The organism is Streptomyces sp. NRRL B-1347 (assembly GCF_000720325.1).
Classification (GTDB): Bacteria; Actinomycetota; Actinomycetes; order Streptomycetales; family Streptomycetaceae; genus Streptomyces.
This window is the reverse complement of record NZ_JOJM01000002.1, coordinates 229,671-275,041: the sequence shown is the minus strand read 5'-3', so window position 1 is coordinate 275,041 and position 45,371 is coordinate 229,671. Positions and strand designations below refer to the sequence as shown.

The window sequence follows — 45,371 nt, the reverse complement described above, 5'->3', positions numbered from 1 at the left end:
GGACGGACCCACCGGGGCGCAGCGCTCCGCGTCGGGGCCGGGCCTCGCAAGGCCGGGGTGGGGCGAAATTGGAGGGGGCCGGGGAGGAATGCCCGCTGCCGCGCCGGGCAGGCGCACCATACCCCCACGGGAGTGGTCACACCCCCACGGCGGCCGCCACGTCCCCTCTCCCGAGGTGGCGGCCGCCACCTCCACGGGCCCGAGCGCCGAGAGGGAGCCCCGACCCCGCCCGAGGGAGAGCCCACCCCCACCAGGGAGGGGAGCCCCGCCCGCGAGGGCCCCGGTGCGGCCCGGCCCCACCATGTGGGGTGAGCCACACCGCCCTGGCGCCTTCGGCGAGAGGCGGCGCGATAGCCTGACCGCGGATCTCTCTTGATGCCAAGAGATCGATCATCGAGAGGCGATCGACAAGGGCGTCGGCAGGGGATCCAGCACATGGGGCAGGGACCCCCACCGCCAGCTGTCTTACGGAGATCGCCATGACCCGCACTCCCGTGAATGTCACCGTCACCGGCGCGGCCGGCCAGATCGGCTACGCGCTGCTCTTCCGCATCGCGTCCGGCCACCTGCTCGGCGCGGACGTGCCGGTCAACCTGCGCCTGCTGGAGATCACTCCGGCGCTGAAGGCCGCCGAGGGCACCGCGATGGAGCTCGACGACTGCGCCTTCCCGCTGCTGAACTCGATCGAGATCAGCGACGACCCGAACGTGGCCTTCGACGGTGCCAACGTCGCGCTGCTCGTCGGCGCCCGCCCCCGCACCAAGGGCATGGAGCGCGGCGACCTCCTGGAGGCCAACGGCGGCATCTTCAAGCCGCAGGGCAAGGCCATCAACGACCACGCCGCGGACGACATCAAGGTCCTGGTCGTGGGCAACCCGGCCAACACCAACGCGCTCATCGCGCAGGCCGCCGCCCCGGACGTACCGGCGGAGCGCTTCACCGCGATGACCCGCCTGGACCACAACCGCGCCATCTCGCAGCTCGCGAAGAAGACCGGCGTGGCCGTCTCCGACATCAAGCGCCTCACCATCTGGGGCAACCACTCGGCGACCCAGTACCCGGACGTCTTCCACGCGGAGATCGCGGGCAAGAACGCCGCCGAGGTCGTCAACGACGAGCAGTGGCTGGCCGACACCTTCATCCCGACCGTCGCCAAGCGCGGCGCCGCGATCATCGAGGCCCGCGGCGCGTCCTCGGCCGCCTCGGCCGCCAACGCCGCCATCGACCACGTCCACACCTGGGTGAACGGCACCGCCGCCGGTGACTGGACGTCCATGGGCATTCCGTCGGACGGTTCGTACGGCGTTCCGGAGGGGATCATCTCCTCCTTCCCCGTCACCACCAAGGACGGTAAGTACGAGATCGTCCAGGGCCTGGAGATCAACGAGTTCTCCCGCGCCCGCATCGACGCCTCCGTCAAGGAGCTGGCGGAGGAGCGCGAGGCGGTCCGCGCCCTCGGCCTGATCTGAGCCGACGCGCACGACGCGCACGACGCACCCGCCCCCGGCGGCCGTTCACCACGGCCTCCGGGGGCGTTCGTCGTCCCTTGGAGCGCAACCGGTCCCTTCCTTCACTGTTTCGAGCGGCGTAGGCCCATTCCCCGGACAGCCCGGCCGCCCGGCCGCTACGGTTTCGCGCCATGCGAGGCGACCCACCACGCGAGTGCCAACACGCCGAATCCACCCGCCTGTTGAGTGTCGGCGCGCGGCAGAACGCGGACTTCCGACGCCGTGTCATCGGCGAACTCATCGGCCACGCCGAGCGCCCGGTCGCGCCCCCGCTCGGCGCCGACGTCCTGCCGGTGCTCGCGCACGCGCTGCGCGCCCGGCGCGAGGAGATCGTCAGCGCGCTGCTCCTGTTCGCCGTCTGGCTGGGGTTCGTGGCCGCCGACACGGTGATGGCCTGGGACGCGGCCAACGACCGCGCGGGCGGCGACGCGGGGCTCTCCCTCGGCGACACCCTGCTGCTCGCCTTCGACGGCGAAGCGGCGGAGGGGACCGGGGACGCGACCGGCGCCCTGCTGCCCGGCGGCTGGGCCCTGTGGTTCGCGGCGGTCGTGTTCCTGCTGTGGTGCGGGCGGATCGTCTCCGGCCGGGACACGGGCGTCGGACAGCCGCTGCGACCGGTGCGGCTGCCCGCGGTGCTCGCCTGGCTGCGCCGCCGGTTCGGCTGGCTGGTGACCGTCACCGCCTGGGTGTTCGCCGTCACGTACGGATTCGCGGCGCTCGCCGCGATCGCGGACACCCCGTACCCGGTGATCTTCCCGCTGCTCGTCACGGTCGTGGTGTGGCGCCACCAGTTCCGCGCCAAGCGCGTGCTGCGCACCCAGCTCGCCCGGCAGGTCTTCGCCGAGACCGACCAGCCGGAGCTGCCGGGGCGGTACGCCGGGATCGCCGAGTGCGTCCGCAGGGAGCAGCGCGCCCCGCTCACCCTGTACGACGTCAACCGCCCCTTCGTCGGCGCGGGAACTCCCCGCAAGCCGTGGTCGGTCGTCCTCGAACTGAAGCGCGACGACCGGCCGGACGCGAACGGCGGTCTGCCGGCGCAGGGGCCCCGCGGGCCGCTGACCGCACGCGACGTCATCACCATGATCGAGCCACGGCTCAAGGGCCTGCGCAGGTCCGCGGGCGACACCAGCAAGGACCGGCTGCGGCATCTGGAGATCGACGAGTTCGTGTACCTGCCGTCGGGGGCGGGCCGCGACGAGGAGCTGTACACCGGCAACGGCGCCGAGACCGCGCGGGTGTACGACGCGAGCGCGGTGCAGCGGCACCTGGCCGAGTCGGTGGGCGAGGGCGGCGAGGCCCGACGGCACTTCCTGCGGCTGCGCGTCGGCTCCTGGAACGAGCAGGTCGTCGTCTCGCTCCTGGTCCGGGTGCACACGCAGGGCGGCATGCTGGTGCTCGAAGTGGTTCCGCACGTGCTCGGCCCGGTCCTGCCGGAGTTCCGCAGGGCCGACGCGGTCGCGGTGGGCGAGCCGGAGGGGCCGGTGCGGGACGCCCTGCGGGCGTGCGTGGACGGGCCCGCGTTCGGCGTGGCGATCGGCATCGGCGCGCTGCGCGCGCTGCCGTCCCTCGGCGCCGCGGTGCGCCACTGGTGCGCGGCCGGTACGTCCGGTGCGGCCGGGAAGGGCACGGCGGGCGCGCGGCACGCCGGGGCGCGGCTGCTGCCGCGCGCCGTGCAGTTCCTGCGCGCGCTCGGCGCCCGCCTCCTGCCGGTGCGCACCGCGCCCCCGGACGCCCCGCTGGTCTCGCTGCGCGAACTCGCCGCCACCGACGAGCTGTCCCTGTTCCAGGAGATGGACGTCGCCCGCTACACGAAGACCCTCCAGGACCGCATCGGCGAAGGCGTGCGCGACGCGCTGCGGGCCAGCGGCTACCGCACGGACCGCCTGGAGCAGAACATCACGCAGATCAACAACAGCGGCGTCTACATCAACGAGATGTCCGGCGGCGCCCTCGCCACCGGCGCCCAAGGCCAGGCCACCCACATGGAGAAGAGCACGGTATGAGTGACCAAGGAAACGGCGCGAACACAGGCGGCGGGGCATCCGTCAGCATCAACACCATCAGCGGCGGTTCACAGGCCTTCGGCAACGAAGGCATCGCCGTGTCGTCCAACGTGTCGGCCAACTCCACGACGGTCGTGGCGAGTCCGCAGTACGCGGACCTCCTCGCGTCCGTACGGCGCCTGCGCGGCGACCTGGAGCGGGGCGAGCGGACGGCCGACGACGACGTCCTCGACGCCGAACTGGCCGACGTGGAGGGCGAGATCGCCCGCACGGGCCGCAGCGCCTCCGGACCGCTCGCGCGGGTGCGTGACCGCCTCGCGGAGTACGCGCCCGCCGCCACGGCGGCCGCGTCCGTGACGGCCGTGCTCCAGGCGCTCGCCCAGCTGCCGCAGCTCCCGGGCTGAGACGTGCGCGTCTTCGACAACGACCGCCAGGAGTGGGTGGGGCACGAGCGGGAGCGGCAGGCCACGGCGCTCCACGACCGGGACGCGGTGCGCCAGCGGGCCGCCTGGCGCGGGGCCGTCACGGTGCTCGCGGTGTGCGGGCTCGCCTTCGGCACCTGGGCCCTCGGCTGGAAGGACGAGCCGGAGCCGACGGCGTATCTGCTCGCGCCGCAGTCCCCGGCGGCGGACAGCCAGGACGTGGCCGGTGATCCCGCGGCGAAGTCGCCGACGGACGGCGCGTCCGCGGCGGCCGACGGACTGCCGCGCGGCTTCGAGTCCCTGACCGACGCCCGGGGCTTCCGGGTGGCCGTGCCGATCGGCTGGAGCCGCAGCTCCCTGCCCGGGCAGGGCGGCATAGGAGTCGTCAACTACCGCAACTACGGCGGGACGCTGCGGCTCCAGGTGTACGAGGTCAGCGAGCCGACCCCGGAGGCGTCGTTCCGGGACTTCCTGGACGACACCAAGGTGCCGAAGTCCCCGACCTTCCAGAAGCTGTCCCTGGAGCCCGTCACCGAGGGCCAGCGGCTCACGTACGTCACGGGCCGCATCGACGACGAACCCGACGTCGGCCCGTGGTACGTGGTGGACGACCGGTTCGAGGCGGTCGACGGCAAGCCGTACGCGGTGGTCGGGTACGGATCCGCGTCGACGGACCGGGCGGAGGTGCGGCAGCTCGCCAGCAACGCCAGGGCCTGGTTCTGCCCGCCCGGCTCGCTGTGCCCCGAACCCGGCTGACGGACCGTCCGCGCGGCTAGCCGCGCGGACGGCCGACGCACAGCGTCACCAGGGCCGCGACGACGACCACGGTCAGGCCCACCACCCGCAGCGCGGACTCCATGCCGCCGGTGAAGTCGCCGCCGTGGTGGGCGAGGACCGTCCCCGTGACGGCCACGCCGAGCGCCGCGCCGATCTCCCGCGCCGACGTGCTCAGGCCGGAGCCGAGGCCCGCCTGGTGCGGGGGCAGCGAGGTGACGACGCCCAGGGTCAGGGCGGGCATGCTCAGGCCGGTGCCCGCCGAGATGACGAGGAGCCAGCAGGCGTACAGGGCGTAGGGCGTCGAGGCGTCGACCGTGGACGTGCCGAGCAGGCCCGCGCCGATGAGGAGCAGGCCCCCGCCGACGACCGGGCGCGGCCTGCCCGACCAGCGCGCCGCGAGCCGGGGGACGAGCACCATGCCGACGGTCAGCGGCACGATGGCGAAGCCCGCCTGCGCGGCCCCGTACCCCTTCACGTACTGCAGGTACTGGGAGTTGACGAAGAAGAGCGAGAAGAGGCCGAAGAAGCTGGCGGCGGTGCCGAGGGCCGCCGCGCTGAGCCGCCGGGAGCGGAAGACGCGCGGGTCGAACAGCGGCGCCTTCGACCGCAGCGCGTGCAGGACGAACGCGCCGGTCAGGACCGCGCCCACCGCGAAGGCGGACAGGATGCGGGCCGACGTCCAGCCGTACAGGGGGCTCTCGATGATGCCGAAGAGGACCGCGACGAGACCGGCGGTGAGCAGCAGCGTGCCGAGCGGGTCGAGGGCGGGCGCCTCCTGGGACACGGGGGTGCGCGGCGTCGTGCGGGCCACCGCGAGGGCGAGCAGCGCGCCGAGCGGGACCATGATCCAGAACAGGGCGCGCCACGGCAGGTACTCGCCGATGAGGCCGCCGCCGACGTTCCCCGCGAGGCCGCCGAGGCCCGCGGAGAGCGCCCAGTGGGCGAGCACGCGGGGCTTCTCCCGCGGCGCCGCGACGCGCATCAGGATGGACAGGGTCGCGGGCGTGACCAGGGCGGCACCGGCGCCGGAGACGCCGCGCCCGGCGATGAGCAGGGCGGGCGTGGTGGCGAGCGCGCTCACCGTGGCGCCCGCGGCGAACAGGCCGAGGCCGCCGAGCAGCGCTCCCTTGCGGCCGTAGCGGTCGCCGAGCGCGCCCGCCGGGATCAGCAGGCCCGCGAACACGATCACGTACGCGTCGACGGTCCAGAGCAGTTCGCTCGCGTCGGGGCGCAGCGACGACGACGCCAGCTGGGGGAGCAGCAGGTTGATGGCCGCGACCATGCTCTGGGCGACGAGGACGCAGGCGCACAGGACGATGAGCGTGGAGCCCTTGAGAGGCGTCGGCTCCGGCGGTGACGCGGCCTTGGCCGGCGCGTCGCTGAGGGCAGGGGAAGGCAAGGCTCCTCCTCGGGAGCGGGTGTGGTGGGGGATGCACGGCCACCGTAGGCTCGCCCGGTACCTGCTTTCCAGTGCAATCTCTGCAAGGAGTGATTGCGTGTGACGCAATCAAGTGATCCCGAGCCGCCGCACCTGCCGGGGCCCGGGGCCGCGCACCGCCCGGACGTCGACCTCAATCTGCTGATCGCCCTCGACGCGCTGCTCGACGAGGGCAGCGTGCGCGGCGCCGCCCGGCGCCTGCACCTGTCCGAGCCCGCGATGAGCCGCACGCTCGGCCGGGTCCGCAAGGCGCTCGGCGACCCGGTCCTGGTGCGGGCGGGGCGGCACATGGTGCCCACGCCGTACGCGCTCGCGGTGCGGGCGGAGGTGGGCGCGGTGGTGGAGCGGGCCCGCGCGGTGTTCGCCGGGCCCGGCGCCCAGGACCTGCGCACCGTCGAGCGGACGCTCACGATCGTGGGGCAGGACTCGCTGGCCGCCACCTACGCCCCGGTGTTGTTCGCCCGCGCGGCGGCGGAGGCGCCCGGGGTGCGGCTCCGCTTCCTGTCGGAGAGCCATCTGGACACGCCGGTGCTGCGCGAGGGCGTCGCGGACCTGGAGGTCGGCGTGATCGACACGACCGCGCCCGAGGTGCGGGTCGAGCACTTCCTGGAGGACACGATGATGGGCCTCGTCAGGCCCGGACATCCGCTCCTGGAGGGGGAGTTGACGCCCCGCAGGTTCGCCGCGGCGGACCATCTGACGGTGTCCCGCAAGGGCCGCCTCGCGGGCCCGGTGGACGTGGCGCTCGCCGAGCGGGGCCTGAAGCGCCGGGTGGTCGGCAACGTGGGCACGTACCCCGCGTCGCTGTTCATCCTGCTGCGCACGGACCTGGTGGGGCTCGCCACCGGCTGGATGCGGCCGCTGGTCGACGAGCTGGGCCTCGTCGGCTTCCCGATCCCCCTGGAGCTGCCGCCGCTGCGCCTCGCCATGGCCTGGCACCCGCGCCACGACGCCGACCCGGCCCACGCGTGGCTGCGGGGGTGCGTGCGCGACCTCGTGCGGGGCAGCTGAGTACGCGACCGAGCGCTGGATCTGAGTACGGGATCTGAGTACGCGCGCCCTGCCCCGGGCGCCGCGCGTGCGGTGGGATCGGAGGCATGCGACAGACCCAGGACACGCGGTGGTACGCCGTCCGGGGGCCGGAGCGGCCGTGGTACGCCGCGCGGACCCCGGAGCGGGACGAGTGGTGGTGGCTCGTCCCGACCGCCGCCACGGCCGTCGCGCTGCTGTGCGCGTGTCTGCGGCTCCGCGACGCCGAACTGCCCTTCTTCTGGATCGCGTTGACGTACACGCCGGGCTTCCTGCTGGTCGGCGGGAGCTGGTTCACGGCGCGGACGCGGGAGCGGCGCGGGGTGCGCGTGTGCCTCGCGGCGGCGGGCTGCGTGCTGACGTATCTGACCGTGAAGGCCTTCACGGCCGCGCTGTACGTGCTGGCGGTCCTGGTGTGGCTGCGGCAGGGCGACGGCTGAGACCCGGGCCGCTGGGGGGCGGCCCGGGTCGGTGTTCCACGCGGAGGGGTGGGGCCTGCTAGAACTGCGTCTGCTGCGACTGCTGGGGCTGCTGCATCTGCTGCGCGTGCTGCTGGATGGCGCCCCTGGGCACCTCGATCTCCACGCCGCGGACCAGCATCCGGTCGTCGTAGGCGACGCGGACGGCCTGGCCGGTCTGGATCGCGAACACGATGGACTGGATCGCGAACTCGCTCGGGTCGAGCAGCTGCACGGGGCGGCCGTCGACCAGCAGGATCATGGCCCGCTCGTAGCCCGGGAACGGGACGATGGGGGCGCGGACGGCCTGGGCGTAGCCGACCTGGAACTGCGTCTGCGGCTGCGTGCCGGGCTGCTGGCCCATCTGCTGGAGCAGGCCCTGGAAGGGCTGCTGCTGACCGAACTGCTGGAGTTGTTGCTGGAGTTGCGGGGGCAGCTGCTGGGACTGGCCCTGCTGCTGCGGGAACTGGGACTGCCCGTGCTGCTGTTGCGGCGAGGTGCCGATGCCGCTGAAGCCGGGTGCGAACGATGTCATGCCTGTTTCACCCTTTCTCTCGGGCTCTTTCGGGCTCTCTCGGGCTTGCCGTAGTGGCTGGTGCCTGGTCGACACCCTCGTACCGGTCCGTCGTTCTGGGTACCCGCACATCACGACAAACCGGAGAGACGGGGTGAGGGGGCCCATGCAAGACATGGTTCGCTTTTCATGCGCTCGGCGCCCGCGTGCGTACGAGGTCGAGGGCGGGCCCCGGCGTGCGCCGCGGAGCGTCAACCCGGCTTCCGGACGATTCGCGCCGGGGGCGGCCGCCCGGGGGTGACCTTCGGCCTCCGTCCGGAAAGTGGCCTTCTCCTGTTGCTCTCCTGCTCTCGAATGTAGTACTTCTTATATATGAGCGAGCAAGTCCACAATAGGTTGGCCGTGGTGCGCGCCGAGCGGAAGGTGTCGCGCCAGAGCCTGGCCGAGGCCGTGGGCGTCCACTACCAGACCATCGGCTACATCGAGCGCGGGCAGTACAACCCGAGCCTCGACCTCGCCCTGAAGATCGCGAAGTACTTCGGGCTGCCGGTCGAGGCGCTGTTCTCCCTGGAGCCCTTTCGCCCGCTCACGGACCAGCTGTACGGGAGGGACCAGTAAGTCATGGCACAGCAGCAGCAGTTGACCGCGCACGACCGGCGCATGAGCGCACTGATGAACCGCACCGAGGGGGAGCCGCTGTACCGCACGGCCGGGCGGCGCCGCGCCGTGGTCGTCGCGCACATCGCACTGACCGTCGGCGCCGTCGCCGCCTGGCTCGGCACGGTCGTCGGCGAGTCCGACTGGGCGGTGTGGGTGATGCTCGGACTGCTGCTGCCCTGGTGCGTGGCCACCGGGATCATCAACAGCGCCACGCGCGGCCTGCTGGAACTGCGGCCGCGCGCCCTCGACGAGCGCCAGCGCGCCGAGCGCGACCGGGTGCGGGCCCGTGCCCACCAGGTCATGACCTGGCTGCTGCTCGCCGCCGTGGTCGGCACGGGCCTCGCCGGGTTCTCGGGCGCGGACTTCAAGGCGCTGGTGTTCCAGGTGATGTTCTGCGCCTTCGTCACGCACTGGCTGATGCCGCTGTGGGTGGCGGGCCTGACGGCCCGGGACGAGCCCGCCGACGAGGCCGGCCTCTTCGTCGACGGAGTCGACGGCTAGCCGGCGCTCACGTCTTCTGCAGCTGCTCCTGGAGCTTGCCGATGTCCACGGAGTCCGCGGCCGAAGGCGTCTCCGTCGGTACGGGCTGGCCGTAGTCACTCAGCGTGGTTGTCTTGTCCTCGCCGTCGCCCTTCTCCGTGGCCCGGATCAGATAGGGCTTGCCCTCGGACGCCACGTACAGCGTCTTCTCCTTGCCGTCCTCGGCGGACGTGAGCGGCACGACCTTGGTCCCGTCGACCGTGGTGGCGTCGCCCTTCTTCAGCTTGTCCGTGTCGTCGTCGGAGTCCTCGTCGACCGAGTCCTGGAGCTTCTTGAGGTCGCAGACCTCGGAGAGGCCCTTGAGCAGCGGGTCGCTCGTGCTGCCGTGGATGTAGCGGTTCTTGAACAGCTCGGCGGCGGCCGCGCCGTCGCCGCCGGGCACCTGGTTGCGCCAGAAGGCGCTGTCGGGCTTCATCCACACCTTGTCGCCCCGTTTGACCAGGTCGGCGGTGCCGCCGCCCGCGGCGAACGTGAGCTTGCCCGTGCAGTTGCCGTCGCGGTCGAGCGTCAGGTCCATCGCCGCCGGATCGTCCTTGTCGGCGTCCGTGCCCTTCTCCTCCAGCGTGATGTGCACCGACGTGGCGTCGAGCAGCTCCTTCTTCGCCTTGTCCGAGATCTCCTGGGCGCTGAGGTCCGAGGTCTTGTCCTTCTTGTCGTCGTTGCCGTTGTCCGACGAACACGCCGGCACGAGCAGCGCCAGGGCCGCCGCCGCGCAGACCCCGGTAGCGGCCCGTGCTGACTTAAGAGACATTCGACTCATAACGTCACCTCCGGTGACAGAACGTGCTTCGAGCGTACGTTTCCCCTCGCGTACCCGCATACGCAGTGACACAGCGCACTTTCGGCCATCGAATGCGCATGCTTTTCCAGGGCCAGGGCAGGTGCACCCGGCTACCCCGAGTGATCAGGTGGGGCGCAAGGCAGGAAAGTGGCAGGAACGGAAGGCAACAGGGACGTGTCCGCACAACAGACCATCCACGTCGGCGGCGAGTGGCGCGCGGCCGCAGACGGCGCAACGCGCGAGATCATCGACCCGGCGGACGCCAAGCCCTTCGCCCTCATCGCCGAGGGCGGTGCCGAGGACGCGGACGCCGCGATCGCCGCCGCCCGCCGGGCCTTCGACGAGGGCCCGTGGCCGGCCACGCCCGTCGCCGAGCGCGCCGCGCTCCTGCGCCGCGTCGCCGACCTGCTGGTCCGCGACCGCGAGGAGATCGGCCTCCTGGAGAGCCGGGACGCGGGCAAGACCCTGGAGGAGGGCCGCGTCGACGTCGACTGCGTGGCCGACGCCTTCCGGTACTTCGCCGACCTGGTGATCGGCGAGGGCGCGGGCCGCGTCGTCGACGCCGGGTCCGACGACATCCACAGCGTCGTCGTGCACGAGCCCGTCGGCGTCTGCTCGATGATCACGCCCTGGAACTATCCGCTGCTCCAGGCCAGCTGGAAGATCGCGCCCGCCCTCGCGGCCGGGAACACCTTCGTCATCAAGCCCAGCGAGGTCACGCCCCTCACCACGGTCGCGCTGATCGAGCTGCTCGTCGAGGCCGGTCTCCCCGAGGGCGTCGCCAACATCGTCACCGGGCCCGGCCACACCGTCGGCGCCCGGCTCGCCGACCACCCCGACGTGGACCTGGTGTCCTTCACCGGCGGGCTCGTCTCCGGCACCAAGGTCGCCCAGGCCGCGGCCCTCGGCGTGAAGAAGGTCGCCCTCGAACTCGGCGGCAAGAACCCGAACGTCGTCTTCGCCGACGCCTGCGCCACCGACGAGGGCTTCGACACCGCCGTCGACCAGGCGCTGAACGCCGCCTTCATCCACAGCGGCCAGGTCTGCTCCGCCGGTGGCCGCCTCATCATCGAGGAGTCCGTGCGCGAGCGCTTCGTGGCCGAACTCGCCCGCCGCGCCGAGAAGATCAAGCTGGGCCGCGGCACCGAGGACGGCGTCGAGGTCGGCCCGCTCGTCTCCGCGCAGCAGCGCGAGAAGACCGAGGCGTACGTGGCCTCCGCCCTCGCCGAGGGCGCCGCCCTTCGCTGCGGCGGCAAGCGCCCCGAGCCGAGCGCCGCCCGCCCCGCCGACGGCTACTTCTACGAGCCGACCGTGCTCGACCAGTGCCACCGTGGCATGAAGGTCGTGCGCGAGGAGGTCTTCGGCCCGGTCCTGACCGTGGAGACCTTCCGCACCGAGGACGAGGCCCTGGCCCTCGCCAACGACACCGAGTACGGCCTCGCGGGCGCCGTGTGGACCACCGACTCCGGCCGCGCCCGGCGCATGGCCCGGCGGATGCGCCACGGCACCGTCTGGATCAACGACTTCCACCCCTACCTGCCGCAGGCGGAGTGGGGCGGCTTCGGCAAGAGCGGCGTCGGCCGCGAACTGGGCCCCGCCGGGCTCGCCGAGTACCGCGAGGCCAAGCACGTCTACGAGAACCTGGCGCCCGCGCCGGTGCGCTGGTTCAAGGGCTGACGCCCCGCGGCCCGCGGCCGGGACCCCGAAGTCCCGGCCGCGGGCCCCACCCCCGATTTCGTACGACCGCAATCCCCCTTACGCGCAAGCACCTTGGCAGCGACGAGGAGCAGTACCCCCATGACTGGAACGTCTGAAACCCCCCAGGCCACCACCGAGTTCGACTACGTGATCGTCGGCGGCGGCACCGCGGGATCGGTGATCGCATCCCGGCTCACCGAGAACCCCGACGTCACCGTCGCGGTGATCGAGGGCGGCCCGAGCGACATCGACCGCGAGGACGTCCTGACCCTGCGCAAGTGGCTCGGCCTGCTCGGCGGCGAGCTCGACTACGAGTACACGACCACCGAGCAGCCGCGCGGCAACTCGCACATCCTGCACAGCCGCGCCAAGGTCCTCGGCGGCTGCTCCTCGCACAACACGCTGATCTCCTTCAAGCCGCTGCCGTCCGACTGGGACGAGTGGGAGGCCGCGGGCGCCGCGGGCTGGAACGCCGCGGCCATGGACCCCTACTACGGCAAGCTGCGCAACAACGTCGTACGCGTCGCCAAGAAGGACCAGAACCAGATCGCAAGCGACTGGATCGAGGCCGTCAAGCAAGCCCTGGACGTCCCCGAGGTCGTCGGCTTCAACGACCGGCCCTTCGACGAGGGCGTCGGCTTCTTCGACCTGGCGTACCACCCGGAGAACAACAAGCGCTCCTCGGCGTCCGTCGCCTACCTCCACCCGCACATGGAGGCCGGGGACCGCCCGAACCTCCACCTGTTCCTGGAGACCTGGGCGTACAAGCTGGAGCTCGACGGGAAGACCGCGCGCGGTGTGCACGTCCGCACCAAGGACGGCGCGGAGAAGCTGCTCACCGCCCGCCGCGAGGTGCTCGTCTGCGCGGGCGCCGTGGACACCCCGCGCCTGCTGCTGCACTCGGGCATCGGCCCGAAGACGGACCTGGAGGCCCTCGGCATCCCGGTCGCGCACGACCTGCCGGGCGTCGGCGAGAACCTCATCGACCACCCCGAGTCGGTCATCGTCTGGGAGACCGAAGGGCCGATCCCGGGCAACTCCGCGATGGACTCCGACGCGGGTCTGTTCGTGAAGCGGGACCCGGAGCACAAGGGCCCGGACCTGATGTTCCACTTCTACCAGATCCCGTTCACGGACAACCCCGAGCGCCTCGGCTACGAACGCCCCGAGCACGGCGTGTCGATGACCCCGAACATCCCCAAGTCCCGCGCCCGCGGCCGCCTCTACCTCACGTCCGCGGACCCCGAGGTCAAGCCCGCCCTGGACTTCAAGTACTTCGAGGACGAAGGCGACTACGACGGGCGGACGCTCGTCGACGGCATCAAGCTGGCCCGCAAGGTCGCCGAGGCCGAGCCGTTCAAGAAGTGGCTCAAGCGGGAGGTCTTCCCCGGCCCGCACGTCACCGACGACGCCGAGATCGGCGAGCTCGTCCGCAAGGCCGCGCACACCGTCTACCACCCGGCGGGCACCTGCCGAATGGGTGCTTCCGGTGATGAACTCGCCGTGGTGGACCCGGAGTTGAAGATCCGGGGCCTGTCCGGAATCCGTATCGCGGACGCATCCGTCTTCCCGACGATGCCTGCCGTGAACCCGATGATCGGAGTGCTCATGGTCGGGGAGAAATGTGCCGAGATCCTCGGGGGTGACGGCCGATGAGCGAAGCCGCCACCACCCCCCGGACCGGAGCCGCGCAGGAGCCCGCCGCGTCGGCGGCCCCCGTCTTCAGCGTCCAGAACCTCTGGAAGGTCTTCGGGCCGAAGGCCGAGCGCGTTCCGGGCGACCCGGAGCTCACCGCCCTCGACCCCGCCGAGCTGCGCGAGCGCACCGGCTGCACCGCCGCCGTGCGGGACGTGTCTTTCGAGGTCAACAAGGGCGAGGTCTTCGTCGTCATGGGCCTCTCGGGCTCCGGCAAGTCCACGCTCGTGCGCTGTCTGACCCGCCTCATCGAGCCGACGTCCGGCTCCGTCGCCATCGACGGCGAGGACGTCCTCGCCATGGACAAGGCGCGCCTGCGCGAACTGCGCCGCCACCGCGCGTCCATGGTCTTCCAGCACTTCGGCCTGCTGCCGCACCGCACGGTCCTCGACAACGTCGCCTACGGCCTGGAGATCCAGGGCGTCGGCAAGGCCGAGCGGCGCGAGCGCGCCGCCGAGGTCGTCGCCAAGGTGGGCCTCGAGGGCCTGGAGGCGCGCAAGCCCGGCCAGCTCTCCGGCGGCCAGCAGCAGCGCGTCGGCCTGGCCCGCGCGCTCGCCGCCGACCCCGAAGTCCTGCTCTTCGACGAGCCGTTCAGCGCCCTTGACCCGCTGATCCGCCGCGACATGCAGGAGGAGGTCGTCCGCCTGCACCGGGAGGAGGGCCGCACGATGGTCTTCATCACCCACGACCTCAGCGAGGCCCTCAAGCTCGGCGACCGCATCGCCCTGATGCGCGACGGCCGCGTGGTCCAGCTCGGCACGCCCGAGGAGATCGTCGGCTCCCCGGCCGACGACTACGTCCGCGACTTCGTCCGGGACGTGCCCCGCGAGCAGGTCATGACGGTCCGCAGCGCCATGCGGCCCCTCGACCCCGCCTCCGACGACGAGCGGGGCCCCGCGGTCGCGCCCGACGCCACCGTGTCCGAGGCCATCGAGGCCGTGGCCCGCACCGGCTTCCCGGCGCGGGTGATGGACGACGGGCGGTGCCTCGGCGTCGTCGACCAGGAGCACCTGCTCGGCGTGGTCGCGGGCGTGCCCGCGCAGGGCACCGCCGGTGAGGTGGTCAAGTAATGGCCACCGCCACCGCGTCGACCCCCGTACGAGATACCGGCGTCGGGGCCCTGCTCCGCCACCGCGCCGTCACCAAGCTCCTGCTGCTCGCTGTCGTCGCGGCGGTCGCCGTCCCGATCGTCAACGCCAAGTGGGCCTCCGGCGCCTGGCCGGACGCGCTCACCGTCGACCTGTCCGAGCCGCTCGGCAGGACCAGCGACTGGATCATCGACAACCGCGACAGCCACCCGCTGTTCCTCTACTTCTTCGGGCACGTCTCCAACGCCGTCGTACTCGCCGTGCGCGGCGTCTACCTCGTGCTTCTCGCCATGGGCTGGGCGGGCGTGACCGTCGCCGCCGGCGCTGTCGCCTGGCGCGTGGCGGGCGTGAAGCTCGCCGTGGTGGCCGCCGCCGCGTTCGGCGTGTGCGGTCTGCTCGGCATGTGGGTGCCGACGATGCAGACGCTCGCCCTGATGACCGTGGCCGTCCTCGCGTCCGTGGTCCTCGGCCTGCTGCTCGGCCTCGCGGGCGGGCTCAACGACCGGCTCTTCCGCATGATGCGGCCGGTCCTCGACACCATGCAGGTGCTCCCGGCCTTCGCCTACCTGCTGCCGGTCGTCCTGGTCTTCGGCATCGGCGTGCCCGCCGCCGTCCTCGCGACGGTCGTGTACGCGGCCCCGCCGATGGCCCGGCTCACGGCGCTCGGCCTGCGCGGCGCCGACGGCGGCGTGATGGAGGCCGTGGCGTCGCTCGGCGCGACCGGCCGCCAGCGGCTGCTCTCCGCCCGTCTTCCGCTGGCCCGCAAGGAACTCCTCCTCGGCCTCAACCAGACGATCATGATGGCGCTGTCCATGGCCGTCATCGCGTCCGTGATCGGCGCGGGCGGCCTCGGCGACCGCGTCTACCAGGCCCTCGCCACCGTCGACGTCGGCCAGGCGCTCGCCGCGGGCATCCCGATCGTGCTGCTCGCCGTCGTCCTGGACCGCGTCACGGGCGCGGCGGGCGAACGCCTCGGCGCGCAGACGGTGGACACCTCCCCGCTGCGCGGCTGGCGCGGCTGGTCCGTGGCCGCCGCCGTGACCCTGGCCTGCGCGCTCGCCGCCCGGTTCGCCGACCGCCTGGAGTGGCCGACGGGCTGGGTCGTGCAGATCGCCGAGCCGGTGAACACCGCCAAGGACTGGATGGTCGACCACCTCTACACGGGCGTGCCCGTGGTGGGCGGCACCGCCGACTGGGCCGCGCACTTCACGACGTACGTGCTCGACCCCGTGCGCGACGGCCTCCAGGGCCTGCCCTGGTGGTCGGTCCTGCTGATCGTCGCGGCCCTCGCCTGGGTGATCGGCACCTGGCAGACCGCCCTCACGGCCGTCCTCGCGATGGCGGCGATCGGCGTGCTCGGCGTGTGGGAGGCCTCCCTCGACACGCTCTCCCAGGTCCTCGCGGGCGTCGCGGTGACGCTCGTCCTCGGCTTCGTGACCGGCGTCGCCGCCTCCCGCAGCCGTCGGCTCGAACGCGTCCTGCGCCCCGTCCTCGACGTCTTCCAGACGATGCCGCAGTTCGTGTACCTGATCCCGGTCGTGGCGCTCTTCGGCGTGGGCCGCGCCCCGGCGGTGGCCGCCGCCGTGGTGTACGCGCTGCCCGCCGTCGTCCGCATCACCACGCAGGGCCTCAGGCAGGTCAGCCCCGCCGCGATGGAGTCCGCGAAGTCCCTCGGCGCCACCAACTGGCAGGTCCTGCGCCAGGTCCAGCTGCCGCTCGCCCGGCCCGCGCTGCTCCTCGCCGTCAACCAGGGCGTCGTCCTCGTCCTCGCGGTCGTCGTCATCGGCGGCCTCGTCGGCGGCGGCGCGCTCGGCTACGACGTCGTCTTCGGCCTGGCCCAGGGCGACCTCGCGACCGGCCTGGTCGCCGGTGCCGCGATCGTCTGCCTCGGTCTGATGCTGGACCGGGTGACGCAGCCGACGGAACGCCGCACGAAGAAGGGGGCGTGACCATGCGCAAGCGCACTCGCGCCGGTGCCGCGCTTGCCGCGGGCGGGGCGCTCCTCGCCCTGTCCGGCTGCGGCGCCGCCGACATGACCAAGCAGGCGTCCCCGTACGCCAACGCGGCGGGCGCCAAGACCGTGACCCTGTCCGTGCAGTCCTGGGTCGGTGCCCAGGCCGACGTGGCCGTGGCCAAGTACCTCCTGGAGGAGGAGCTCGGCTACCGCGTCGACACCGTGCAGATCGACGAGGTCCCCGCCTGGGACGCGCTCAGCCAGGGCCGCGTCGACGCGATCATGGAGGACTGGGGCCACCCCGAGCAGGAGCAGCGGTACGTCAAGGACAAGAAGACGATCGTCCCCGGCGGCGACGTCGGCGTCACCGGCCACATCGGCTGGTACGTCCCCACGTACTTCGCGAAGAAGCACCCCGACGTCACCGACTGGAAGAACCTCAACAAGTACGCGAAGGAATTCCGCACCCCGGAGTCCGGCGGCAAGGGCCAGCTCATGGACGGCTCCCCGTCCTACGTCACCAACGACAAGGCCCTCGTGGAGAACCTCGACCTGGACTACAAGGTCGTCTTCGCGGGCTCCGAGGCGGCCCAGATCACCCAGATCGAACAGTTCGCCAAGCAGCGGAAGCCCTTCCTCACCTACTGGTACAAGCCCCAGTGGCTGTTCGAGAAGGTGCCGATGACGGAGGTCAAGCTGCCGCCGTACAAGGAGGGCTGCGACGCGGACCCGGCGAAGATCAAGTGCGCCTACCCGCACACGCCGCTCCAGAAGTACTTCAACGCGGACTTCGCGAAGAACGGCGGCGCCGCGGCGGCCTTCCTGAAGCGCTTCAAGTGGTCGGAGGCCGACCAGAACGAGGTCTCCCTGATGATCGCCGACAAGAAGATGTCCCCCGAGGACGCGGCGAAGCGCTGGCTCGCGGACAACGAGGCCAAGTGGAAGGCCTGGCTGCCGAAGTAGTACCCGGAGGGGCTGGATCTTCCAGCCCCTCCGGCGTTTGAGGAGCGGGAAGGGGCGCCCGCGCGCGGAGCGCGCTGATGGACACAGTGGGGCGCCCCGCGAGGGCTAGGCCAGCTCCTTCGCGATGTCGCGCAGGCCCGCCATGGCCTGGTGGTGCAGCCCCGGCCCGAAGGTGACCCGCGTCGCGCCGAGCCGCCCCAGCTCCTGGGGAGAGGGCCCACCGGCCAGCCCGATCACGTTCAGCGGAGCCCCGATCGCGGAGCGGAGCGCGGGCAGCACCGAGACCGGCGCCTTGATGACGTAGACGCAGTCCGCCCCGGCCTCGACGTAGAGCCGGGCCCGGGCCACGGTCTCCTCGAAGTCCGCGACCCCTCGCAGATACGTGTCGACGCGCGCGTTGACGAACAGCTCCCGCCCGGCCACCTCCCGCACCGCCGCGAGGTAGTCCGCCTGCTCCCGGGCGTCCTTGAGGGTGCCGGCCGGCGCGTCCTTGCGGCCCCAGGAGTCCTCCAGGTTGCAGCCGACGACCCCGGCGTCGAGCAGCCGCCCCACCAGCTTCCGCGCGGGCAGCCCGTACCCGTCCTCGACGTCCGCGCTGACCGGCACGGACACGGCCCGCGCGACGCGCCCGACCGCCTCGAACATCTCGCGCGGCGGCACCGCCCCGTCGTCGTAGCCGAGGGCGGCGGCGACGCCCGCGCTGGGCGTGGCGAGCGCGGGGAACCCGGCCTCCTCGAAGACGCGGGCGCTGGCCGCGTCCCACGGTCCCGGCAGGACGAGCGGGTCGCCCGGCGCCCGCCCGTGGTGCAGGGCGCCGAACGCCTCGGCGGTGGCGGTCAGTGGGTTGCTCATGGGTGGTGCTCACCTTTCGGGACGTGCGGAACGCGCGCGGCGCGCGCGAGGAACCGGTGCTACTCGGCGGGCCGGTGCGCGGTGGACCCCGGCGTGTAGTGCCCGGGCACCATGCGCGTGGTCACTCCGAACCGGTTCCAGCCGTTGATCAGGGTGATCGCGGCGATGACGTGGGCCAGCTCCTTGTCGTCGAAGTGGAGCGCGGCGCGCTCGTACACCTCGTCGGGAACGAAGCCGTCGGTGAGGACGGTCACGGCCTCCGTCAGCTCGATGGCGGCGATCTCCCGGGCCGTGTAGAAGTGCCTGGACTCCTCCCAGGTCGACAGCTGCACGATCCGCTCGACGCTCTCACCGGCCGCGAGGGCGTCCTTGGTGTGCATGTCGAGGCAGAACGCGCAGTGGTTGAGCTGCGAGGCCCGGATCTGTATGAGCTCGAAGAGGACCGGGTCGACACCGCGCTTGGCGGCCGCGGCGAACCGGATCATGGCCTTGTACGCCTCCGGGGCCAGCTCGGCCATGTTGAGGCGCGGGGTGTGCTCGGGCAGCCGCTCGTCGTGGGCGTGCGCGTGCGGGGCGGTGGTCTGCGTCGTGTTCGTCATGGTTCGAACCTACGAGGTGATTTGCCCAGCGGTATGGTCCATTCCCATGGAGAAATCTTGGGCCACTTCGGGCCCGGGGGACGGCTCGGACCCCACCGGCCCCACCGACCCCGACGGGCCCGGGCACGGCGGGGCCTGGAGCGTGGACCTCCACCTCGACGCGCTCGGCAAGGGCCCGCGCTCGGGGGTGCGCCGCGGCCTCACCGACGCGCTGCGCGACGCCGTCCGCGGCGGCCGGCTCGCCCCGGGCACGCGCCTGCCGTCGTCCCGTACGCTCGCCGCCGATCTGGGCGTCGCGCGCAATACGGTCGCCGACGCGTACGCGGACCTCGTCGCGGAGGGCTGGCTGACCGCCCGGCAGGGCTCGGGCACCCGGGTCGCCGACCGTGCCGTGCCGCGCCCGGTGGCGTCCGCGCGCCCGCCCCGGGCGAGCGGCGCCCCCGTCCACGACCTGACGCCCGGCACGCCGGACGTCGCGTCCTTCCCGCGCGGGGAGTGGCTGAAGGCGGCGCGGCGCGCCCTTGCGGCCGCGCCGAACGACGCGCTCGGCTACGGCGATCCGCGCGGCAGGATCGAGCTGCGCACCGCCCTCGCCGCGTATCTCGCCCGGGCCCGGGGCGTGCACGCGGAGCCGGACCGGATCGTCGTCGTGCCCGGCTTCGTGCACGGCCTGACGCTGCTCGGCGAGCTGCTCGGCGCGCGCGGCCTGCGGCAGATCGCCGTCGAGCCGTACGGTCTCGGTCTGCACCGGGACCGCCTGGCGCGGGTGGGCCTGCGGACCCGGCCGCTCGGGCTCGACGGACTCGGCACGCGCACCGACGGGTTGGCCGGGCACCGGGCGGTCCTGATGACGCCGGCCCACCAGTTCCCCATCGGCGTACCGCTGCACCCGGACCGGCGGGCGCGGGCCGTGGAGTGGGCGCGGCGGGTGGACGGGCTGATCCTGGAGGACGACTACGACGGCGAGTTCCGCTACGACCGGCAGCCGGTCGGCGCGCTCCAGGGCCTGGACCCGGACCGGGTCGTCTACCTGGGCACGGCCAGCAAGTCCCTGGCGCCGGGCCTGCGGATCGCGTGGATGGTGCTCCCGGCCGCGCTCGCCCCGGAGGTGGCCGGGCTGAAGGAGCGGGCCGGGGCGTCCGGCGGCGCCGTCGACCAGCTGACGCTCGCGGAGTTCCTGACGTCCGGGGCGTACGACCGGCATGTGCGCTCGGTGCGGATCCGCTACCGCCGCCGCCGTGACCAGCTGGTCGCGGCCCTGGCCGAGCGCGCGCCCGAGGTACGGGTCACCGGCATCGCGGCGGGCCTGCACGCGGTGCTCGAACTACCGCCCGGCACCGAGCAGGTAGTGGTGCAGTCCGCGAGCTGGCAGCGGCTCGCGGTGCAGGGCCTGTCCCGCTTCCGCCACCCCGACGCGGTCACGGCCCCCCGGGACGCGCTCGTGGTCGGCTACGGCACGCCCACCGACCACACCTGGCCCGCGGCCCTGGAGGCACTCTGCCGCTCGCTGCCGTGAGCGGGGCCCCGGGGAGCGCGGACTAGCCCTGCGCGGCCAGCCACTCCTCGAAGGTGGTGGGCATGATGCGGGCGCCGTCGGCGGGCAGCAGCGCGTCGCCCGCCATGTCCGGGCCGAAGAGGCCCGACCAGGTCGGGACGAGCTTGACCGTGCGGCCCTGGGCCTGGAGCGTGCGGCGGGCCATGTCGACCATGTCCTGCGGGTCGGGCCCGGCCACGTCCTGGTACCGGCCGAGGGGCGCGCCGGCCGCGAGCTCGGCGAGGACGCTCGCCACGTCGTCGGGCGCGACGGGCTGGAGCAGCAGCGGCGCGACGGTGGCGACGCCGTCCTGCTCGGTCCAGCTCGCGACCATCGCGGCGAAGTCGTGGAACTGGGTGGCCGGGACGATGGTCCACGGCACCGGGCCCGCGGCGACGAGGCGCTCCTGCTCGCGCTTGCCCACGTAGTGCGCGTTGCCCTCGACGCGGTCCATGCCCGCGATGGAGAGCAGGACGTGGTGCTTGACTCCCGCCTTCTCCTCGGCGGCGAGCAGGTTCCGCGTGGTGGTGCCGAAGTACGCGACGGTCTCCGCGGGGTCGCTCGCGGTGCAGTTGGTGGTGTCCACGACCGCGTCGACACCCACCAGGGCGGCGTCGAGGCCTTCTCCGGTGGAGAGGTCCACGCCGAGGGAGCGGCTGACGCGGACGACGTCGTGACCCGCCTTCTCCAGTACGGCGACGGTGCGGGCCCCGATGCTCCCGGTGGCTCCGGCGACGGCGATGCGCATGACGATCTCCCCTGGTCCTTGGGCGACTCATTCGATGCCCGAACCATATCTCGGACTAAACACATCCGCAATATCCCGGATGTGGGATGTCCGGGATAGACTCACCGCATGAAGCTGCCTGTGAGTACGGAGTGGGTGTTGCACTGCGCCACGTCGCTGGCCCAGCTGGAGCCGGGGGCGACCGCGTCGGCCGGGCAGCTGGCGGGCTACTTCGACGTGCCCCAGGCCTATCTGGCCAAGCAGCTCCAGCCGCTGGTGAAGGCGGGGGTGTTCGCGGCGACGACGGGCCCGAGGGGCGGCTTCCGCCTGGCGCGCCCGGCGGCGGACGTCACGCTCCTCGACATCGTCGAGGCGGTGGACGGCGCGGCCGCCCCGTACGAGTGCCGGGAGATCCGCCAGCAGGGCCGGGGCGCGCTGCCCGCCGAGGACTGCCGAGCGGCCTGCCCGATCGCGGCGAAGATGGCCGCCGCCCACACGGCCTGGCGCACCAGCCTCGCCGCCGTGACCCTGGCCGACCTCCTGGCAGAAATCCCGGAATGGGCCCCGGAACGCACCCGCCGCCTCCTGGTGGGCTCGGGCTGATCCCCTCTTGGGGGGCGCGAAGCGACGGGGGCGCAACCCACGTGCGCCGCTCGCAACTTCGCCGAAGTAGGTACCGGAGGCAGGGAGCGACCCGCAGTCGGCAGCCGGACGCAGTCACTCCGCCACCGCCCCCGCGGGCTCACCTGATGGCGAGGGCTGAGCCCAGGAAGTGCCGGTCGGCACCCGGCGACGAACCCGAAGTGACCACCGGAAGCCCCCGCCGCCCTTCCCCGGGCCGCCCGGACAAGGGCACCTCGCGCCGGAGGGACGGCAGTCAAGGGTGGAGCGCAGCGGAATCGGCGCAGCCGACGCCCGGAGGGCGCCCTTGGCTTCCGCCCCGGAGGCGCCATCCTGTCGGCCTCCGGGTGGCCCCGTTCACGCCGGGGCGAAGGGGCAGGAAGCCACGGAACGAGCCGGAGGCCCGCCCCGTGGGCAGGTCAAGGCGTGGTCGGCGCCGGCTCCGGGGCCTCGCCGAAGCGGGCCAGGGCCAGGGCTCCTGTTACCGCCACCGCGAAGCCGAGGATCGCCAGCCAGCCGAAGCCGTCGCGGGTGCGGTCGCCGAGCCAGACCACGCCCACGAGGGCGGGGCCGATGGTCTCGCCGATGACCATGCCCGCCGTGGCGGCGGTGACCGAGCCGCGCTGGAGCGCGGAGGTGAGCAGCAGGAAGGCGGCGCCCCCGCCGAGCAGCAGCGCGTACGCGGCGGGATTGGCGACGAGCGCCCCCGGTGAGACGTCGTCGATGAGGCGGACGGTCACCTCGACCACGCCGAAGCCGCAGCCCGCCCCGAGTCCGAGGGCCACCGCCCGCGCCCGGTCCGGCAGGCGTCCGGCCACGGCGCCGAGCAGCAGGACGGCCAGGGCGATGCCCAGCATCACGAACCGCAGCCCCGTGGACCCGCCCTTGTCGCCCTCCTCGCCGGACGCGAGGCCGAGCATGGCGAGCCCGGCGCAGACGACGCCGACGGCACCCCACTCCGCGCCGCTCAGCCGCACCCGCAGCAGCCGCGCCGCGGCCACCGCCGTCACGGCGAGCGAGGCGGCGAGCGCGGCGCCGACGGTGTAGATGGGCAGCGACCGCAGGGCCACGACCTGGAGCAGGAAGCCGAGGCCGTCGAGCGCGAGCCCGGCCACGTACCGCCACTGCCGCACGGCGCGCAGCAGCAGCGCGGGGTCGACGCCGGACCCGGTGCCGGGCGCGGTCGAGCGCGCCGCGACCGCCTGCAACACCGAGGCCAAACCGAAGCAGACCGCCGAACCGAGCGCGCAAATCATCCCAAGAGTCACGAAGTGACTTTAGGCGAGGGGGTTTGCGGGCGTGCGGGCGGGAGCCGGTTGTCGGCGCGGAGCGGCGGCTCCTTAGGCTGACCGCCGTTTCGCACACCGACACGGGGGAGTGTCCGGCACCGTCGCGCTCGGCCGAGCGCCGTACCCCGCACGACCCGGCACGATCAGGAAGTACAGGAACCACATGCGCACTCAGCGAGCACCTCAGTACCGTCGGCGCCTCGGCCTGGTGGCCGTCGCGGCGGTCACCGCCGTCACCGTGGCCGCCTGCGGCGGCTCCGACGACGACAAGGGCAAGGGCGGCAAGGACGGCAAGTCCGGCGACCGGGCGAGCGAGGCGCCGAAGAACCTCAAGGTCGGCCAGGCGGGCCCGGTGCAGGAGATCACCAAGTACAAGACGACCGGCAAGTTCTCGATCACGCCGACGAAGGTCGTCCTCGGCAAGCCCGAGGACCTCAAGGAGCTGGACGACGACAAGAAGTACGGCGGCAAGAAGGTCGCCTGGATCTACGTCAAGGCCAAGCACGTCGGCGGCGAAGCGGTCAAGCAGCCGATCGTGATGACCAACGTCAACGCCGAGACCAGCGACGGCAACCCGGCCACGAAGTTCATCCTCATCGGCACCCTCTCCAGCCAGCCCGAGGACTGCGTGGGCAACGACGGCAAGCGGGAACTCGGCCGTGAGGACATCTGGAAGAAGGGCGAGGAGCGCACCGTGTGCGAGCCCTATCTGATTCCCGCCGACGCCACGGTCAAGGCCGTCACCTACTCCCAGGGCTTCTACAAGGAGCCCATCAAGTGGGCCCTGCGTTAGGGCTGCCGCAGGCAGGTCCGGTCCTTCGCGGGCAGTTCGCCCGTCGCCAGGTAGGCGTTGACGTGGTCGTCCACGCAGGCGTTGCCGTACTCGCCGTACAGGCCGTGGCGGTTGGCGCCCTTGAGGGTGATCAGCTTGGCGGCGGGCAGGCGGTGGCGGAGCGCGACGCTGCCCTCGTACGGGGCGCGGGGGTCACCGGTGGCGGCCACGATCAGCGCGCGGGCGTCGTGCCGGACCCGCGTGGGCCGCTCGCGGGGCCGGTCCCAGAACGCGCACGGGGTGACGTTGCCGGTCAGCGGGCCGAAGAGCGGGTGCCGGGTGCGGCTGCGCTGGATGTCGCGCCAGTAGCTCTCCGGGTCGCGCGGGGCCGCCACGTCTCCGCAGAGGATCGCGGTCTGTGAGCTGCCGAAGGCGGACTCCACGCCGGTCGTCGCGTACCGCAGCAGCTCCGTGAGGTGCGGCGGCAGCCGGACCGGCCTGCCCGCGGCGGCCTCGGCGAGCGCGGACACCGTCTCGCCGAAGGCCGCGCGGGCGGTGTCCGTGTCGTCGGCGATGCCCTCCACGAGCAGGAACGGCACGTGCGATTCGTCCACGCGGAAGGCGTCCCGGCCGGTGCCGAGCGTGAGGCCGCCGCGCGCGGACCGGTCGACGATCCGGTCGACGGCGGCGAGCACCTGGGCGCGGCTGCGGCCGAGGCCGTACGTCGTGTGCCGCCGCGCCGCCCAGGCGGCCCAGTCCGCGAGGGCCCGCTCGTTCTCGCGCTCGGCGCCCTTGAGGAGCCGCGGCTGGTAGCGCGCGGTGTCGAGGGCGCCGTCGAGCACCATCCGGTCGTACCGGCCGGGGAACATCTGCGTATAGACGGTGCCCAGATACGTGCCGTACGAGTATCCGAGGTACGACAGCTTGCGCTCCCCGAGGGCGCCCCTGATGACGTCCATGTCACGGGCGGTGTTGCGGGTGCTGACGTGCGGCAGCGCCTCCGCGGCGGTGGCGCGGCACTTGTCGGCCAGGCCCTTCTGGAGGGCGACTTGACGCTCGAAGCCCGCGCGGTCGGCCCCGGCTGAGAGGACGGTGGTGCTGACGGGCCAGCCGCAGTCCAGCGGTGTGCTGCGGCCGACGAAGCGGGGGTCCATGCCGATGAGGTCGTAGCGCGCGCCGGTCTCCTTCATCGCCTTGCGGATGTCCGGCGGCATGTCGAGGGCGGTGCCGCCGGGCCCGCCGGGGTTGATCAGCAGCGCGCCCACGCGGTGCCGCCGGTCGGTGGCCTCCAGGCGCGAGATCGCGACGCGAATGGTCCGCCCCTCGGGCTCGGCGTAGTCGAGCGGCACGGTGACGTCGGCGCACCGCACCCCCGCCTTGTCGAGGTCACGGCCCATCGAGTCGCCGGGCCCCTTGGCGCAGCTGCCCCAGTCGATGCGCTGCTGGTAGTAGCGGTCGAGACCACGGCCCTTGCCCGGCTCCGCCGCGGTCGCCGGGGCGGCGAGAGCGAGGGCGGCCGCCACCGCGCCGAACGCCGCGGTACGTCGTGTGTGACTGTTCATGCACCCGACGCTAGAAGCGTCGTCGTTGGGTCTCACTCCGGCGGGCACCCGAGGTGGGGGTAGAGAAACCTCTACCCGCGAGGCGTCACTTGACGGGGTGGCGTATGAAGTCCGCCCAGGCGGCGGGCGTGACGGTGAGGCGGGGGCCGTCGGGGTTCTTGGAGTCGCGGATGAGGACCGTCTCCACGGTGGCGGCGACCTCGACGCAGTCGGGTTCGTCGGCGGTGCTGTAGCTGCTCTTGCGCCAGGCCACTTCTACGCAGTCCGGGCCATCGGCCGTGCTGTGGCTGCTCTTGACCCACTTCAGTGTCATGTCTCTCCCCGCACTTCTTTGATGAAGGCCAGTGACTCCCGAGGCGTGAGAGCCTGCGCCCGGATCATGCCATAGCGCATTTCGAGGATCTGGAGCTCTCGCGGGTCGGAGATCACTCGGCTGTGGAGCTGAACTGCTAGGTGCCCGATCGTGGTTCCGCTCTTCAGCTTGAGAAGTCGGAACGGCCCACCAAGCCCCGCATTCTCCTCGCGGTCCAACGGCAGGACCTGAATGGTCACGTTCCGCAACGCCCCCACCTCCAACAGGTGTTCGAGCTGCCTGCGCATCACCATCTTTCCCCCGTTGGCGCGCCGCAACGTCGACTCGCACTGCACGAAGCTGAAAACCGGCCGCCCTGAGGTGCGGTCGATGATGCCCTGTCGGGCCATACGGCCAGCCACGCGCCGTTCCACCTCGTGTTCGGGGAAGGGGGGTTGCCGGTTCTGGACCTCGGCCTGGGCGTACTCCTGTGTCTGCAACAGTCCGTGCACCACGGAGTTGTTGTACGCGCACAGCTCGACGGCCTGCTGCTCAAGCTTCGCCAGGTCCCGAACTTTCTTCGGGTACCGGGCCTTCTCCGCATCGGGCTTCAACGCCCGCAGGTGGCCACCCGCCTCCAGGACCTCGTCCGCCCTCTCCAGGAACTCCGGTCGGGGGATCCGAACGCCCCGCTCGACCTTGTGGATCAGGTCCTCCCCGTACCCCAGGAGCTCGCCGAACTGAACGGCGCGCAGTCTCTTGGCCTCGCGCCAGAACTTGATCTGACGGCCGATGAGTTCAGCGATCGCGATGGACTCCCCATCCGCATCGACCTCCCAACCGACCTCATCCATACCCTCGTCCATGTCCACCCCCCGAGCCTAGAACCACCGTTCCACTCCCAGTCGGTCGAAGCCGGAATTCACCCGACCCGGGCACACGAGAACGACGGGGCCCGGAAGTTGTTGGAGTAGCCGCCGGGCTGAACGTGCCGCTCGCGACGGCGTGGGCGCTGCTCATGGGGCAACGGTTCCGCGTGGGGGGCGGGTGCGGCCAGCCGCAGCGCGCGCCCCCATGCGTGCGCCGCCCGCGCCCAGGGCGTGGGCGCGGGCGGCGGCATCCTCGTACGCGCCGGTGCTACTCCTCGTTGAGCGGGCTCACGAACTCCAGGGTCCACGTCTCCTGGAACTCGGGCTTCGGCTCCACCAGCGTGATCTGCGCGCCGCGGTGGCCGGAGCGCAGAGCAAGTCCCTTGTCGGAGAGGATCTTGACGCCGCCGATGACCCGCTCGAACGTGAACTTCGCGAGCTCGCCGCGCGGGACGGAGTTCACATAGAGCTTGTCCTCGGCGATCACCTGGCCCGCCGCCTCGTGGTGGGCGAGGCGGATGACGTACGGAGAGCCCGGTACCGGCTCGACGGGCTCGATGATCCAGTCCTGCTCGATCGGCAGCGGGTTGAGCCGGTCGGTGATGACGGGCGCGCCGTTCTTGACGGCGTACTCCGTGGCCGTCACCACGGCCGACGGGCCGATGATGTGGGCGTGGATCTTGTAGATGCCGGGCTTGATCGGGATCGGGGCCATGAAGGGGCACGTCCTCTCTCGCGGTCGGCTTCCCCGCGCGGCGGACCGCCGTCGGGGAGAGTCCCACCCTCACCGCGCAGTGGTTTTTACACACCACGAGAAATCGCCAAGACAAAGACGGCTCGGACTAATCGGTCTTCATTGCGAAAAGATTGCGTATAGGAGCAATCAGGCCAGAGGGTGGGGAACAGGTCAGGGCGGCCGGGAACTTCCCAGCCGCCCTGATGACCGTGCCTGTCGCCGTGAGCCGTTACGCGGTCTCGCCGCCGGTGGTGTCCGTCCGCGTGGAGCGGTAGTGCTCGGCTATCTCGTCCGACGTCGTGGTCCAGACGCCGGGGTGGTTCACCACGTACTCCAGGGCCTGGTCCAGGTACTTGGCGCGGAACGCCTGGCCGATGACGAAGGGGTGCAGGGCCAGCGGCATGACGCGCCCGCTGTCCGTGGCCTCCGCCTCCGCGTGCAGCTGGTCGACCTGGTCCTTGAGCATCTGCACGAAGTCCGGGCCCGAGGTGTTCTTGCTGACGAACAGGCCGATGTCGTTCAGCTCGACCGTGTACGGCACGCTCAGGACGCCCGGCACGTTCAGGGGGAACGGCTGGTCGTCGGCCGTCCAGTCCAGTACGTAGTCGAGGCCCAACTCCTGGATCAGCCGCGGGGTGTTGTGGGTCTCGGTCAGGCCGGGGCCCATCCAGCCGCGCGGCCGCGTCCCCGTCGTCCGCTCGATCGTCTCGACGATGTCCTTGAGGGCCGCGCGCTCCTCGTCCTCCGTCATGTCCGTGTGCAGGACCGAGTTGGTCCTGCCGTGCGCGAGCCACGCCCAGTCCCGCTCCCGGCCCGCCTTGATGATCTGCGGGTAGCGGTCGCCGACGTCGGAGTTGAGCAGGACGCTGGCGCGCACCCCGTGCCGGTCCAGGGTGTCGAGGGTGCGCCAGAAGCCCACCCGCGCCCCGTAGTCGCGCCAGCCGTGGTTGAGCGGGTCGGGGGTGAGCTCCGCGGTGCCCGGGTAGACGCTCGTGGAGGGCTTGCCGATCTCGAAGTGCTCGACGTTCAGGCCGACGTAGAAGGCGACGCGCTTGCCTTCCGGCCAGTGGAGCGGCTCCCGCTCGACGATGGGGCTGTAGTCGTAGAGCTTGTTGTCCATCACGATCACCCTCTGACGTGGTCCGAGCGGCCTGTGGTGGCCGCCGCCTGCGGTGTTTCCCTCCCGCCTGCGTGACCACATGGTCGAACCCTCACACTGGTGTGAGGGTCAAGGCGCCTCGGAGTGTGACGCCCGTCACGCGCTCTGGGGCGTGGACTCCTGGGCCGGGAGCAGCTCGTCAAGAGCCGCGTCCAGGACCTCGAACGCGCCCGCCCCCGCCGTCAGCGAGTCGTACACGTACCGCACCGACGTCACGTCCGGCGCCATCCCGCAGTACTCCGAGATCCCCGTGCGCAGCACCCGCGTCACCGTCTCCTCCCAGCCCGCGTCCACGAACTTCGCCCGGTCGTACGCCGTCAGGCCGAGCCAGAGCATCCGGGTCCGCGCGAGCGGGCTGCCGCCCCGGCGGCGACCGTACGCGAACCCGTGGTTCCACACCCGGTCGATCCAGCCCTTGAGCAGCGCCGGGAGGCCGAACCACCAGACCGGGAAGACGACCACGATCGCGTCGGCGTCCGCCACGCGCCGCATGTGGGCGCGGACTTCGGGAGAGTACGCCTTCGCCGGGTCGCCCCAGTCGGGCTCGTCGTCGGGCGTCATCCGGGGGTCGAAGCCCTCCGCCTCCAGGTCGAGGAAGTCCACGGTGTGGCCCTCGGCGGTGAGGCGGTCCCGGGCGTGGCGGGCGAGCCCCGCGGTGAGCGAGTCGGCGCGCGGATGCCCGGTGACGACCAGGACCGCGGCCATCACTCGGCCCCGGCGGCGAGACGGACCAGCATCTTGCCGGTGTTGGCGCCGCGCAGCACGCCGAGGAACGCCTCCGGCGCCTGCTCGATCCCGTCCACGACGGTCTGCTCGGTGCGAAGCGACCCGTCCGCGAGCATCGCGGCGGCCTTCCCCGCCCACTCCGGGAACAGGTCGAAGTGGCTGGTCACAAGCATGCCGCGGAGAGACGCCTCCTGCTTGGCGGCGTGGAAGAGGTTGTTCGGCCCGGCCGCGGGAGCCGTGTCGTTGTACGTGCTGATCGCGCCGACCATCGCGATGCGGCCCTCCCTGCGGACGGCCCCGATCGCGGCCTGGAGGTGGTCGCCGCCCACGTTGTCGACGTACACGTCGATGCCGTCGGGCGCGGCCTCGGCGAGCTGCTCGGGCAGCCCGCCCTGCCGGTAGTCGATCGCGGCGTCGTACCCGAACGTGTCGAGCAGCTTCTTCGTCTTCGCCGGGCCGCCCGCCGAACCGATCACCCGGGACGCGCCGAGCGCCCGCGCCACCTGCCCCGCGACGCTGCCCACCGCTCCCGCGGCGGCCGACACGAACACCACGTCGCCCTCGCGGACCGGGGCGGTGCGCGTCAGCGCCGCGTACGCCGTCAGGCCGGTCGTGCCCAGCGGGCCCAGATACGCCGACGGCGGGACGAGCGAGGTGTCGACCACCGTCGCGGTGGCCGCGTCGACGAGGGCGTACTCCCGCCAGCCGGCGAAGTGTGTGACCGTCGCGCCGACCGGGATCTCCGGCGAGCCGGACGCCACGACCTCACCGACCGCGCTCCCCTCCAGCGGGGCGCCGAGCCGGAACGGCGGGATGTAGGACGGCGCGTCGTCCATACGACCGCGCATGTACGGGTCCACGGACATCCACAGGTTCCGGACGAGGAGCTGGCCCTCGGGGGCCGTGTCGGGCAGGTCGGTGGTGGCGAGGGCGAAGTCGGTGGGGCGGGGCGTGCCCTGGGGCCGGGCGGCGAGACGGATTTCCTTGGACGCGGGCATGGCGGTTCTCCTTGGGCGGTTCGGTGGGGGCTGGGCTGCTGCCCTGTTCACGTGCCTCACCATGCCTGCGGCCGCGCACGAACCACTGACGCCCCACGCACGGGCCTTCCCCGCGCGGGCCCTTCCCCCACCCACCCGCCCTCCTGTCGCATCGCGTCCTCGGCCCCGCCGGAGATCTTTCAGCCCGTCCGGCGTTTGAGGACGAGGCGCGGAGCGCCGATGGGCGGGGGTCCGGGGGCGGAGCCCCCGGTTCGGGAAGGGGCGGGATCGGGGAGCCCCCGGCAGGGCCCACGTACGGTGGCCGCATGCGATTCGAGGTGCTGGGGCCCCTGGTGGTGCGTGGTGACGACGGTGCCCGGATACCGGTGCCGGAACCGAAGGTGCGGACCCTCCTCGCCGCCCTGCTCGCCCGCACAGGGCACCCCGTCCCCGCGGACACCCTCGTAGAGGACCTGTGGGGCGCGGGGAAGCTCCCCGCCAACCCCGCCAACTCCCTCCAGACCAAGGTCTCCCAGCTCCGCCGGGCCATCGGCCGCGACACCGTGGCGTACGGCCCCGCGGGCTACCGCATCGCCCTGGCCGACGCCGACGCCGGCGAAGCCACGGACGCGGCCCGCTTCGAGGCCCTGACGGCCCGGGCGTACCGCACGGACACCGGGCCCCGCGGCCAGGCGTCGCTCCTGACCGACGCCCTGGCCCTCTGGCGCGGCCCCGCCTACGCCGACTTCCGCGACGCGGACTTCACCCGGGCCGCCGCCGCGCGCCTGGAGGAGCAGCGCCTCACGGCCCAGGAGACCCTGGCGGAGGCCCGCCTGGCCCTCGGCGAACACGCCCTGCTGGCCGACGACCTCACGGACCTGGTGGCCCGCGAACCGCTGCGCGAGCGGTTGCGCGCGGCCCACATGCGCGCCCTGTACCGCGCGGGCCGCCCCAGCGAGGCCCTGGCCGCCTACCACGACCTGCGCACCCGCCTCGCCGACGAACTCGGCACCGACCCCGGCCCCGAACTCGCCGCCCTGCACGAGGCGATCCTGCGCCAGGACCCCGACCTCACGGCCCCGCCCGCCGACGCCGTGGCACCGGCGGCCGCCGTCGTGGCGCCCCCGCGCACCAACCTCCCCGCCGCCACCACTCACCTCGTCGGCCGCGCCGACGCCGTGGCCCGCGTCCGCGAACTGGTCCGCCGCGAACGCCTGGTGACCCTCACCGGGCCCGGCGGCGTCGGCAAGACCCGCCTCGCCCTGGAGGCCGCCGCCGACCTCATGGACGACTTCCCCGACGGCGTCTGGCTGGTCGAACTGGCCGGAACGACGGCCGACGGGGTCCTGGAGGCCGTGGCCGCGGCGGTGGGGGTCCGCGAGGACAACGCCGCCCGGCAGGCGTTCGAGGACGACGGGCCCGGAACGGTACCGGCGGGCCCCCGTGGCCAGGGAGGCGCGGGCTCCGGGAACCCCCGGCAGGCGCACCTCACCCGGGCCCTCGCCGCCCGCCGCGCCCTGCTCCTCCTCGACAACTGCGAACACGTCCTCGACGCCACCGCCGGCCTCGTCGCCCACCTCCTCCGCCACGCCCCCCACCTGCGGGCCCTCACCACCAGCCAGGAACCCCTCGCCCTCGGCGGCGAGACCCTGGAGGCCGTCGTGCCCCTCGGCGAGGATGAGGCGGTGCGCCTGTTCGCCGAACGGGCCGCGGCCACCGCCCCCGGCTTCGCCCTGAACGACGACAACCGCGAGGCCGTCGCCCTCATCTGCCGCCGCCTCGACGGCATCCCCCTCGCCGTCGAACTCGCCGCGACCCGCGTCCGCGCCCTCGGCGTGCACGCCCTCGCCGACCGACTGCACGACCGCTTCCGCCTCCTCAACCAGGTGCGCCGCGACGCCCCGGCCCGCCAGCGCACCCTGCGCGCGATGATCGACTGGAGCTGGGAGCTGCTCTCCGCCCCGGAGCGCCGCGCCCTGCGCCAACTGGCCGTCTTCCGCGGGGGTTTCACCCTGGAGAGCGCGGAGGCCGTCCTCGGCGAGGCCGCGGAGGGTACGGGGTCCGCGGGGGTCGCGGCGGGGGAGTCGGAGTCCGGGGGCGACGCCGTGCTCGACCTCGTCGCCCGGCTCCTCGACCGCTCCCTCCTCGCGACCGCGGGGCCGGGCCCCGGCCCCGACGGCGGCGGGCCCGTCCGCCACCGCCTCCTGGAGTCCGTCGCCGCGTACAGCCTCGAACGCCTCGCCGCGGCGGGCGAGTCCAAGGACCTGGCACGCCACCACGCCCACCACTACGCCGACCTCGCCGAACGCGCCGCCCCCGCCCTGCACGGCCCCGAACAGCGGCACTGGCTGCGCCGCCTCGACGCCGAGACGGTGAACCTGCGCGCCGCCCTCGACTGGGCCGCCGCCGCGGCCGACACCCCGCTCGCGCTGCGCCTCGTCAACGCCCTGACCTGGTACTGGTACATGCGCGGGCGCCTCACCGAAGCCATCCGCTCCCTCGCCCTCGCCCTGAGCCTGCCCGCCGGGCACGGGCCCGCGCGGGCCTCCGCAGCGGCGGCCCGCGGCGCCTTCTCGCTCCTCGCCGGGGAGGACGCCTGCGCGCACGGCTCCAACTGCGCCCACGACACCGACGACACCGACGACACCGACGATGCCGACGCCCGCTCCCGCTGGCTGCTCGCCTTCGCCCGCTGCGGCTTCGACCGCACCCCCGAAGAGGGGCAGCGGGTCGACGCGCTCCTCGCCGAGTTCCGCGCGGCGGGCGACCGCTGGGGCGAGGCCGCCACGCTCAGCGCCCGCGCCACCCGCGCCCTGTACGCGGGCGACCTCGCGGTCCTGCGCCGCGACGCCACCCTCGCCGCCGGGCTCTTCGACCGACTCGGCGACCGCTGGGGGCAGTTGCAGTCCTCCGAGCAGCTCGGCGTGCTCGCCGAGATCGCCGCCGACTACGAAGGAGCCGCCCGCCTCCAGCACGACGGCGTCCGCGGCGCCGAGGAACTCGAACTCTGGACCGAGGTCTCCTTCCGCCTCTCCCGGCTCGGCCGCCTCGCCCTGCTCACCGGCGACGACACCCGCGCCACCGACTACCACGAACGCGCCGCCCGGCTCGCCGCCCGGCAGTCCCACCGGCCCGCCCAGCAGTTCGCCGAGACCGGCCTCGCCCTCGGCGCCCGCCGCCGCGGCGACCTGGACGCCGCCGAACGCCTCCTGCTGCCCTGGCTCGACTTCAACCGCCGCTTCGGCATCACCTCCGGCGCCGCGCTGATCCTCGCCCAGCTCGGCTACGCCGCCGAGCAGCGTGGCGACGCCGCCCGCGCCGAAACCCTCCACCGCGAAGGCCTCGACGCCGCCCACGACACCGGCGACAACCGCGCCGTCGCCCTCGCCCTCGAAGGCCTCGCGGGCGCCCGCGCGCTGGCGGGCGCCCACGCGGAAGCCGCCGCGCTCCTCGGCAGGGCCGCCGCGCTGCGCGCCGCCGAAGGCGCCCCGCTGCCGGAGGCCGAGCGCGCCGACGTCGACCGCGCCACGGCCCGCGGCCGCGCCGCCCTCGGCGCCGGGGCCTTCGACACCGCCGTCGACGCGGCCCGCGCACGGGGGGCGGTGACCCCGCCCCCCGTCACCGGGGTCGGCTAACCGAGCACCGCCCTGAGCTGGTCGAGCCCCCAGTCCAGGTCCTCCTTGCTGATCACCAGCGGGGGAGCGATCCGGATCGTCGAGCCGTGGGTGTCCTTCACCAGGACACCGCGCTCCATCAGCTTCTCGGAGATCTCCCGGCCCGTGCCGTGCGACGGGTCGATGTCGACGCCCGCCCACAGACCGCGCCCGCGCACCTCCACCACCTTCCCGGAGCCCGCGAGCAGACCGAGCTCCGCGTGCAGATGCTCGCCCAGCTCCGTCGCCCGCTGCTGGAACTCGCCCGTCTCCAGCATCGCGACGACCTCAAGGGCCACCGCGCACGCCAGCGGATTGCCGCCGAACGTCGAGCCGTGCTCACCCGGCCGGAACACCCCGAGCACGTCCGCGTCCGCCACCACCGCCGACACCGGCACCACCCCGCCGCCCAGCGCCTTGCCCAGCAGATACACGTCCGGCACCACGTCCTCGTGCTCGCACGCGAACGTCCGCCCCGTCCGGCCGAGCCCCGACTGGATCTCGTCCGCGACGAACAGCACCCCGCGCTCGCGCGTCAGCTCCCGCACCCCCGGCAGATAGCCGGGCGGCGGCACGAGCACGCCCGCCTCACCCTGGACCGGCTCGATGAGCACCGCCACCGTGTCCTCGGTGACGGCGTCCCGCAGCGCCCCCAGGTCGCCGAACGGCACGATGTCGAAGCCCGGCGTGTACGGGCCGTAGTCCGCCCGGGCCTCGGGGTCCGTGGAGAAGCTGACGATCGTCGTCGTCCGGCCGTGGAAGTTGTTCGCCGCCACCACGATCCGCGCCCGCCCCTCGGGCACGCCCTTGACGCGGTAGCCCCACTTCCGCGCGGTCTTCACCGCCGTCTCCACGGCCTCCGCGCCCGTGTTCATCGGCAGCACCATCTCCTTGCCGCACAGCCGGGCGAGCCGTCCGCAGAACTCCGCGAAACGGTCGTGATGGAACGCGCGTGACGTCAGCGTCACCCGCCCCAGCTGCTCCTTGGCGGCCTCGATGAGGCGTGGGTTGCCGTGGCCGAAGTTGAGCGCCGAATAGCCGGCGAGCATGTCGAGGTACCGGCGGCCCTCGACGTCCGTCATCCACGCGCCCTCCGCCGACGCGACGACGACGGGCAGGGGGTGGTAGTTGTGCGCGCTGTGCGCTTCGGCCGAGGCGATGAGGTCTTCCGTAGCAGTCACGGGGTCTCCGTTTCTCACGTTCGCACTTCGTCGTGCGATTCCTACGGCTACTAACGGCGCAAGGAGGTTCTCGCGTTGTCGTAGGGGACAGAGCGGGTTCGTGGCCCAATACCTATCGTCGCTCGCTCCGTGAGCGAACCCTGACACGGTGGCCTGACCGTTACGCTGGTTTCCACAGCACGGCGACTGGCGCACAGGGAATCGACCCTGAGGAAGCCGTGCGAGGCAGAACCTTCGAGGTGCCGCCCGCCTGGGCACCCCGGGACCACGACCGGACACCAACACCGCTCGCCCCGGAGGACGCCATGAGTCACCCTTCTCCTTCCCCTTCTCCCGCGTCGCAGCACCCCGCGCTCAGCGCCGCCGACCCCGAGCTCGCCGCCCTCGTCACCGCCGAGGAACAGCTCCAGGCCGACACCCTCCGCCTCATCCCCAGCGAGAACTACGTCTCCGCCGCCGTCCTCGAAGCCTCCGGCACCGTCCTGCAGAACAAGTACAGCGAGGGCTACCCCGGCCGCCGCTACTACGAGGGCCAGCAGAACATCGACCAGGTCGAGCGCCTCGCCGTCGCCCGCGCCAAGGCCGTCTTCGGCACCGACCACGCCAACGTCCAGCCCTACTCCGGCTCCCCGGCCAACCTCGCCGTCTACCTCGCCTTCGCCGAGCCCGGCGACACCGTCATGGGCATGGCCCTGCCGATGGGCGGCCACCTCACCCACGGCTGGGGCGTCTCCGCCACCGGCCGCTGGTTCCGCGGCGTGCAGTACGGCGTCCGCGAGGACACCGGGCTCGTCGACCTCGACGCCGTCCGCGAACTCGCCCTCAAGGAACGGCCCAAGCTGATCTTCTGCGGCGGCACCGCGCTGCCCCGCACCATCGACTTCGCCGCCTTCGCGGAGATCGCCCGCGAGGCCGGGGCCGTGCTCGTCGCCGACATCGCGCACATCGCCGGGCTCGTCGCGGGCGGCGCCCACCCCTCGCCCGTCCCGCACGCCGACGTGGTCTCCACGACCACCCACAAGACCCTGCGCGGGCCGCGCGGGGCGATGCTGCTCGCCCGCGAGGAGCACGCCAAGGCCATCGACAAGGCCGTCTTCCCCGGGCTCCAGGGCGGTCCCCACAACCAGACCACCGCCGCGATCGCCGTCGCCCTGCACGAAGCCGCCAAGCCCTCCTTCCGCGACTACGCCCACGCCGTCGTCGCCAACGCCAAGGCCCTCGCCGACGCGCTCCTCGCCCGTGGCTTCGACCTCGTCTCCGGCGGTACGGACAACCATCTGATCCTGATGGACCTCACGCCCAAGGACGTGCCCGGGAAGGTCGCGGCGAAGGCCCTCGACCGGGCCGGGATCGTCGTCAACTACAACACCGTGCCGTTCGACTCCCGGAAGCCCTTCGACCCCTCCGGTGTGCGGATCGGGACGCCCTCGCTGACGTCCCGTGGGCTCGGCGTCGAGCACATGGCGGCCGTCGCGGAGTGGGTGGACCGAGGCGTTCGGGCGGCGCGGGCCGGGGACGAGGACGCGCTGGCGAAGGTGCGCGGCGAGGTGGCCGAGCTGATGTCCGCGTTCCCCGCGCCGGGGCTGCCGACCGGCTGACGCCCGCCGGGTCAGTCCTCGACGAGCAGGATGTCGGCGTCGTCGAAGATCCGCAGCACGACCAGGAGCAGACGGCCGCGCGAGACCATGTACTCGGCCACGATCTGTGACGTGAGGCGGATCTCACGGTCCTGCTCGCCGGGCCCGACCGGCCGGGAGTGCTCGGTGTACGGGTCGCGGGCGAGCAGGGCGACGGCCTTGTCGAACGAGGCGCGACGCACGGGGTCGAGCCGGTCGCGGTCACGGGCCGCGGGCTCGGTGAACAGGACCTCATAGACCTCTTCGTACGGCATGGCGCCCTCCTGTCCAGCCTGGTGCGGTCGCACTCAGCGTACCGAGAGGACCGGCCCGCCACGTACCAGTTCCCGACCAACGGGCGGCACCTGAGAGAATGCTGAGCATGGCCTCTGAAAGTCCCCGCCCCGCCGCCGGTGACCGACCCCGTGTGCTCTCCGGGATCCAGCCCACCGCAGGCTCGTTCCACCTCGGCAACTACCTGGGCGCCGTGCGCCAGTGGGTGGCCCTCCAGGAGTCCCACGACGCGTTCTACATGGTCGTGGACCTGCACGCGATCACCGTTGCGCAGGACCCGGCCGAGCTCCGCGCGAACACCCGGCTCGCCGCCGCCCAGCTGCTCGCCGCCGGTCTCGACCCGGAGCGCTGCACCCTGTTCGTGCAGAGCCACGTGCCCGAGCACGCCCAGCTCGCCTGGATCATGAACTGCCTGACGGGCTTCGGTGAGGCCTCCCGCATGACGCAGTTCAAGGACAAGTCGGCCAAGCAGGGCGCGGACCGGGCCTCCGTCGGCCTGTTCACGTACCCGATCCTGCAGGTCGCGGACATCCTGCTCTACCAGGCCCACGAGGTCCCGGTCGGCGAGGACCAGCGCCAGCACATCGAGCTCACCCGCGACCTGGCCGACCGCTTCAACGGCCGCTTCGGCGCGACCTTCACGGTCCCCAAGCCGTACATCCTGAAGGAGACGGCGAAGATCTACGACCTCCAGGACCCGGCGATCAAGATGAGCAAGTCGGCGTCCACGCCGAAGGGCCTGATCAACCTCCTGGACGAGCCGAAGGCCACCGCGAAGAAGGTCAAGAGCGCGGTCACCGACACCGACACCGTGATCAGGTACGACGCGGAGAAGAAGCCGGGCGTCAGCAACCTCCTCACCATTTACTCCACGCTCACGGGCACCGGTATCCCGGAACTGGAGCAGAAGTACGCCGGCAAGGGCTACGGTGCGCTGAAGACCGACCTCGCGGAGGTCATGGTCGAGTTCGTGACCCCCTTCCGGGACCGCACCCAGGAGTTCCTGGACGACCCGGAGACGCTCGACTCGATCCTGGCCAAGGGCGCGGAGAAGGCGCGCGCCGTCGCGGCGGAGACCCTCGCCCAGGCGTACGACAAGGTGGGCTTCCTGCCCGCCAAGCACTGAGCTCCACCGAGCCACAGGCCGAGCAGCACAGCCGCCGTACCCCGGCACGGCGGCACCCCCCTGCCCATCACACGACGACAGGAGTACGACGTGGGGACCGTAACGATCGGTGTGTCGATCGCGGTCCCGGAGCCACACGGCAGCCTGCTCCAGGAGCTGCGTGCGGGCTTCGGTGACCCCGCCGCGCACGGCATCCCCACACACGTCACGCTGCTGCCGCCGACCGAGGTGGCCGCGGCCGCGCTGCCCGCCGTCGAGAACCACCTCGTGTCGGTGGCCGCGGCGGGCAGGCCGTACCCGATGCGGCTCTCCGGCACCGGCACGTTCCGTCCCCTTTCGCCCGTGGTCTTCGTCCAGGTCGTCGAGGGCGGCTCCGCCTGCTCCTGGCTCCAGGAGCGGGTCCGCGCCGCTTCGGGGCCGCTCGCGCGCGAACTGCAGTTCCCGTACCACCCGCACGTCACCGTCGCGCACGGCATCGCCGAGGAGGCGATGGACCGGGCGTACGAGGAGCTCGCCGACTACGAGGCCGAGTGGCCCTGCACCGGCTTCGCGCTGTACGAGCAGGGGGCCGACGGGGTGTGGCGCAAGCTGCGCGAGTTCGCCTTCGGCGGGTCCACGGTGCCGCCGCAGGCGGCGGCCCGGGACACCCTGCCCGCGCGCTGACCGGCCCGCAGGACCGCCGCGCTCACACCGGCAGGCGGCGGAACAGCGGCCGCGGCACGTGCCGCAGGGCCGACATCACCAGGCGGAGCTTCCCGGGGACCCACACCGTCTCCGCGCGGCGGCGCAGGCCCGTCTCGATGGCCGCGGCCACGGCCTGCGGCGTCGTCGCGAGGGGTGCCTCCGCCAGGCCCGCCGTCATCCTCGACCGCACGAAGCCGGGGCGCACGACCATCACGTGCACGCCGGTGCCGTGCAACGCGTCACCCAGGCCCTGGGCGAAGGCGTCGAGGCCCGCCTTGCTGGAGCCGTAGATGAAGTTCGAGCGGCGGGCGCGTTCGGCCGCGACGGAGGAGAGCACGACGAGCGAGCCGTGGCCCTGGGCCTGGAGGGCGCGGGCGCAGACCAGGCCCGCGGAGACCGCGCCGGTGTAGTTCGTCTGGGCCACGCGGGTCGCGGCCACGGGGTCGGCCTCGTCGCGGGCCTGGTTGCCGAGCGTGCCGAAGGCCATGAGGACCATGTCGACGTCGCCCTCGGCGAAGACCTTGCCGAGGGCGCTCTCGTGGGACTCGGGGTCCAGGGCGTCGAAGGGCACGGTCCTGGTGTCGGCGCCCCGGTCGCGCAGGGCCTGCGCGGAGCGCTCCAGGGTGGGCGAGGGGCGGCCCGCCAGCCAGATGTCACGGGTGCGGCGGGTCACCAGGCGGTGGGCCGTGGCCTGGGCGATCTCCGAGGTGCCGCCGAGGACCAGCAGGGACTGGGGGGCGCCGAAGGCGTCTTTCATGGGGCTCTCCGTAGGTGGTGGGTCGCGCGGTCAGGGCCTGTCGGGTGGGCAGCGCGCCGACCCGACAGGCCCTAGAGGTCCAGTCGGCGGGACAGGTCCGAGCGGAAGACGGAGTCGGGGTCCAGCTCGGCGCGCAGCTCGCGGAAGGCGGGGAGCTGGGGGTACATCGCGCTCAGCACCTCGGGGCGCATGCGGGAGTCCTTGGCCAGGTAGACGCGGCCCCCGGCGGCGACGACCTCCTCGTCCAGGCCGTCCAGGAGCCGGGCGAGGCCGGGCAGGTTCGCCGGGATGTCCAGGGCCAGGGTCCAGCCCGGCAGGGGGAAGGAGAGCCAGCCGGGGTCGGCGTCGCCGAAGCGCTTGAGGACGGCGAGGAAGGACGGGCAGCGGTGCCGGGCGATGCGCTGCACGATGCGCCGCAGCGTCTCCTCCTGGCCGTGGCCGACGACGAACTGGTACTGCACGAAGCCGCCCCTGCCGTACACGCGGTTCCAGTGGGGGACGCCGTCCAGGGGGTGGAAGAAGGCCGGGACCCGCTGGAGCTCCGCCGTGCGGGAGCGCGGCGCCTTGCGGTACCAGAGCTCGTTGAAGAGGCCGACGCTCGTGCGGTGCAGCAGGCCTTCGGGCAGGAAGGCGGGGGCGGCGGGAAGCCGCCGCGGGCGGAAGGCCAGCGGGTCCCTGCGGGCGCGCTCGGGCAGGGCGTCGAGGGGGGCGTGGTCGCCGCGCGTGAGGACGGCGCGGCCCGTCGCGGCGCCGCGCGCGAGGAGGTCGATCCACGCCACGGAGTACCGGTAGCGGTGGTCGGTCGCGGTGAGGCGGGCCATCAAGTCGTCCAGGTCCGCGGCCCGTTCGGTGTCCACCGACATGAAGGACGTCCCCACCGGCAGGCAGCGCAGCTTCGCCTTGAGGATGACGCCGGTCAGGCCCATGCCGCCCGCCGTGGCGTTGAAGAGCTTGCTGCCGGGCTTCACCGCACGGACCGAGCCGTCGGCCGTGAGCAGGTCGAAGGAGCGCACGTGGCGCGAGAACGAGCCCGAGACGTGGTGGTTCTTGCCGTGGATGTCGGCACCGATCGCGCCGCCGACCGTGACGTAGCGGGTGCCGGGCGTCACCGGCACGAACCAGCCGAGCGGCAGCAGGACTTCCATCAGGCGGTGCAGCGACACGCCCGCGTCGCACACGACGGTGCCCGTGTCGGCGTCGATGGTGTGCACCCGGTCCAGGCCCGTCATGTCGAGCACGGCGCCGCCCGCGTTCTGCGCGGCGTCCCCGTAGGCGCGGCCGAGCCCGCGCGCGATGCCGCCGCGCTCCGCGCAGGCGCGCAGCGCGTCCACGGCTTCCTCGCGGGAGCGGGGGCGCACGAGGCGGGCGGCGGTGGGAGCGGTGCGGCCCCAGCCGGACAAGGGCACGGCGAGCCCGTCGGACGCGGCGGGCGGGGCGGACGCGTCAGACGCGGCGGACGCGGGGGTTGGGGCAGACGCGGGGGTTGGGGCGGGCGCGGCGGACGGGGCGGGCGCGGCAGGCATGGCGCGACCGTATCGCCCGTACATGTGCCGCTTGCTCCCTATGAGGGACTGTTCTCTCTAAATCGTCCTTAGTCTCACCGGAATGGGCGATTAAAAGAGTGTCACCCAACAATCCCGCAATTAGTGGGGTGTTGCCTGTCCGTATGGACGACATGGACCACCGGCTGCTCTCGGCCCTGCGTGCCCGCGGGAGCGATCCGCGCGTGGCGGCCGCCGCCCGCGCCCTGTCCCACAGCGGTGAGCACGGCGCGCTGTGGCTCGCCGTCGGCCTCACCGGCGCCGCGCTCGACCGCGAGCGGCGCGCCGCCTGGCTGCGCGCCGCCGCGCTCACCGCCGCCGCGCACCTGGCCAGCATGGGTGTGAAGCGGCTCGTCCGGCGGCCGCGGCCCGCGCACGTGACACCGCTCGTACGGACCGCGGGGCGGCACTCCTTCCCCAGCTCGCACGCCACGTCGGCGGCCGCGGCCGCCGTGGCGTACGGGGCGCTGCGGCCCGTGGGGGCCCGGCTGCTCCCGCCGCTCGCCGCCGCGATGTGCGTCTCGCGCCTGGTCGTCGGCGTGCACTACCCGTCGGACGTGGCGGTGGGCGCGGCCCTCGGCGCGGCCACCGCGTACGTCGGCGCCCCCTGGACGCGCGGCACCCGTGCGCCGCGCCCGAACGGAGTCCGTCACGATGGCTGACCGCACCACCGCCCTGCTCGCCCCGCCCCGCTCCCCGCAGCCCCCGAGGCCGGGGCCCGGCAGCCTGCCGCTCGGGCTCCTGAAGACCGCACGGCCCCGCCAGTGGATCAAGAACGTCCTCGTCATCGCCGCCCCGGCGGCCGCGGGCGAGCTGTTCTCCCGGCACGCGCTGAGCCAACTCGCGCTTGTCTTCGCCCTGTTCACGGCCGCCGCGGCCGCCGTCTACCTGATCAACGACGCCCGCGACGCCGACGCCGACCGCGCCCACCCCACCAAGTGCCGCAGACCCGTCGCGGCCGGACTCGTGCCCGTCCCCGTCGCCTACGCCACGGGCGGGCTTCTCGCCGTGGCCGCGCCGCTCGCGGCCGCCGCGCTGTGCACCCCGCTCACGGCCTGCCTGCTCGCCGCGTACGTCGTCATGCAACTCGCGTACTGCGTCAGCCTCAAGCACGTGCTCGTCGTCGACCTCGCCGTCGTCACCACCGGCTTCCTGATGCGGGCGATGATCGGCGGGGTCGCGCTCGGCATTCCGCTGTCGCGCTGGTTCCTGATCACGACCGGCTTCGGCGCGCTCTTCATGGTCTCCGCCAAGCGGTACTCCGAGGCCGTGCAGATGGCGGGCAGGGCGGGCGCCACCCGGGCGCTCCTCACCGAGTACACCACCGGCTACCTGCGGTTCGTCTGGCAGCTCGCGGCGGGCGTCGCCGTGCTCGCGTACTGCCTGTGGGCCCTGGAGAGCGGCGGCACCGCGGGCACCGGCGTGCTGCCGTGGCGGCAGCTGTCGATGGTCGCCTTCATCCTGGCGATCCTGCGGTACGCCGTGTTCGCCGACCGGGGCACGGCGGGCGAGCCCGAGGACGTCGTCCTGCGCGACCGCGCGCTCGCCCTGATCGGGCTCGGCTGGCTCGCCATGTACGGGCTCGCGGTCGCGGACTGGTGAGGCGCGTGCGACCCGCGGCGCGCGAGCTGCTCGGCTTCGCCGCCGCCGGGCTCTGCGCGTACGCCGCCGACCTCGGTCTGTTCCTGTGGCTGCGCGGGCCCGGCGGGCTCGACCCGCTGACCGCGAAGGCCCTGTCGTTCGTCGCCGGGTGCACGGTCGCGTACGCGGGCAACGCGCTCGGCACCTACCGCAGCGCCGACGCCGGGGCCTTCAGACTGCGCCAGTACGCCGTCTTCTGCGCCGTCAACGTCGCGGGCGCCCTCGTCCAGCTCCTGTGCATCGCCGTCTCCCACTACGGCCTGGGGTTCACCTCGCGCCGGGCGGACACGGTATCCGGTGCGGGAATCGGCATGGCACTGGCCACTGTCCTGCGGTTTTGGGGTACCCGGACGTTGGTATTCCGCTCACAGGCCGCACAGGCCGCACCAGGAACGGGGCAAGCGACATGGACTGGCTGAAGAAGCTGCCGGGCATCGGGCCGTACGTCGAACGTCTGACGCGCACGCACGCGTGGCGCTCCTACGAACGGCTCGACGAGGTCCACTGGACCCGGCTCGCCGCCGCCATGACCTTCATCAGCTTCGTCGCGCTCTTCCCGCTGATCACGGTCGCGGCGGCGATCGCGGCGGCCACCCTCTCGGCCAAGCAGACGCAGAAGATCGAGGACAAGATCTCCGAGCAGGTCCCCGGCATCTCCGACCAGCTCGACCTGAACGCCCTGGTCGCCAACGCGGGCACCGTCGGACTCGTCGCGGGCGCCCTGCTGCTCTTCACCGGCGTCGGCTGGGTCGGCTCGATAAGGGAGTGCCTGCGGACGGTCTGGCTGCTCGACGACACCGACGAGAACCCGTTCCTGCGCAAGCTCAAGGACCTGGGCGTGCTCGCCGGGCTCGGCGGCGCCGGGCTCGCCTCGCTGCTCGCCTCCGCCGTCGCCTCCACCGCCGTGGGCTGGACCGCCGACCAGCTCGGCATCGACAAGGACGGCCCCGGCGGCGTCCTGCTCCAGCTGGCCGCCTTCGCCATCGCCGTCCTCGCCGACTTCCTGCTCCTGCTGTACGTCCTCACGCTGCTGCCCGGGGTCCAGCCGCCCCGGCGCGCGCTGATCGTCGCCGCACTGATCGGCGCGGCCGGGTTCGAGCTCCTGAAGGTGCTGCTCGGCGGCTATATGAAGGGCGTCGCCGCGAAGAGCATGTACGGCGCCTTCGGCGTGCCCGTCGCGCTGCTGCTGTGGATCAACTTCACCGCGAAGCTGCTCCTCTTCTGCGCCGCGTGGACGGCGACGCCGAGGAAGGAACGCGCCGCGGCGCAGCCGGAGGAACGTACGGCACAGCGCGACGAGGAGGCCGTCAGCCCCGGCGCAGCGGCCAGCGACGGTTGAGCAGGAAGAGGCCGCCCGCGACCAGGGCGAGCACCCCGGCCGCGATGCCGAGCGCGATGCCCATGCCGCCGCCCTGCCCGCCCGAGGCGTGCGCCACGTTCTTCGAGTTCGAGCCGCCGTCGCCCGGGGCGCCCTTGCCCGCGCCGGTGTGGGCGCCCTTCGGCGCGACCAGCTCACCGACCGGCTTCACCTTGTCGTGTGCCGCGAAGCCCCAGTCGAGCAGCCGGGCCGTCTCCTTGTAGACGGCGTGCGGCTCGCCCGACGAGGGGTTCATGACGGTGACGAGCAGCACCTTGCCGTCGCGCTCGGCGACACCCGTGAAGGTGTTGCCCGCGTTGGTCGTCGAGCCGTTCTTGACGCCCGCGATGCCCTTGTACGCCTCGACGCCGTCGGCGCCGGTCAGCAGGCGGTTGGTGTTCTGGATGCCGAAGGGCTCGCGCTTCGTCTTGCCCTTGTCCTTGCCCTTCTTGATCTTCTCGGTCTTGCCGGGGAACTCCGCGGTGGCCGTCGCGCAGTACTCGCGGAAGTCCTTCTTCTGCAGACCGGAGCGGGCGAACAGGCTCAGGTCGTACGCGGACGAGACCTGGCCCTTCTCGTCGTAGCCGTCGGGCGTGACGACGTTCGTGTCGAGGGCCTGGAGCTCCTCGGCGTGCTTCTGCATGTCCTTCACGGTCTGCGGCACGCCGCCGTTCATCGCGGACAGGACGTGCACCGCGTCGTTGCCGGAGCGCAGGAAGACGCCGAGCCACAGGTCGTGGACCGAGTACGTCTCGTTCTCCTTGATGCCGACCAGGCTGCTGCCCGCGCCGATGCCCTGCATGTCGGTCAGCGCGACCTTGTGCTTCTGGGTCTTGGGGAACTTCGGCAGGACCGTGTCCGCGAACAGCATCTTCAGGGTGCTCGCCGGGGCCAGGCGCCAGTGCGGGTTGTGCGCGGCGAGGACCTCGCCGGACTCCGCGTCGGAGACCATCCAGGAGCGGGCCGACAGGTCCTTGGGCAGCACGGGGGCGCCCGCCTGGAGATCCACCTGGGTGCCCGGCTTGCCGAGGCGGGCGCCGCCGACCGTGGACATCTGCGCGGGCGGCTTCGGCTGTTTGTCCTTGTCGCCGCCCGGCTTGTCGTCGGCGAACGCGGGCCCTGTCGCCGACAGGGACAGCAGGGTCGCGGAGGCGATGAGCAGGGCGGTCTTCTTCACAGCAGGCACGGACGAGAACGTACAGGGCGCGGCGGCACCCCTTTCCGTCGAGGTCCGCTCCGGCTGGCGGCCCCCACCCCGAAGGCGGTCCGTGAGGGCGG

General features: G+C 72.9%; 43 protein-coding genes and 1 riboswitch. Of the genes, 24 read left to right on the top strand and 19 right to left on the bottom strand.

The genetic code is table 11. The annotated features are described in order from the left end of the window. The first annotated feature begins 479 nt into the window (after positions 1-479). The 4 genes from IG74_RS0102695 (at position 480) to IG74_RS0102680 (ending at position 4,689) form a co-directional block, all read left to right on the top strand. On the top strand, positions 480-1,469 hold the full coding sequence (locus IG74_RS0102695; RefSeq protein WP_030668890.1) for a malate dehydrogenase: 990 nt from the start codon (positions 480-482) through the stop codon (positions 1,467-1,469). A 221-nt stretch (positions 1,470-1,690) separates the two neighbouring features. After that, a complete protein-coding gene (locus tag IG74_RS45410; protein WP_051854458.1) occupies positions 1,691-3,511 on the top strand; it encodes a hypothetical protein in 1,821 nt (606 codons plus the stop codon). Then, complete coding sequence (locus tag IG74_RS45405) at positions 3,508-3,915, top strand: hypothetical protein (protein ID WP_051854457.1); 408 nt, start codon at positions 3,508-3,510, stop codon at positions 3,913-3,915. Before IG74_RS45410 ends, IG74_RS45405 begins: the two co-directional genes overlap by 4 nt. Positions 3,916-3,918: 3 nt before the next feature. Next, a complete protein-coding gene (locus IG74_RS0102680) occupies positions 3,919-4,689 on the top strand; it encodes a hypothetical protein (protein WP_051854456.1) in 771 nt (256 codons plus the stop codon). Positions 4,690-4,705: 16 nt separating this feature from the next. On the opposite strand, the gene IG74_RS0102675 is transcribed toward IG74_RS0102680, so the two are convergent. Continuing rightward, on the bottom strand, positions 4,706-6,109 hold the full coding sequence (locus IG74_RS0102675) for an MFS transporter (RefSeq protein WP_078868518.1): 1,404 nt from the start codon (positions 6,107-6,109) through the stop codon (positions 4,706-4,708). A gap of 93 nt (positions 6,110-6,202) precedes the next feature. On the opposite strand from IG74_RS0102675, the gene IG74_RS0102670 reads away from it, so the two are divergent. Together IG74_RS0102670 and IG74_RS0102665 are read left to right on the top strand one after the other, a co-directional pair. Further along, positions 6,203-7,159 carry a LysR family transcriptional regulator gene (locus IG74_RS0102670; RefSeq protein WP_420709849.1) on the top strand — a complete coding sequence of 319 codons (957 nt, stop codon included), beginning with the start codon at positions 6,203-6,205 and terminating at the stop codon, positions 7,157-7,159. Between the two features lie 86 nt (positions 7,160-7,245). After that, positions 7,246-7,617, top strand: a complete 372-nt coding sequence (locus IG74_RS0102665) for a hypothetical protein (RefSeq protein ID WP_030668873.1) — start codon at positions 7,246-7,248, stop codon at positions 7,615-7,617. A 58-nt stretch (positions 7,618-7,675) separates the two neighbouring features. Here the strand turns inward: IG74_RS0102665 and IG74_RS0102660 are convergent, their stop codons facing one another. Further along, the gene (locus IG74_RS0102660; RefSeq protein ID WP_030668870.1) at positions 7,676-8,170 is read right to left on the bottom strand and encodes a hypothetical protein; all 495 of its coding nucleotides are present in this window, start codon (positions 8,168-8,170) and stop codon (positions 7,676-7,678) included. A 351-nt stretch (positions 8,171-8,521) separates the two neighbouring features. Between IG74_RS0102660 and IG74_RS0102655 the strand changes: the two genes are divergently transcribed. Next, the gene (locus tag IG74_RS0102655; RefSeq protein ID WP_030668867.1) at positions 8,522-8,767 is read left to right on the top strand and encodes a helix-turn-helix transcriptional regulator; all 246 of its coding nucleotides are present in this window, start codon (positions 8,522-8,524) and stop codon (positions 8,765-8,767) included. 3 nt (positions 8,768-8,770) lie between these two features. Beyond that, positions 8,771-9,310: a hypothetical protein gene (locus IG74_RS0102650; protein WP_030668864.1), complete on the top strand. Its 540-nt coding sequence runs from the start codon at positions 8,771-8,773 to the stop codon at positions 9,308-9,310. A gap of 7 nt (positions 9,311-9,317) precedes the next feature. Here the strand turns inward: IG74_RS0102650 and IG74_RS0102645 are convergent, their stop codons facing one another. Further along, the gene (locus IG74_RS0102645; protein WP_037824278.1) at positions 9,318-10,100 is read right to left on the bottom strand and encodes a lipoprotein; all 783 of its coding nucleotides are present in this window, start codon (positions 10,098-10,100) and stop codon (positions 9,318-9,320) included. Positions 10,101-10,304: 204 nt separating this feature from the next. Between IG74_RS0102645 and IG74_RS0102640 the strand changes: the two genes are divergently transcribed. From IG74_RS0102640 to IG74_RS0102620, 5 genes are all read left to right on the top strand, one after another. Next, positions 10,305-11,807, top strand: a complete 1,503-nt coding sequence (locus IG74_RS0102640; RefSeq protein WP_030668858.1) for an aldehyde dehydrogenase family protein — start codon at positions 10,305-10,307, stop codon at positions 11,805-11,807. A 120-nt stretch (positions 11,808-11,927) separates the two neighbouring features. Further along, complete coding sequence (locus tag IG74_RS0102635; protein ID WP_051854455.1) at positions 11,928-13,484, top strand: GMC family oxidoreductase; 1,557 nt, start codon at positions 11,928-11,930, stop codon at positions 13,482-13,484. Continuing rightward, a complete protein-coding gene (locus IG74_RS0102630; protein WP_051854454.1) occupies positions 13,481-14,593 on the top strand; it encodes a quaternary amine ABC transporter ATP-binding protein in 1,113 nt (370 codons plus the stop codon). Before IG74_RS0102635 ends, IG74_RS0102630 begins: the two co-directional genes overlap by 4 nt. Continuing rightward, positions 14,593-16,560, top strand: coding sequence for an ABC transporter permease (locus IG74_RS0102625; RefSeq protein ID WP_030668847.1), 1,968 nt, complete (start codon positions 14,593-14,595; stop codon positions 16,558-16,560). The genes IG74_RS0102630 and IG74_RS0102625 overlap by 1 nt, the downstream gene beginning before the upstream one ends. A 2-nt stretch (positions 16,561-16,562) precedes the next feature. Beyond that, positions 16,563-17,528 carry an ABC transporter substrate-binding protein gene (locus IG74_RS0102620; RefSeq protein WP_030668845.1) on the top strand — a complete coding sequence of 322 codons (966 nt, stop codon included), beginning with the start codon at positions 16,563-16,565 and terminating at the stop codon, positions 17,526-17,528. Positions 17,529-17,633: 105 nt separating this feature from the next. Here the strand turns inward: IG74_RS0102620 and IG74_RS0102615 are convergent, their stop codons facing one another. Beyond that, positions 17,634-18,380 (bottom strand): isocitrate lyase/PEP mutase family protein, encoded by a 747-nt coding sequence (locus IG74_RS0102615; protein ID WP_030668842.1) that lies wholly within the window; start codon positions 18,378-18,380, stop codon positions 17,634-17,636. 59 nt (positions 18,381-18,439) lie between these two features. Then, a complete protein-coding gene (locus tag IG74_RS0102610) occupies positions 18,440-18,979 on the bottom strand; it encodes a carboxymuconolactone decarboxylase family protein (RefSeq protein WP_030668839.1) in 540 nt (179 codons plus the stop codon). A gap of 46 nt (positions 18,980-19,025) precedes the next feature. On the opposite strand from IG74_RS0102610, the gene IG74_RS0102605 reads away from it, so the two are divergent. Beyond that, positions 19,026-20,495: a PLP-dependent aminotransferase family protein gene (locus IG74_RS0102605; protein ID WP_078868517.1), complete on the top strand. Its 1,470-nt coding sequence runs from the start codon at positions 19,026-19,028 to the stop codon at positions 20,493-20,495. Between the two features lie 22 nt (positions 20,496-20,517). On the opposite strand, the gene IG74_RS0102600 is transcribed toward IG74_RS0102605, so the two are convergent. Beyond that, entirely contained in the window at positions 20,518-21,261 is a 744-nt protein-coding gene (locus IG74_RS0102600; RefSeq protein ID WP_030668833.1) for an SDR family oxidoreductase, read from the bottom strand. Between the two features lie 108 nt (positions 21,262-21,369). Here IG74_RS0102600 and IG74_RS0102595 point away from each other — a divergent pair, with 108 nt between their 5' ends. After that, positions 21,370-21,843, top strand: coding sequence for an RrF2 family transcriptional regulator (locus tag IG74_RS0102595; RefSeq protein WP_030668829.1), 474 nt, complete (start codon positions 21,370-21,372; stop codon positions 21,841-21,843). 437 nt (positions 21,844-22,280) lie between these two features. Here IG74_RS0102595 and IG74_RS0102590 read toward each other — a convergent pair whose 3' ends face one another. Continuing rightward, positions 22,281-23,117, bottom strand: a complete 837-nt coding sequence (locus tag IG74_RS0102590) for a hypothetical protein (protein ID WP_030668827.1) — start codon at positions 23,115-23,117, stop codon at positions 22,281-22,283. 196 nt (positions 23,118-23,313) lie between these two features. Here IG74_RS0102590 and IG74_RS47575 point away from each other — a divergent pair, with 196 nt between their 5' ends. Further along, positions 23,314-23,943, top strand: coding sequence for a hypothetical protein (locus IG74_RS47575; protein WP_158857384.1), 630 nt, complete (start codon positions 23,314-23,316; stop codon positions 23,941-23,943). On the opposite strand, the gene IG74_RS0102580 is transcribed toward IG74_RS47575, so the two are convergent. The 7 genes from IG74_RS0102580 to IG74_RS0102550 all read right to left on the bottom strand — a co-directional run bounded on the left by IG74_RS0102580 (position 23,940) and on the right by IG74_RS0102550 (position 30,264). Next, positions 23,940-25,484, bottom strand: a complete 1,545-nt coding sequence (locus tag IG74_RS0102580) for an alpha/beta hydrolase (RefSeq protein WP_030668822.1) — start codon at positions 25,482-25,484, stop codon at positions 23,940-23,942. The two genes, IG74_RS47575 and IG74_RS0102580, sit on opposite strands and share 4 nt — an antisense overlap. 85 nt (positions 25,485-25,569) lie before the next feature. Further along, positions 25,570-25,797 carry a DUF397 domain-containing protein gene (locus tag IG74_RS0102575; protein ID WP_030668820.1) on the bottom strand — a complete coding sequence of 76 codons (228 nt, stop codon included), beginning with the start codon at positions 25,795-25,797 and terminating at the stop codon, positions 25,570-25,572. Next, the gene (locus IG74_RS0102570; protein WP_420709850.1) at positions 25,794-26,642 is read right to left on the bottom strand and encodes a helix-turn-helix domain-containing protein; all 849 of its coding nucleotides are present in this window, start codon (positions 26,640-26,642) and stop codon (positions 25,794-25,796) included. The genes IG74_RS0102575 and IG74_RS0102570 overlap by 4 nt, the downstream gene beginning before the upstream one ends. 271 nt (positions 26,643-26,913) lie before the next feature. Next, on the bottom strand, positions 26,914-27,360 hold the full coding sequence (locus IG74_RS0102565; protein WP_030668814.1) for a hypothetical protein: 447 nt from the start codon (positions 27,358-27,360) through the stop codon (positions 26,914-26,916). A gap of 250 nt (positions 27,361-27,610) precedes the next feature. Next, positions 27,611-28,501: a polysaccharide deacetylase family protein gene (locus IG74_RS0102560; protein ID WP_030668811.1), complete on the bottom strand. Its 891-nt coding sequence runs from the start codon at positions 28,499-28,501 to the stop codon at positions 27,611-27,613. Positions 28,502-28,636: 135 nt separating this feature from the next. After that, positions 28,637-29,245 (bottom strand): NAD(P)H oxidoreductase, encoded by a 609-nt coding sequence (locus IG74_RS0102555; protein ID WP_030668808.1) that lies wholly within the window; start codon positions 29,243-29,245, stop codon positions 28,637-28,639. Then, positions 29,245-30,264, bottom strand: coding sequence for an NADP-dependent oxidoreductase (locus IG74_RS0102550; protein WP_037824275.1), 1,020 nt, complete (start codon positions 30,262-30,264; stop codon positions 29,245-29,247). Before IG74_RS0102550 ends, IG74_RS0102555 begins: the two co-directional genes overlap by 1 nt. A gap of 305 nt (positions 30,265-30,569) precedes the next feature. Here IG74_RS0102550 and IG74_RS0102545 point away from each other — a divergent pair, with 305 nt between their 5' ends. Continuing rightward, a complete protein-coding gene (locus IG74_RS0102545) occupies positions 30,570-33,878 on the top strand; it encodes a BTAD domain-containing putative transcriptional regulator (RefSeq protein WP_030668802.1) in 3,309 nt (1,102 codons plus the stop codon). Here IG74_RS0102545 and rocD read toward each other — a convergent pair. Continuing rightward, positions 33,875-35,077: an ornithine--oxo-acid transaminase gene (rocD, locus tag IG74_RS0102540; RefSeq protein ID WP_030668800.1), complete on the bottom strand. Its 1,203-nt coding sequence runs from the start codon at positions 35,075-35,077 to the stop codon at positions 33,875-33,877. The two genes, IG74_RS0102545 and rocD, sit on opposite strands and share 4 nt — an antisense overlap. Before the next feature lie 172 nt (positions 35,078-35,249). Continuing rightward, positions 35,250-35,340: riboswitch (ZMP/ZTP riboswitch) on the top strand. Between the two features lie 42 nt (positions 35,341-35,382). Here rocD and glyA point away from each other — a divergent pair. Further along, the gene (gene glyA, locus IG74_RS0102535) at positions 35,383-36,675 is read left to right on the top strand and encodes a serine hydroxymethyltransferase (protein ID WP_030668796.1); all 1,293 of its coding nucleotides are present in this window, start codon (positions 35,383-35,385) and stop codon (positions 36,673-36,675) included. Between the two features lie 11 nt (positions 36,676-36,686). Here glyA and IG74_RS0102530 read toward each other — a convergent pair whose 3' ends face one another. Continuing rightward, the gene (locus IG74_RS0102530; RefSeq protein ID WP_030668793.1) at positions 36,687-36,968 is read right to left on the bottom strand and encodes a type II toxin-antitoxin system RelE family toxin; all 282 of its coding nucleotides are present in this window, start codon (positions 36,966-36,968) and stop codon (positions 36,687-36,689) included. Positions 36,969-37,075: 107 nt separating this feature from the next. Between IG74_RS0102530 and trpS the strand changes: the two genes are divergently transcribed. Together trpS and IG74_RS0102520 are read left to right on the top strand one after the other, a co-directional pair. Further along, positions 37,076-38,113 (top strand): tryptophan--tRNA ligase, encoded by a 1,038-nt coding sequence (gene trpS / locus IG74_RS0102525; protein WP_420709848.1) that lies wholly within the window; start codon positions 37,076-37,078, stop codon positions 38,111-38,113. A 90-nt stretch (positions 38,114-38,203) separates the two neighbouring features. Then, positions 38,204-38,776, top strand: a complete 573-nt coding sequence (locus IG74_RS0102520; protein WP_030668785.1) for a 2'-5' RNA ligase family protein — start codon at positions 38,204-38,206, stop codon at positions 38,774-38,776. A 22-nt stretch (positions 38,777-38,798) separates the two neighbouring features. On the opposite strand, the gene IG74_RS0102515 is transcribed toward IG74_RS0102520, so the two are convergent. Beyond that, positions 38,799-39,554 (bottom strand): decaprenylphospho-beta-D-erythro-pentofuranosid-2-ulose 2-reductase, encoded by a 756-nt coding sequence (locus IG74_RS0102515; RefSeq protein WP_030668783.1) that lies wholly within the window; start codon positions 39,552-39,554, stop codon positions 38,799-38,801. Between the two features lie 71 nt (positions 39,555-39,625). After that, positions 39,626-41,077, bottom strand: coding sequence for an FAD-binding oxidoreductase (locus IG74_RS0102510; RefSeq protein WP_078868516.1), 1,452 nt, complete (start codon positions 41,075-41,077; stop codon positions 39,626-39,628). A gap of 143 nt (positions 41,078-41,220) precedes the next feature. Between IG74_RS0102510 and IG74_RS0102500 the strand changes: the two genes are divergently transcribed. From IG74_RS0102500 to IG74_RS0102485, 4 genes are read left to right on the top strand one after another with little or no spacing between them, the layout of a single operon-like run. Continuing rightward, on the top strand, positions 41,221-41,757 hold the full coding sequence (locus IG74_RS0102500) for a phosphatase PAP2 family protein (RefSeq protein WP_030668777.1): 537 nt from the start codon (positions 41,221-41,223) through the stop codon (positions 41,755-41,757). Further along, entirely contained in the window at positions 41,750-42,697 is a 948-nt protein-coding gene (locus IG74_RS0102495) for a decaprenyl-phosphate phosphoribosyltransferase (protein WP_030668774.1), read from the top strand. Before IG74_RS0102500 ends, IG74_RS0102495 begins: the two co-directional genes overlap by 8 nt. Next, positions 42,694-43,155: a GtrA family protein gene (locus IG74_RS0102490; RefSeq protein WP_030668771.1), complete on the top strand. Its 462-nt coding sequence runs from the start codon at positions 42,694-42,696 to the stop codon at positions 43,153-43,155. The genes IG74_RS0102495 and IG74_RS0102490 overlap by 4 nt, the downstream gene beginning before the upstream one ends. After that, positions 43,143-44,075 carry a YihY/virulence factor BrkB family protein gene (locus IG74_RS0102485; RefSeq protein WP_030668769.1) on the top strand — a complete coding sequence of 311 codons (933 nt, stop codon included), beginning with the start codon at positions 43,143-43,145 and terminating at the stop codon, positions 44,073-44,075. Before IG74_RS0102490 ends, IG74_RS0102485 begins: the two co-directional genes overlap by 13 nt. On the opposite strand, the gene IG74_RS0102480 is transcribed toward IG74_RS0102485, so the two are convergent. Further along, complete coding sequence (locus tag IG74_RS0102480; protein WP_030668765.1) at positions 44,044-45,279, bottom strand: D-alanyl-D-alanine carboxypeptidase family protein; 1,236 nt, start codon at positions 45,277-45,279, stop codon at positions 44,044-44,046. The genes IG74_RS0102485 and IG74_RS0102480 overlap by 32 nt on opposite strands. Positions 45,280-45,371: the final 92 nt, after the last annotated feature.

Excerpts from the sequence above, each read along its gene's own strand:
- IG74_RS0102500 (WP_030668777.1), top strand. The coding sequence starts at position 41,221 with ATGGACGACATGGACCACCGGCTGCTCTCGGCCCTGCGTGCCCGCGGG.
- IG74_RS0102495 (WP_030668774.1), top strand. The coding sequence starts at position 41,750 with ATGGCTGACCGCACCACCGCCCTGCTCGCCCCGCCCCGCTCCCCGCAG.
- IG74_RS0102545 (WP_030668802.1), top strand. The coding sequence starts at position 30,570 with ATGCGATTCGAGGTGCTGGGGCCCCTGGTGGTGCGTGGTGACGACGGT.
- IG74_RS0102590 (WP_030668827.1), bottom strand. The coding sequence starts at position 23,117 with ATGATTTGCGCGCTCGGTTCGGCGGTCTGCTTCGGTTTGGCCTCGGTG.
- trpS (WP_420709848.1), top strand. The coding sequence starts at position 37,076 with ATGGCCTCTGAAAGTCCCCGCCCCGCCGCCGGTGACCGACCCCGTGTG.
- IG74_RS0102575 (WP_030668820.1), bottom strand. The coding sequence starts at position 25,797 with ATGACACTGAAGTGGGTCAAGAGCAGCCACAGCACGGCCGATGGCCCG.
- IG74_RS0102555 (WP_030668808.1), bottom strand. The coding sequence starts at position 29,245 with ATGGCCGCGGTCCTGGTCGTCACCGGGCATCCGCGCGCCGACTCGCTC.
- IG74_RS0102570 (WP_420709850.1), bottom strand. The coding sequence starts at position 26,642 with ATGGACGAGGGTATGGATGAGGTCGGTTGGGAGGTCGATGCGGATGGG.
- IG74_RS0102660 (WP_030668870.1), bottom strand. The coding sequence starts at position 8,170 with ATGACATCGTTCGCACCCGGCTTCAGCGGCATCGGCACCTCGCCGCAA.
- IG74_RS0102650 (WP_030668864.1), top strand. The coding sequence starts at position 8,771 with ATGGCACAGCAGCAGCAGTTGACCGCGCACGACCGGCGCATGAGCGCA.
- IG74_RS47575 (WP_158857384.1), top strand. The coding sequence starts at position 23,314 with ATGCGCACTCAGCGAGCACCTCAGTACCGTCGGCGCCTCGGCCTGGTG.
- IG74_RS0102665 (WP_030668873.1), top strand. The coding sequence starts at position 7,246 with ATGCGACAGACCCAGGACACGCGGTGGTACGCCGTCCGGGGGCCGGAG.
- IG74_RS0102615 (WP_030668842.1), bottom strand. The coding sequence starts at position 18,380 with ATGAGCAACCCACTGACCGCCACCGCCGAGGCGTTCGGCGCCCTGCAC.
- IG74_RS0102550 (WP_037824275.1), bottom strand. The coding sequence starts at position 30,264 with ATGCCCGCGTCCAAGGAAATCCGTCTCGCCGCCCGGCCCCAGGGCACG.
- IG74_RS0102595 (WP_030668829.1), top strand. The coding sequence starts at position 21,370 with ATGAAGCTGCCTGTGAGTACGGAGTGGGTGTTGCACTGCGCCACGTCG.
- IG74_RS0102485 (WP_030668769.1), top strand. The coding sequence starts at position 43,143 with ATGGACTGGCTGAAGAAGCTGCCGGGCATCGGGCCGTACGTCGAACGT.
- IG74_RS0102605 (WP_078868517.1), top strand. The coding sequence starts at position 19,026 with ATGGAGAAATCTTGGGCCACTTCGGGCCCGGGGGACGGCTCGGACCCC.
- IG74_RS0102695 (WP_030668890.1), top strand. The coding sequence starts at position 480 with ATGACCCGCACTCCCGTGAATGTCACCGTCACCGGCGCGGCCGGCCAG.
- IG74_RS0102620 (WP_030668845.1), top strand. The coding sequence starts at position 16,563 with ATGCGCAAGCGCACTCGCGCCGGTGCCGCGCTTGCCGCGGGCGGGGCG.
- IG74_RS0102560 (WP_030668811.1), bottom strand. The coding sequence starts at position 28,501 with ATGGACAACAAGCTCTACGACTACAGCCCCATCGTCGAGCGGGAGCCG.
- IG74_RS0102625 (WP_030668847.1), top strand. The coding sequence starts at position 14,593 with ATGGCCACCGCCACCGCGTCGACCCCCGTACGAGATACCGGCGTCGGG.
- glyA (WP_030668796.1), top strand. The coding sequence starts at position 35,383 with ATGAGTCACCCTTCTCCTTCCCCTTCTCCCGCGTCGCAGCACCCCGCG.
- IG74_RS0102655 (WP_030668867.1), top strand. The coding sequence starts at position 8,522 with ATGAGCGAGCAAGTCCACAATAGGTTGGCCGTGGTGCGCGCCGAGCGG.
- IG74_RS0102580 (WP_030668822.1), bottom strand. The coding sequence starts at position 25,484 with ATGAACAGTCACACACGACGTACCGCGGCGTTCGGCGCGGTGGCGGCC.
- IG74_RS0102565 (WP_030668814.1), bottom strand. The coding sequence starts at position 27,360 with ATGGCCCCGATCCCGATCAAGCCCGGCATCTACAAGATCCACGCCCAC.
- IG74_RS0102645 (WP_037824278.1), bottom strand. The coding sequence starts at position 10,100 with ATGTCTCTTAAGTCAGCACGGGCCGCTACCGGGGTCTGCGCGGCGGCG.
- IG74_RS0102515 (WP_030668783.1), bottom strand. The coding sequence starts at position 39,554 with ATGAAAGACGCCTTCGGCGCCCCCCAGTCCCTGCTGGTCCTCGGCGGC.
- IG74_RS0102610 (WP_030668839.1), bottom strand. The coding sequence starts at position 18,979 with ATGACGAACACGACGCAGACCACCGCCCCGCACGCGCACGCCCACGAC.
- IG74_RS0102530 (WP_030668793.1), bottom strand. The coding sequence starts at position 36,968 with ATGCCGTACGAAGAGGTCTATGAGGTCCTGTTCACCGAGCCCGCGGCC.
- IG74_RS0102635 (WP_051854455.1), top strand. The coding sequence starts at position 11,928 with ATGACTGGAACGTCTGAAACCCCCCAGGCCACCACCGAGTTCGACTAC.
- IG74_RS0102600 (WP_030668833.1), bottom strand. The coding sequence starts at position 21,261 with ATGCGCATCGCCGTCGCCGGAGCCACCGGGAGCATCGGGGCCCGCACC.
- IG74_RS0102630 (WP_051854454.1), top strand. The coding sequence starts at position 13,481 with ATGAGCGAAGCCGCCACCACCCCCCGGACCGGAGCCGCGCAGGAGCCC.
- IG74_RS0102510 (WP_078868516.1), bottom strand. The coding sequence starts at position 41,077 with ATGCCTGCCGCGCCCGCCCCGTCCGCCGCGCCCGCCCCAACCCCCGCG.
- IG74_RS45405 (WP_051854457.1), top strand. The coding sequence starts at position 3,508 with ATGAGTGACCAAGGAAACGGCGCGAACACAGGCGGCGGGGCATCCGTC.